Here is a 56,409-nt window from a genome sequence, read left to right on the forward strand (position 1 = left end):
GACGCCGGTGTCGCCCGCCAGCGCGGCCCGCGCCTCGGCGATCTCGCAGCCGATGACGAGGCCCGACAGATAGCCCAGCGCCCAGTCGGCCGAGCGCCCGGCGCGCAGCCGCATCGCCCGCGCCGCGAACAGCGAGGCGAGCAGCCGCCCCGCGCCGGCCCGTTCCAACCCCTCGGCAAATCCGGCCGCTTCCTCTGCCGGATCGGCGTCGGCGGCGGCGATATTGGGGCTGAGCGTCGAACGATCCCGCAGCAACGCAAAGAGTTCGCCGGTCGGCACGGTGCGAAAGCGGATCACCCGGCCATCCTCGACCAGCGTCCATTTGCTGTGGGTGCCGGGCAGCACGATCAGGTGACGGCCGGTGGCGAGCCGGGGATCGAGCGCCATCGCGCCGAAAATCTGTGCCTCCTCGCCGCGCATCACATCGGCAATGCCGTCGGCGTCGGTGCAGGCCAGGCCCGCCATGATCGCCAGCGGCGCGCCGCGCCAGTCGAAGCGCACGGCAACCTCTGCCCAGCTATCGGCATCGGCGGGACAATCGGCATAGGGTGCCTCGACCCAGCCGTCGCGCGCGCCGACCATGCCGCACAGGCGGATCGATGTCGGCAGGCCGTCCTCCAGCCAGGGGGCGATCGCCTCGGCAAAGGCGGCTTCCGCCTCGCGGCCGACCACGCCGATGCCCGGCCCGTCTCGGCGCGCCACGATCCGCCCCGCTTCCACCCGGAACAGCCGCAGATTGCTGGTCCCCCAGTCGCCGATCACTGCATAGTCGCTCATCGATGATCCGCCCGATTTTTCGCGTTCAACCGCACTTTCCCTCTCTTTGTATCCTTGAAAAGTTATTTGTCTGAGTATATCGGAGAGGCAAGCGCGTCAACGTGCCAAGCCTTTTCAAAGTGTCAGGATGCCCACATGAGCGATTCGTCCAAGCCTACTCCCAAGCTGCGTAGCCGCGCCTGGTTCGACAACCCAGACAATATCGACATGACCTCGCTCTATCTGGAGCGCTACCTGAACTTCGGCCTCAGCCTCGAAGAACTGCGCAGCGGCAAGCCGATCATCGGCATCGCCCAGACCGGCAGCGACCTGTCGCCCTGCAACCGCCATCACCTCGTGCTGGCCGAGCGCATGCGCGAAGGCATTCGCGAGATGGGCGGCATTGCCCTCGAATTCCCGGTCCACCCGATCCAGGAAACCGGCAAGCGCCCGACCGCCGGCCTTGACCGCAACCTTGCCTATCTGGGCCTGGTCGAAGCCATGTATGGCTATCCGCTCGACGGCGTGATCCTGACCAGCGGCTGCGACAAGACCACCCCGGCGCTGCTGATGGCCGCCGCCACCGTCAACATCCCGGCGATCGCCCTGTCGGTCGGCCCGATGCTCAATGGCTGGCACAAGGGCGAGCGCACCGGTTCGGGCACGATCGTGTGGCATGGCCGCCAGCTGCTGGCCGCCGGCAAGATCGACGATGAAGGCTTCATCAAGCTGGTCGCCTCGTCGGCTCCCTCGACCGGCTTCTGCAACACCATGGGCACCGCCAGCACCATGAACGCGCTCGCCGAAGCGCTGGGCATGATGCTGCCCGGCAGCGCGGCGATCCCCGCCCCCTATCGCGACCGTCAGGAAGCCGCCTATCGTACCGGCAAGCGCATCGTCGAAATGGTGCATGAGGACTTGAAGCCCTCCGACATCATGACGCTCGACGCCTTCCACAACGCCATCGTCGCCAACTCGGCGATCGGTGGGTCGACCAACGCGCCGATCCACCTGGCCGCCATCGCCCGCCACATGGGCGTCGACCTGCCGCTCAAGGATTGGGAAACCGTCGGTCACAAGGTGCCGCTGCTGGTCAACATGCAGCCGGCCGGCGAATATCTGGGCGAGGATTATTACCGCGCCGGCGGCCTGCCCGCCGTCATCAGCCAGCTGATCGACCAGGGCCTGATCAAGGAAGGCGCGATGACCGTCAATGGCAAGACCATGGGCGAGAATTGCAAGGGCGTGGAGATCGAGGATGAAAAGGTCATCCGTCCCTTCGGCCAGCCGCTCAAGCAGGAAGCCGGCTTCCTGGTGCTGACCGGCAACCTGTTCGACGAAGCGGTCATGAAGACCAGCGTCATCAGCGAAGAATTCCGCATGCGCTATTTGTCGAACCCCGACGATCCCGAAGCCTTTGAAGGCCCGGCGGTCGTGTTCGACGGTCCGGAAGATTATCACCACCGCATCGACGATCCGTCGGTCGGCATCACCGCCGACACTTTGCTGTTCATGCGTGGCGCCGGCCCGATCGGCTATCCCGGCGCGGCCGAGGTCGTGAACATGCGTCCGCCGGCCTATCTGATCACCGAAGGCGTGTCCGCCCTGCCCTGCATCGGCGATGGCCGTCAGTCGGGCACGTCGGGCAGCCCCTCGATCCTCAACGCTTCGCCCGAAGCGGCGGCGATGGGCGGCCTCGCGCTGCTGGAAACCGGCGACCGCGTCCGCATGGACCTGAAGAAGGGCGTGGTGAACGTTCTGATTTCCGACGAGGAACTGGAAGCCCGCCGGGCCAAGCTGGTTGCCGAAGGTGGCTACAAATACCCCGCCTCGCAGACCCCCTGGCAGGAAATCCAGCGGTCGGTCGTCGGTCAGATGAACACCGGCGCGATCCTGGAAGGCGCGGAGAAATATCAGCGCATCGCCCAGACCATGGGCCTGCCGCGCGACAACCATTAATCATCAGAGCCGTCAACGGCGCGTCATTCAAAGGAGGCAACAGGACGTAATTTCCGTGCAGCGATGCTCGAAATTGCGTCCCCTCGTCCCCATCTGATGGGCGCGCCGTTCCGGCAAATATTACCCCCTTTCCACGACATTTCGGGAGATATCCATGTTCAACGGAGCCATTCTGGTCGGTGCTGCCGAGCGCACCGGTGGTGAGCCCTTCTTCGCGGTCGATCCGTCGACCGGCGCCAAGGGCGACGTCGCCTTCCACAACGCCTCGACCGCCGATGTCGCCGACGCCTGCGCGCTGGCCGACAGCGCGTTCGAGGGCTTCTCGACCCTGTCTCCCGAAACCCGCGCGGCCTTCCTGGAAGCCGTGGCCGACCAGATCATGGAAATCGGCGACCTGCTGATCACCACCGCCATGAGCGAAACCGGCCTGCCGCGTGGACGCCTGGAAGGCGAGCGTGGCCGCACCGTCGGCCAGCTGCGCCTGTTTGCTTCCTATGTCCGCCAGGGCGACTGGCTCGACGTCACCATCGACAAGGCGCTGCCGGAACGCACCCCGCTGCCCCGCAGCGACCTGCGCCGCGTCAACCATGCCGTCGGCCCGGTCGCCGTGTTCGGCGCGTCCAACTTCCCGCTCGCCTTCTCGGTCGCGGGCGGTGACACCGCATCGGCCTTCGCCGCCGGCTGCCCGGTCGTCGTGAAGGGCCACCCGGCCCACCCCGGCACCGGCGAACTGGTCGCCCGCGCCATTGCCGCCGCGGTCAAGGCCAGCGGCCTGCATGAAGGCGTCTTCTCCTACCTGCCCGGCACCACCAATGATCTGGGCGGCGCGCTGGTCGCCGATCCCCGCATCAAGGCGGTCGGCTTCACCGGTTCGCGCGGCGGCGGCATTGCGCTGATGAAGATCGCCGCCAACCGCGAAGAGCCGATCCCGGTCTATTCGGAAATGTCGTCGATCAACCCGGTCGTGCTGCTGCCGGGCGCGCTCGCGGCCCGCGCCGAAGCGCTGGGCACCGCCTTCGTCGGTTCGCTCAGCCTGTTCGCTGGCCAGTTCTGCACCAACCCCGGCATGGTGATCGCGCTCGACAGCCCCGATCTCGACCGTTTCGTCGCCTCGGCGGCAACGGCCCTGTCGGCCAACCAGCCCCATGTCATGCTGACGCCGGGCATCCACGCCGCCTATGAAAAGGGCGTCGAGGCGCTGGCCGGCGCGGAAGGCGTCACCACCGTGGCGCGCGGCGCCGAAGCCGAGGGCGTGAACCTGGCCCAGTCGGCCCTGTTCGCCACCAGCGGCGAACAGTTCCGCACCAACCCGGCGCTGTCGCATGAAGTGTTCGGTTCCTCGTCGATCCTGGTGAAGTGCGCCACGATCGAGGAAGTGATCGCCACCATCGCCCAGATGGAAGGTCAGCTGACCGCCACGCTGCAGATGGACGAAAGCGACAATGACAATGCCGCCAAGCTGCTGCCAACGCTGTCGCGCAAGGTCGGCCGCGTGCTCGCCAATGGCTGGCCGACCGGCGTCGAAGTGACCCATGCCATGGTCCATGGCGGTCCCTTCCCGTCGACCTCGGACGGCCACACCACCTCGGTCGGCACACTGGCCATGATGCGCTTCCTGCGTCCGGTCTGCTATCAGGACGTCGTCGACGCCGTGCTGCCGCCGGCGCTGCAGGCGGCCAACCCCTGGAAGCTCAACCGCCGCATGGAAGGCAAGCTGGAGCTGGCGCAGTGACCGTCATTTCGCTGGTTCAGTTCAACGAGGGTGGCGCGCGCGGCGTCGCCGCCCTCGACCAGACCGGCGCGGCGAAGCGGGTGACGGGCGCAAGCTCCACCCGCCAGCTGGCGCTGGACGCGATCGCGGCGGGCCAGGGCCTGGCCGCCTTTGCGGAAGGCAAGCTGGGCGACGCGGTGGACCTGTCCGCCGTCACCCTGCTCTCGCCGATCGACCATGAGGATGCGGCGCATCTGCTGGTCGCCGGCACCGGACTGACCCATCTCGGTTCGGCCGAAGGCCGCGACAAGATGCACAAGGCCGCCACCTCGGGCGACCTCACCGACTCCATGCGCATGTTCCTGATGGGCGTCGAGGGCGGCAAGCCCGCCGATGACGGCATCGGTGCGCAGCCCGAATGGTTCTACAAGGGCGACGGCCAGATCCTGGTCGATCCGGGCCAGGACTTCACCATGCCGGCCTTTGCCGAGGATGGTGGCGAGGAACCGGAAGTCGCCGGCATCTACCTGATCGACGCCGACGGCACGCCGGTGCGTCTGGGCTTTGCGATCGGCAATGAATTTTCCGATCACATCACCGAACGCGGCAATTATCTGTGGCTCGCCCACTCCAAGCTGCGCCAGGCCTCGCTCGGCCCGGAACTGCTGCTGGGCGACCTGCCGCAGGATCTGCGCGGCACCAGCCGCATCGTCCGCAATGGCGAGACGGTGTGGGAAAAGCCGTTCCTGTCGGGTGAGACCAACATGTCGCACACGATCGCGAACCTGGAACATCATCATTTCAAATATGGCCTGTTCCGCCGTCCCGGCGACATTCATGTCCATTTCTTCGGCACCGCCACCCTCTCCTTCTCCGATGGCTTCGCCACCCAGGAAGGCGATGTGTTCGAGGTCGAGGCCAAGCCCTTCACCCTGCCGGTCCGCAATGGCCTGAAGCGCGCAGCGGACGAGGGCAAGACCAAGGTAAAGGCGCTATGAGCATCAAGGCCGGCCTCGTAGGCCTGGGCAAGATCGCCCGCGACCAGCATCTGCCCGCGATCGCCAAGATCGACGGCATCGATCTGGTCGCCGTCGCCAGCCGCAACGCGCAGGGCGAAGGGGTGAACAATTATCCCGATCTCGGCGCGATGCTGGCGGGCGAGCCCGACATGGACGCCGTCATCCTGTGCCAGCCGCCGCAGGTCCGCTATCAGGCGGCCCGCCAGGCGATCCTGGCCGGCAAGCATGTCTTCCTGGAAAAGCCGCCGGGTGCGACCGTGTCGGAAGTGGATGCGCTGATCGAGCTGGCCAAGGCCAACGGCGTCACCCTCTATGCCAGCTGGCACAGCCGCTATGCCGCCGCCGTGGCCCAGGCCAAGGACTGGATGGCGTCGCGCACGGTCGAGCGCATCTCGATCCAGTGGCGTGAGGATGTCCGTCACTGGCATCCGGGCCAGCCCTGGATCTGGGAAGCGGGCGGTTTCGGCGTGTTCGATCCGGGCATCAACGCCCTGTCGATCCTGACCGAAATCGTCGCCGAACCGATCACCCTGCTGTCGGCCGAACTGGAAGTGCCGTCCAACAAGCAGGCGCCGATCGGCGCGACGCTGGCGATGGCGACCGCTTCGGGCGCAAAGATCGACACCGTGTTCGACTGGCGCCAGACCGGTCCCCAGACTTGGGACATCGCGGTCGAAACCAGCAATGGCAAGCTGCTCCTGTCCGAAGGCGGCAACACGCTGACCCTGGACGGCGAAGTCCAGTTGAAGGCGCCGGACGAGGAATATCCGACCATGTATCGGCGCTTCGTCGGGCTGGTGGCGGATAAGGCGATCGACGCCGACACCGCGCCGCTGCGCCTGGTGGCCGATGCCTTCCTTTGTGGCCGGCATTGCCCTACGGCTGATTTTGAGGACTAAATTCAACGGAGGTAGAATGGGGAGCGAGCGCAAGGACGGACCGGAACGCAAGTTCGCGTCGGACGAAGGCTCGCTCCGCATTCACCAGGCGATCGCCCGCGACATGGGCACCGCCATCCTGACCGGCAGGCACAAGCCCGGCGACCTGTTCGAGGGCGAGATTGAGGCGTCGGAACGCCTTGGCGTGTCACGCACCGCCTATCGCGAGGCGATCCGCATCCTGATCGCCAAGGGCATGCTGGAAAGCCGCCCCAAGGCCGGCACCCGCGTCCTGCCGCGCGCGCGCTGGAACGTGCTCGATCCCGAAATGCTCGCCTGGATGTTCGCCGGCGAACCCGACCGCGCCTTCATCCGCGACCTGTTCGAGCTGCGCGGCGTGATCGAGCCGGCCGCCGCCGAATTTGCCGCGCGCCGCCGCACCGACGACCAACTCGCGATCATGGACGCGGCGCTCGCCGAGATGGAGCGCTATGGCCTGTCCACGCCGGAGGGGCGCGCCGCCGACCAGCGTTTCCACAATGCCATCCTGGCCGCGACCCATAATGACGCGCTCGAGGCGCTGGCCAGTTCGGTCGGCGCGGCGGTCAGCTGGACCACTACCTTCAAGCATCGCAAGAAGCTGTTGCCGCGCGATCCCCTGCCCGATCATCAGGCGGTGCATCGCGCCATCGCCGCGCGCGACACCGCGGCCGCGCGCAACGCCATGGCCGAACTGCTGCGCCTGGCCTTTGCCGACATGGATATTGCGCTCAGCGAACCGGGCGCCTGATCAACCTGCCTGTGCGCGGGCGCCGGCCGGCATCCACCGGGCCAACCCCGCCCGCCCCTGCCGCGCGATCAGACCGGTCATGTTGGCGACAGCGAAACTGACACCATGGAGGTTGCGACGCTGGGGCACGCCGGGGATCGGCCGCGGATGCCCCGACGCGAAGGCCAGCCCCGCCCGCAGCCGAAAATCGTCGCGCGGACAATCCCAGTCGAGGCCGACGCCTAAGACCATATCCAGACTGCCGGGATAACAGGGCGTGCCGTCATTATCGCGCGCTGCGACAATCAGGATGCCGGCCGCCAGCGCACGATTGGCCGCTGTCGCAAACGCCTCGCCATGGGCCGGATTGATCGTACCGAGGCTGAGGTTGATGAGGTCCACCCGTGCCACGACCGCCCGGTCGATCGCCGCGACCAGTGCCCGCGCCGTAGTGCTGAGCGCATCATGGAACACCCGGATCGGCAGGCAGAGCGCATCGGGCGCCTGATCTTGGATCGCGGCGGTGACGGCAGTGCCATGGCCAAGCCGGTCGCCCGTGTCAGCTTCGCTGTCACGCCCTTCCTTGGCGATGGCAAAGCCGGGCAGCAGCCGGGCGGCATCGATATGGGGATGATCGGGATGGACGCCGCTGTCGATCACGGCGATGCGCAGCGGATCAGGCAGCAGATCAGGCATGGGCCGGCTCAGGCTGTTGCGCCACATGCGCCTGCCCATCGGTGATCGTCACGATCCGGTCGGCGATCCGCGCCAGCGCCGGCTTGTGGGTGATGAGGATGATCGTCGCATCGGGCAGTGCGCCACGCAGCCGCTGCGCCACCAGCGCCTCGGTCTCGCCATCCAGCGCCGATGTCGGCTCGTCGAGGATCAGCACCGTTGGCCGGCGCAGCAGCGCGCGGGCGATGACGATGCGCTGCCGCTCGCCCGCTGACAGCGCCAGCCCGCGCTCGCCGGTGCGGGTGTCCAGCCCCTCGGGCAGTCGCGCCAGAAAAGCATCCAGCCCGGCGGCATGGGCCGCCGCCTCGATATCCTCGATGCGCACGTCCGGCAGGGCAAAGCCGATATTGGCGGTGATACTGTCATTGAACAGCCAGGGCGACTGGTCGACCAGCATGACCTCGCGCCGCAGATCGTCAAGCCTCAGGTCGCGCAGATCATGGCCGTCGAGCAGGATGCGCCCGCCGGTTGGATCGGCATGGCGCACAATCAGGTCGGCCATGGTCGACTTGCCGACGCCGCTCGGCCCCAGGATCGCGCAGATGCTACCGGCGGATATGGCCAGGTCCATGTCCCGCAGCACCGGATCGCGATCATAGCGCATCGCCACCTGCTCGAAGCGCAGCTCGCCCCGTACCCGACCGATCGGCGCGGCATCGGCGCGCTCCTCGACATCGGGCCTTGTATCGAACAGCTCGAAGATGCGGCCCAGCGACACCCGCGCCGATGCCAGTCCCGACGTCAGCCCCATCAACGTCTGGATCGGCGACAAGAGCCGCATATGATAGGTCATGAAGGCGACGAGCGTGCCGATGCTCATGTCGCCCTCGATGATCCGCCAGCCGCCATAGAGGATCACGGCGGAGGTCGCCCCAGTCATCAGCGTGCCCGGCAGCGCCCCGGTCATGTAGGAGGCGACCTGCATCCGCAGCATCGCGCCGACAAAGGCGTCATTCTTCGCCTTGAAGCGCCCGACCTCATGCTCGCCGGCGCGCAGCGCGGTGACCACGCGCATCCCCATCACCGTATCGACCAGCAGGCTACCAAGGTCCGCGCCCCGCTCACGCATGTCGCGGGTCAGCGCAGTCAGCCGGCGCTGATAATGAGTGAAGGCGGCCAGGCTGGCCGGCACCAGCAGTATGCCGACCAAGAACAGCCGCCAGTCGAGCCAGAGCATCATCGCGACGCAGCCGACGAAGAAGAGCAGGTTGCTGACCACCGAGAGCAGGGTGTCGGACGCGATCCGCTGCACGTCACTCACATCGCTGTTCATGCGCGAGACGAGATCGCCCAGCCGGAAGCTGGCATAGAACCGGGGCGAGAGCGTCTGGAGATGGCGCAGCAGCGCGGCGCGCATGTCATAGAGCATCGCCGCCGACAGCCGGACATAGCGATAGCTCGCGAGGATGTTGACGCCGAAACCCAGCACCGTGACCGTAATCATGATGCCGGCAATCCGCCACAGCGCCCCCATGTCCCGCCGCAGCAGCGCCTGATCGATCATCAGCTTGGACAGATAGGGTTGGGCGAGGCCCAGCGCGGTCGACAGCACACTGATCGCCAGCACCAGCAGCAGCCCGCGCCGATAGGGCCGGATATAGGGGAGCAGCCGGCGATAGCTGCGCCATTCAGCGACAGGCGCAGGCCCGCTCATGCCGCCACCCGCCGTGGCACCAGCCGCAGGCCATGCAGCGCATATTGCGGCTCGGGCAGCTTAGCCAGCAGCCCGGTACACCAGCGATGCCCCTGCATCAGCGCCTCATGCTGGGCGCGCCACCAGTCGCCCCGGCCGCCATCGGCGTAAAATTGGGCACAGAGCAGGAGATGCCGGCGCATCGCCGCGATCAGCATCGCCTGATAATGGCCAAGCAGCGCAGCCCGGTCGCCCCCCTCCGCGATTCCTATCAGCACCGCGCTGGCCAAGATCGCCTCGCGCACCGACTGGGCCGTGCCGTCGCCGCAGATCGGATCGAAACCGATCGCCGCGGTGCCACAGGCCAGCCAGTCGTCGCCGACCAGCGGCAGATGCAGCCGCGGCGCGGCGAGAAAGGGGCGCGACGATCCCCCGATCGGATCGACAACCGGCGCGATCAGCCGGCTCTGCGCCAGCAACGCGTCGATCTCGCTGCCGACGCCCAGCAGCCACCCCTCCTCCTCGTCCGCCGGGACCAGGAACAGCCAGCCGCTCTCAACCGCCTCGACCCGCCCTTCCTCGCGGCAGACCGGATCGCGCAGCCGCACGCGGGCAGCGACGGCGTGACGCTCCCCAAAGACATGCAGTTCGCCCATCGGCAGCGGCGGCGCGGCATGGATGGTGAAATCGGGCGCGGCCATCGGCGTTTCCTCCGACACCCCAAGCGCGGCCTGCACCCGTTCCTCCGATGCCAGCACGGCCTCATGCGGCACCATCACGGGCGCGCCGCCCCAGACGACCAGCCGGCGACGCACGCGCGGCGCGTCCGCGAACAGGTCCGGCAGGGCGAACAGGTCGCGCATCAAGGCCAGCGCCGCCTCGCTCAACAACAGGCTGGGCACCGGCGGGCGATGGGCGGGCTCCTGTCCGACGCGGAGCCCCGCCCCTTTCAGCAGATGCGCGCAGGCATTGGCGGCCATCCCGCTGCCCCGGATGGCCACGGCCATCGGAGTGTCGGGACGGCCGGAACGGGTCACGGCACCGCCACCATGCCGGCGCCGGTCGCGTCATTGCCGAGATCCCAGGTGGCTTCCAGCTTCAGCGTCTTGGCGTCATAGACTTCGATGTCGAAGCTGGCGCCGTAGATATAGAGCTTCGCCCCATCCATCGACATGCCGAAGCGGAAGCGCGAGCGGCAGGGAAATTCCGCCTTGTCCACCACCGCATTGGTGGAAAGGTCCATGTGCCAGAATTCGCAGCGCTTCGATCCCAGCGTGCCGTTGGTGACGACGGTATAGGCCTGCTTGCCATCGGGCGTGATTTCCAGCCCCGCCATGGCGGCCGGCGCCGGGCCGATCGGGGTGAAGTCGAACTGGCGGCTGTTGAGGTCGAACCGGGCAAGGCCGAACATCTTGCTGTGGATATAGGGGTCGGCCGCGTTGAACAGCGAGACATATTGGCCGGGCGTCCGCAGCGTTTCGAGCGATCCGCCAAAGCCGACATTCTCCAGCCCCGTGCCTTCGGGCCGGGCGAGGTCGATACGGTCGGTGGCCTTCAAAGTCGCGGTGTCGATGACGATCACCTTCTCGCCAAAGGCGTAGAGATATTTGCCGTCGCCCGACACCTTGAAGGCGACGCGAAAGCCGCCGATCGCCTTCTCGTCATCCTTCTCGATCTCGGCGGTGCGCACCAGCTTGCCGAGCTTCAGGTCGACCACGCCATAGAGCGGCTTGCTGACCTTGTAGCGGTCCATTTCCTTGTCGATCCTGGTGACAATCGTGTAGAAATAGCGGCCTGCCGGGTCCGCCACACCGCCATAGAAGCGCACCCGATTGGGACCGTCATTCAGGCTGAACTTGCTCACCACCTGCCGGCTGGCGGCGTCGATCACCTCGATCCCGCTGGTGGTGATGGTCGACACATAGATGCGCTTGCCATCGTCCGACAGGCTCATCGCGGTCGGCAGGCCGGTATCCAGCTTGATCTTCTGCGTGACCGCGCCCTTGCCCTCGTCAAAGACCAGCAGGACGTCGGGATAGGCGCCCATGAACAGGGTCGCGGCATGGGTGGGGATGGTCGCCAGCGCGGCAAGCCCCGCCGCCAGGACAAAGCCGATTTTCTGCATCGCGCGCCTCATGGGAATACCAGGTCGAGATTGCGCCAGTCCTTGGTCGCGGTGGCGCAGTTGCTGGCCCAGTCGGGCGAATAATTCACATGGTCGGGCACCTGCACCGGCCAGAAGCAGGTGACGTAGCAATCATAGATGTCACGCTCGACCGGCTGGCACAGGCCCGCCGTGCCGCCGCCCGCATCCACTTCCCAGCCGGGCGAGAAGGACAGGGTACAGCCCATCGGCACATGCGGACGCGGCGCCTGTTGCAGGGCGACGACATCCTCCTCCATGTCGGATGGCGTGGCGCCCGACGCAGCGGCGGCCTCGATCGCCGCCTCCATCTGCGTCACGGCGTCGTCGATCCGCCGCGCCTTTTTGTTGATGGCACGAAGATGCTTCATGACAGCCCCTTTCGTTCAGCGAAATGCTCCAGAAAGCCGGGGTTCTTCACCGCCAGCTCGCCATAGATATGCAGGCAGGTGTCGGTCCATTGCCGGATCCAGTCGCAATAATGGAGATTGGCATGGCCGGTGTCGCCATAGCGGACGAACGCCTCATGATGGCAGCCCCCGGCGCAGAGCGGCCGCGCCCAGCAGCTCTGGCAATCATATTTGGCGCCGACATGGCCCCGGCTCAGGAAATCGCCCTGCTTGGCCCGGTCGATGCCGCTCGACACATGGCCCATCACATGGGTGTCGGCGTCGGTGAAGCGGTGGCAGGGCGACAGGTCGCCCGACGGGCTGACCCCCATCAGCCCCATGCCCGCGCCGCAGGGATGCGATTTGTTGACGCCCGAAATCAGTTCGCTGATCGTCTCGCTGACATTGGTGAAGCCATGGACCTGCCCACGCAGCGCAAATTCCAGCCATTCCTGTGCCAGCAGGTTGAACTGCGCCAGTACACTGTCCATGCCGTCGGCATCGATCGAATAGGCCCGCGTTTCCCCCGTGGTCACCGGCGCGAAGCCGACTTCGTGAAAGCCCAGATCCTCCTTCAGATGGCGGAAGATGCGCACGACATCGGTCACGCCTTCGGTCAGGGTGACGCGCGCGGTGACGGCACGGGTGCGATGATGGGCGATCAGCGTGCGCAGCCGCGGCTCGATCACCGCATAGCTGCCCTTGCCATTCTTGTAGACGCGATGCTTGTCCTGCAGTTCGGGCGGACCGTCCATCGACACGGTGACGCCGACCCGATTGTCCGACAGGAAGGTGACGATCTCCGGCGTCAGCAAGGTCGCATTGGTGGTGAGGCTATAGGTGATCCCCTTGCCTGCCGCCGCCGTCGCGCCATTGGCATAATCCACCACATCGCGCAAAAGCTTGAAATTCATCAAGGTTTCGCCGCCGAAGAAGGTGATGTGGACCGACGGGCGATGGGCCGCCTCGGCGATCAGCAGGTCGACCGATGCCCTGGCCGTTTCCAGCGTCATATATTTGGGCTTGCCGGCCGGGGTCGCGATCTTGTCCGCGCCAAATTCATAGCAATAGGTGCAGGCAAGGTTGCACTGGTTGGTGACGTTCAGCACCAGCGCCTGGAGCGGGAAATCGGCCGGCGGCGCTTCAGGCACGGATACCGGCGCCGCGCCCAGATGGATGAGCTGCACCGCGCGCAATTCCCGCACCAGCGCCTCCGCCTCGGCCAGATCGCCATCTTCGCCGGCCAGTTCGCGGACCAGCGCGGCATGGCCCAGTTCCTGCCCGTCGATCCGGTCCAGCACATCCTGCACCTGCGCATCGATCTCGAAAATCGCGCCGGCGCTCACCAGATAGACGAAGTCGCTGCCGCCGGCGGCAAAGCCATGATATTCGGCGCGGCGATAGGCGGGGGCCTGCATGACAGTCATCGCGACACCTCCGGCTGGTCGAAGCGCTGATACATGGGCACGGTCACGACCAGATAGGACCGGGCGCTCAGGGGCTTGCCAAACTTGTCCTTCTCACCCTTCGCCGTGGCGACGACCCAGACCTCGCCATAATTGTTGCGGCTGAACCGGCGTTCGGGATTGGGGCCTTCCAGCCCCGGCGTGAAGAAGGCGGTGGGGCTCAGCGCCCCCACATATTTCATGTCGTCATCATAATAGACCGACATGAATTCCTGCATCGACCAGGTCGCGTCGACCGGACCGATCGCGACATCGTCGCTCGTGTTCGGCTTGCCATCCAGGCCGTTGTCGTAACCGATCGCCTCGAACTGCTGGTATCCCTTGGCGAACTTGGTGCCGCCCAGCCGGGCCAGGCTCGTTTCCGGCGTGACCTTGAGATAATCGACCTTGCGATAGACCGGGAACGCCTTTTCCAGCACCGCGCCGCCAATGCCGACATCGCGCTGACCGGCGGACGCGCTGGCCGCGACATCGACGCTCAGCACCGCCTTGCCCGGCGTCGCCGACACAACCCTGGCGACGGTGACGCCCGCGCCCAGATCGACATCTGCCGCCGTCAGCGACGCGGGCAGATTATGGCCCCAGATGGTGACGTCGACGCCCTTCGTCCCGGCCTTCACCGCGCCCGGCGTCACCGCCAGGATCGCGGGCGCGGCGGTCGCGCGGACCAGTTTCACGTCATAGCCGAATTCCTGATATTCGCCCCAGAACCAGCGCCCTTCGGCGCGCTGCTGGTCGGGCGCGAACCACATCGTCTCGCGCGCCGGACTGCCCAGATCATCGGGTTTCCCCGGCGCCGCGCCGCCCTTGGACGAGCCGCGCCAGCTATAGCCGGAATAGACGAGGCCGGTGCCGCTGCGGCTGATGGTCGCACCGTTGGAGAGCGAGGTGAGCGACGCGCTGGTCTTGAACTCGTCAGCCGCCGCGCCGGGCGCCACCGTCATCGTGCCGACGAAGCGGCCCTGCCCCGGCACCGACGCCACCACCAGCCAGTCGCCCGCCAGCCGCGGCGCGCGCAGGCGCGAACTCCAGGCGGCCCATTCGGGCGTATGCAGCCCTGCCACCTTGGGCAGATAGGTCAGCGCATATTCGCCGCGCGTCATCTTGTCCTTGGGGTCGCGTCCGGCGGGCTGCTCGCTATCCTCGGCCGGGCGGCGATATTGGGCGTCAGCCTGCGAATAGAGGGCGACGTGCAGATCCTGCAACGTCTTCCATTCCAGCTTCGACCGGCGCCAGGACAAGGGCTGGGCAAAGGCATGGCAGCTGGCGCAGGCGCCGCGCATCGTCTCGTTGGGCAGGACTTCGTCGATGATCCGCTTTTCGGGCAGATACATGACCGGCCGCGCCTCCTCCGGCGCCAGCCCGTGCGAGGCGGACAGCGACTTGATGACCGCGCGCGATTCCTCGGGCGTGATCCCTAGACCATTCAGGCGCACCATCCGCTTGATCGCCTGCGCCCAGCCCTCCGGCGTGGTGCGCACCCAGCTGATGCGGGACAGGTTGCTTTTCGCATCGGGCGCGTGACAGCTGCCGCATTTTTCCTGGACCAGCGGATCGGTGACGGGGATGCCCTCCTCCGTCTCCTTCATCGTCGCGCCGTCGGGACCGCCATCCGCCCCGCTACCCCCTTGGGCCAGCACAACCGACGCAGAGAACAACGCCAACAGACCGAACTTCACCGGAAGCTGCTTCACCCTGATGTCCCCCTTTGGCGTCCGGTCTTTTACCCTGGACGCGGCCCAATCTCAGGCGGGGGCTTTTTCACCCCTCTGACCGGCATGACGGATGACGCCATGTCGATCCGCCATCAGATTCTTGACAATCATCAAGATTTTTCAGACCAAGTAAAGAGGGGGTCGGAAAACAGGGTTCAGGCGAACATCTCCGGCACGATCGGCAGGGTGCGGATGCGCTTACCGGTGGCCGCGTGCAGCGCATTGACCAGCGCCGGGATCACCGGCGGCAACGCCGGCTCGCCCATGCCGGTCGGCGGATAATCGGTCTTCACGAACTCGACGATGATCTGCGGCGTATCGGGGATGCGCTGCAACGGATGGGTGTCGAAATTGGCCTGTTCAACCGCACCGGCCACCTGCGTGATCTTCTGCCCGGCCAGCGCCTGGCCCAGCCCCTCGATCACCGCCCCCTGCGCCTGGTGCAGCGCATTCATCGGGTTGATGATCTGGCTGCCGACATCGCCCGCGACCCACACGGTCGCGACCTTGGGCATGCCATCGACCAGCGCCACCTCCAGCACCTCGGCGAAATAGCCCATATGGCTATAGTAAAAGGCAAAACCCTTGCCCCGCCCCTTGGGCAATTTCCCGCGATCGGCCCAGCCGCTCATTGCCACCACCTTCTCGATCACGCCTTTAGCGCGGCCGGTGACGAAGGGCGGCCCATTGGGGCCGCGCGGCAGTTCGCGCGGGTCGCCCAGCAATTCCAACATCAGCGTCGGCAGATCCTTGCCCGCCGCCTGCGCCACTTCGTCCAGGAAAGCCTGGGTGACGAAGGCCAGCGCGTTGGAGCCCGGCGCGCGCAGCCAGCCGGTCGGCATGTTGGTGGCGAGGAAACTCTGTTCCAGCAGCACCGTATCAATCAGGCCGGCGGGGATTTCGCTCGCCGGCATCTCGGCCGAGCGCACCGGCTTGCCGTCCTTGCCGAAGGTCACGAAATGATCGTGGAAGGCGGTCAGCTTGCCCGCCTTGTCCAGCGCCGCACGGAAGCCGTGCCAGCCCGCCGGGCGATAGAAATCGCGCTGGATATCCTGCTGCCGGTTGAACAGCAGCTTCACCGGCACGCCCGGCACTTGCGCCGCGATCGCCGCCGCCTGCACCATATAGTCGTTCATCAGCCGCCGGCCGAAACCGCCGCCGATGCGGGTGAAGTTGATGCGGATCTTGTCCGGCGGCAGGTTCAGCGCCTTGGCCACCAGCCCGCGCCCGCTTTCCGGATTCTGCGTCGGCGCCCAGATCTCGATCGCGCCATCCTTGAACAGGGCGGTGCAATTCTGCGGCTCGAGCGTCCCATGCGCCAGGAAGGGATAATCATATTGCGCGCTGACCGTCTTCGCCGCCCCGGCAAAGGCCCCATCCACATCACCCGCGCGGACGATGTCGCCATCGGCCTTGCCCTTCAGCCGTTCGGCCGCCTGCGCAGCATAGCCCTCGGTCGAAAAGCCGCTGACGGCGCTCATGTCCCATTCGACCTTCAGCGCCTCGCGCGCCTGGTTGGCGCTCCACCAGCTTGTCGACAGGATGGCGACGCCGTCGAACAAGGATTCCGGCGTGCCGTCGCCCTTGATCGTCAGCACATGGGCCACGCCGGGCAGTGCCTTCACTGCGTCCAGATTGGCCGATTGGAACGTCCCGCCAAAGGCCGGGCAGGTTTCCAGCACGGCATAGAGCATGCCGGGCAGCTTGAAATCGATCCCGAACAGCGGCTTGCCCGCCACGATCGCGGGCGTATCCACCCCGCCGATCGACTGGCCGATGATGCGGAAATCCTTGGGATCCTTCAGCACCAGCGTCGCCGGATCGGGCGCTGGCTGCTGCGCGGCGGCGGCGGCGAGCGCGGCATAGCCGATGCTCCTGCCCGATGCGGGATCACTCACATTGCCGCTGCCGGTCTTCAATGTCGCGGGCGCCACGCCCCATAGCTGCGCCGCCGCCGCGACCAGCATCGCGCGGGCAGCGGCACCGGCCTTGCGCGTCGGCAGCCATTCGCGCGGCGTCGTGCGACTACCGCCAGCCGTCTGCCCGCCGAATATCTTCTGGTCGGCGTGGGTCTGCTCGATCGTCACCTGTGCCCAGTCGACGTCCAGTTCCTCGGCGATCAGCATCGGCAGCATGGTCTTGGCGCCCTGCCCGATCTCGGCATTTTTCGCGCCGATGATGACGCGATTGTCGGGCAGGATGCGCACGAAGGCGGTCAATATCTGCGGCGCACCCTCGGCCGCGCCCGCCAGCGGGATGTTGAGGTCGAACAGCAAGCCACCGCCCGCGACCAGCGAGGCGCTCAGGAAGCGGCGGCGCGACAGGATCGGCGCGTTCATGCCTTCGCTCCCGCCCTGGCCGCATCCTTGATCGCGGCGCGAATGCGGACATAGGTGGAGCAGCGGCAGAGATTGCCCATCATCGCCGCGTCAATATCCTCGTCACTGGGGTCGGGTGTGGTCGCCAGCAGCGCACTCGCGCTCATGATCTGCCCGGCCTGGCAATAGCCGCATTGCGGCACGTCCAGCTTGACCCAGGCGTCCGATATCCGCTTGCCCGCATCGCTCTGCGCCACCGCCTCGATCGTGGTGATCGCCATGCCCTGCGCCTCGCCGATCGGCGTCTGGCAGGCACGGGCCGGGTTGCCGTCGATATGCACGGTGCAGGCGCCGCACAGCCCCGCGCCACAGCCGAACTTGGTGCCGACCATGTCCAGATCCTCGCGCAGCGCCCATAGCAACGGCTTGGCCGGATCGGCCTCCACCGTGCGCGTCTGTCCATTGACCTTGAGACTGATCGCCATCGCCCTACCCCCGCTCAACCTGTGCCTGCTCAACCTGTGATCGTCGCGCGCAAAATAGATGGCAGAAAGGCACGGCCTGTCCAGAGGCTTCAAGGACGGCCGCCCAAGTCCCGGAAAAGCAACCCCTTGTGCAAGGCCCGGCTTGACTTGGCGCCCGCGCGCCTGTCTCTCCTCCGCATCCCTATTCGCGACAGGAATTGCCATGACCGTCCGTATCTCGCTCGCGCTGCTCCTTGCCCTCGGCGCCTCCGCCCCGATCCTGGCCCAGGCCCCAACCACGGCGCCCGCATCGGCGACCGCTCAGGAAGACAAGGCGCTGCTCGCCTTCCTCGACCAGGCGTTCGATCAGCAACTGGCGCTCAGTCCGGAATCGATGACCAGCCTTGGCCTCAAGACCGACTATGGCAAGCTGGACGATTATAGCGAACGGGCCGACGCCCGTAGCCTGGCGCTGCAGGAGCAGCAGTTGGCCGAATTGCATCGCCGCTTCTCGCCCGAACGGCTCGGCCCCTCGGCGCGCCTCAGCTATCGCCTGTTCGAGGCGCAGGTGGCGACCGCAAAGCAGCAGGCCCCCTTCGCCAAATATGCCTTCCCCGTGTCCACCAACGGCAGCCCGGCGGGCAATATCCCGGTCTTCCTGATCAACGAGCATCGCGTCGACAGCGTCGCCGATGCCCAGGCCTATATCGCCCGCCTGCGCGACAGCGAGCGGGTGATGAACGAGGTCGCGACTAAGATGCGCGACCAGGCGGCACAGGGCATCGTCCCGCCCAAGATGGTATTCGCCCCCGCGCGTGCCGACGCGAAGAAGGTGATCAGCGGCGCGCCCTTCGACCAGGGCCCGGACTCCACCCTGTTCGCTGACTTCAAGAAGAAGGTCGGCGCGCTCAAGGCATCGGACGCGGAAAAGGCGAAGCTGATCGCCGACGCACAGGCCGCGCTCACCGGCCCCTTCGCCAAGGGGTTCCAGACCCTGTTCGCCGCGCTCGATGCGATCGAGCCCAAGGCCAAGGGCAATGATGGCGCCTGGAGCCTGCCGGGCGGCGAGGCCTATTATAACGCCCGCCTTGCCTTCTACACGACCACCAGCCTCAACGCCGACCAGATCCACCAGATCGGCCTCGATCAGGTGAAGGCGATCCGCGCGGAGATGGAGGCGGTGAAGGCGCGGATCGGCTTTGCCGGATCGCTGACCGATTTCTTCCAGGCGCTGCGCACCGATCCCAAGTTCAAATATCCCAATGATGCCGCTGGCCGCGAAACCTATCTGGCCGATGCCCGCGCCGCCATCGCGCAGACCATGGACGCTGCGCCGCGCTTCTTCCGCGTCCTGCCCAAGGCGAAGCTGGAGGTGCGCGCGGTCGAGGCCTGGCGCCAGGAAACCGCCTCGGTCGCCTTCTACAACCAGCCCGCGCCCGACGGATCGCGTCCCGGCATCTTCTACGTCAACCTCGCCGACATGAATCAGGTGCAGAAGCCGCAGGTCGCGGCGATCGCCCATCATGAAGGCGCGCCGGGCCATCATTTCCAGATCGCGCGTGCGCAGGAACTGCCCGACCTGCCCAAATTCCGCCGCTTCGGCTATTATGGCGCCTATACCGAAGGCTGGGGCCTCTATAGCGAGCGCCTGGCCAAGGAAATGGGCGCCTATCGCGATCCCTATTCGGAATTCGGCATGCTCTCGCTGCAGATGTGGCGCGCGATCCGCCTGGTCACCGACACCGGCCTCCACGCCAAGCGCTGGACGCGCGAACAGGCGATCCAGTATTTCCGCGACAATGCGCCCCTGTCGGAACGCGACATCGTCAAGGAAGTCGATCGCTACATCAACAATCCGGGCCAGGCGACCAGCTACATGATAGGCCAGATCCGCATCGCTCAGTTGCGCAAGGAAGCCGAGCAGGCGCTGGGCGCGAAGTTCGACATTCGCGACTTCCATGAAGTGGTGCTGGCCAATGGCGCCCTGCCGCTCGACGTGCTGGGCGAACAGGTCCAGGCCTATATCGCGGCCACCAAGGCCAAGGGCTGAACGGCCTTAAGCACCCGGCTTGTCCCGCCAGCAGGGGGCAAGCCGGGTGAAGGCGTCATCGACCCAGAGAGCCAGCGGCGTATGCACGTTGGAACTGATCCTGATCCGTCCCATCGCATCGGCCGAGGGGGCAGACAGTAAATAGCCGGTGCCGTCCATCACGATCGAAAGGGATTCGCCGGGAATGCCATAGGGCTGGATCACCGCCGTCACAGTCGGACAATCGCGGCTGTCGGCCCAGCGCACCATCACCTGTCCATCGCCATCGGTCCGGCTGTAGCGCAGCCTATAGGGAAATTCGCTGCTGCGCCGGTCCGGGTCGGTGGCGATCTCCACCTTTTCCTCGACATGGCTCAGCGCCGCGGCACGGCCGAACTCAGCCCAGCTATGCGGCAATCCCGGATCGGCGGCCCCCAGGGCCAGGACAATGGACAACATCGGAATCTCCTATTCTTGTCCAGTTCCTCGTTTCACACCGGCAGCACGAACTCCACCGGCGCGGTGAATTCGATGCGGTCGCCGGATATGTCGGACGGAGCCTTGGGATAGGGTGAGGCGCGGTGCAGCATGGCGGCGGCTTCCTCGTCGAGCGAGGCGCGGCCGGAACTGCTGATCACCCGCCCTTCGATCAGCATGCCGGCGCGGTCGATCACGAAGCGGACCTTCACCACCCCTTCCTCATGCCGCATCTTGGCGCGGCGGGGATAAATTTTGTGGGCATAGAGCCAGGAACGCACCCGCGCGGCATAGGCGCGGCTGTTGCCGGCCGGGGCGTTGGCGTCCAGCCCGTCGGCAATGCCGCGCCGGGCCGGCGGCGCGCCGGCGCTGGCGGCCATGACTGGCGCCGCCCTGGCCGCAGGCTGCGACGATGGCGCCGCCGCGGCCGCCGGCGTGGACGGAGCAGCCGGCGCCGCCGCGACGGGCAGCGACAATGCGGAAGGGATCGCCACCATCGGCGGCGGCACCGGCTGCGGCGGGCTGACCGGCGTGGGGGGCGGCGCCTGCGTCGGCACCGGGGCTTCGGGCTGCGCCGTCGCCGCCGCCGCCTCGGCCTGTTCCGCCCCCTGCTCCACGCCCTTCAGCGCCGCCAGCGACATGACGGTCAGTGCAGCCCCCTCCTCGCGCTTCGGCGCGCGGCCCATGCCCAGGTTCAGCAGCGCCGCGATCAGCAGCGCGTTGATCCCGAGCGAGGCCGCCGCCGGCCCCGTGACGCGAAAGGGACGCCGCACGCCCGTCATGGCGTCAGAAGGTATTCGCCACGGTGAAGCGGAAGCTCTGTCCCTCGGCGGCGAGCGAGGACAGATGGCGGCGATATTGCTTGTCGAAGATATTATCCATGGCGATGCGGAATTCGAAGCCCTTGGCCACGCCACCCTGCGGCTTGAAGGCGAAGAACAGGTTGTGGACGCTGTAGCCCGGCGTCGCCAGGCCCGACCCGGCCGAGGCGAAGCTGCCCGGCGTCACCTTGTCCTGCCGCTCGGCAAATTCGCCGGTCCAACCGCCCGACAGGCCGCTCGCCACATCATTATAGCCCAGCGTCAGACGATAGTCGTTCGCCGGGATGGTGTTGAGATAATCGCCGGTCAGCCGGTTCTTGCCATCGATGAAGCTGGCATTGCCGCGCGCATAGAAGCCGCCCATGCCATATTCGGCTTCCAGTTCGATCCCCTTGAAGCGCGACCGGTTGATATTCTGGAAATAGGGCGTGCCCGCCGCGGCCGAGACGTTGACGATCAGATCCTTGACGTCGTTCTGGAACAGGGTGGTCTTCGCGCGGAAGCGGTCATTCTTGCCCAGCATATCGTCGAAGGACAGAGTGAAGCCGGCTTCATAATTGTCCGACTTCTCGGGCTTCAGGTCCGGATTGTTCGGCCGGGTTGCGCTGCGGGTGAAGATTTCGTCGATATTGGGCATGCGCACGGTGCGCGCGACCGACCCGAACAGGCCGAACCAGGGCGTGAGATTGTAGAGCGCCGCGAGCTTGGGCGACACGCCGCTATCCTTCACCTTGTCGGTCAGGACAGTGCCGCCGACCACCGTGTCGCCCGGCGTCAGTCGGGTCCAGTCGACGCGTACGCCCGGCATGATGGTCAGCTTGTCGGACCAGACGATCTCCAGCTGACCGAACAGGCCATAGCGGTCCATGTCGCCTTCGGGATGGGTGCCCGCGCCCGGCGTCACCGTGCCGTCGAAATTGACGCGCGGGTTGCGCCGTTCCTGCGTGCTCCACTGGCCGCCCAGGATCAGGAAGGTCGTCCAGTCGCCGCCCATGGCGAACTCGCTGGTATTCTGGACCTTGGCCTGCCAGCTTTCATAGGAGAAATCGGAATATTCCAGGTTCGCGCCCAGGAAGGTCGTCTCGGTCTGGTGGACCTTGGACAGCGAATAGGCGACCTGCGCCTCGACATTGAAGAGCTTGCTGCCGTCGAAGTCGTTCACATAGCCCAGCACGGCGGTCTTGTCGTGGACCCGGCGGCGCATCAGCGAGCTGCCGGTGGCGGCCGAAATCTGGTCATAGACCTGCGGCGCGTCGCTGATCCAGTCCTGGTAGGACGCCCAGATCGCATGCTTCTTGTTGCCGCCGATCGCGACCCGGCCCTTGACCAGCCAGCTGTCGGATTCGGTGGCGGAGGCAGCGACGGTGTCGCCATTGCCGCTTTTGTAATCGTCGGTGCGGCGATAATTATAGCTGCCCAGCAGCTCGACGCCGTCGACCGGCTCGGTCGCGACGATGCCCGACAGGGTATGGCCCTGCGCATTGGTTTCGGTCGCGCCCTTCAACCGCACGGCCAGCTTGTCGCCGTCGCGCAGAAAGTCAGACGCATCCTTGGTGGTGAAGTTGATCACGCCCGCCAGCGCGCCCGCGCCATAGAGGGTGGAGGATGCCGGCCCGCGCAGCACCTCGACCCGCTTGTAGAGCTCGGGCTCGCTGAAGAAGGCGCCCATGCGATATTGTTCGTAGAATTTGGTGACGCCATCGACCGTCATCAGGATGCGGTTGTCGCTATCGCCGATCGCAGTGCCCATGCCGCGAATGTTGAAGCCCTGGCCGAGCTGACCGACGCCGCCCTGCACATTGACGCCCGGCATGCCTTCCAGCAGATCGCCGATCGTCGTCGCCTGCAGCTGGTCGATATCCTCCTGGTCCAGCGCGGTCACCGCCTGCGGCGTGTCCAGCGCGACCTTCTCGACACCGGCGGAGATGATCATCCGGTCGAGCGCGAACTGCGAATCGCTCGCGACCGCAATGTCGTCACTCTGCTCCTGGGCCATTGCCGGCAACGGCAGTGCGATCAGTGCGGTGCCCAGCAGAAGCAGGGTCTTGGACTTGGTCATGAAAAATGCCCCCGTATCATTGTTGCGGCGCATCACGCGCCGGGTTGGCCGCTCTCTACCCGCATTAAATGCTATTGCAAGTGATTCTCACTATATATTATAGAGGAGCGTAACGAAACCAAGGGGAACCCCATTGTCCAACCATCGCCGCCCGGTGAACGCCCTGTTCGCCGCCGCCTTGCCTGTGCTGCTACTGGCCGGCGCCACCGCCGCTCAGGCGCATATGCCCTATGTGCTGCCGACCCTGTTCGACGCCGGAAAGGCCGACCATGTCACCGTCACCTCGGCCTTTGCCGAGGATGCCTTCGTCCCCGAGGTCGCGATGCGCGACGCCCCCTTCCACCTGGTCGCGCCGGACGGCAGCCAGGCGACCACCGGCCCGGTCACCTATCTGCGTGACCTGTCGGTGTTCGAGGCCGATCTGAAGGCGGACGGCACCTATCGCATCACCACCGGCCAGCGCGCCGGGCGCAAGGGCAAGATGTTCCGCGTCGGCGACACATGGCAGATGCGCGGCGAGGGCGGCGATCCCAAGCCCGGCACACAGGAGGTCGAGGTGCAGAGCATGACGCTGGCCGACGCCTATGTCACCCGCGGCCAGACGACGCAGGCCGCGCTCAAGCCGGTCGGCACGGGCCTCGAAATCCAGCCGGTCACCCATCCCAACGCCATCGTGTCGGGCAGCGACGCCAGCTTCGTGCTGCTGTTCGACGGCAAGCCCCTGCCCGCCACGCAGGTCACCCTGTTCCGCAGCGCCGGCGTGCATGACGGCCGCAAGGTCGCGACCGAGACCAAGAGCGACGCACAGGGCCGCTTCAGCCTGAAGCCGGACGATGCCGGCACCTATCTGATCCTGGTCCGCCATCGCGGCGCCGCACCGGCCGGGTCGGAAACACCCTATCGCAGCTACACCTACACGCTGGCGTTCGACGCCGCCTGATATTCCGGAGACACACCATGAACACCCGTTCCATCCTGATCGCCGCCGTCGTCGCCGCCGCCGGCACGCCCGCCTTCGCCGCCCCGCATGAAGGCGGCGCCTTCGTCCACGACTATGACAGCAACCATGACGGCCAGGTCACCCGCGCCGAATTCGACGCGGTGCGCGTCACCCGCTTCAAGGCGACCGATGCCAATGGCGATGGCTGGGTGTCGGAGGAGGAATATGTCGGCGAATATGCCGCCCGCCTCGAAAAGCAGCTCGCGGAATCGAGCCTGACCGAAGAGAAGAAGACCGAGGAGCGCCAGCGCCAGATCCGCCAGGCCCATGTCCGCTTCAACGTCCTCGACAAGGACAAGGACGGCAAGATGGCCCAGGCCGAATATGACGCATCGGGCGCGCGTGCCTTTGCCGAGCAGGACGCCGACAAGGACGGTATCGTCACCGCCGCCGACGTGCAGGCGACCAACGCCCGCATGGCCGCCATGCGCGCCAAGACCGATAGCTGACACAAAGAAGGACCGGGATTTCCGGTCCTCATCGAGCTTACCAGGGAAGGGGCCGGGCCGTGCAGACCCGGCCCCTTTCGCGTGTCAGGCCCAGTGGAAGGGCAAGGGCGCCTCGCGGAAGGCGAAGCGGTCGAGATGGTCGGCGACGACCTGCTTGAACTTCTCGACATCGGCGTCCGCATTGGGTTCCAGCACCACGGTCAGCAGCTCGGCATCGGCACTCAGGTGGATCGGCCCCATCGGAAAGGCGATCTCGCCCTTGTCCGCATCGAAGCTGGTCTCGAACTTGTGGCTCCAATGCTTGCAAAGCTGCTGCAGGTAACGGCTGCCATGGGTGGTCGGCACGGTGGCGGTCAGCGTCATGGGATCAGAGCCTTTCGATCTTGCTGGCGGCCTCGTCGATCAGGGCCGCGACGTCGAACATGGTTTGGGAATCGGCGCCTTCCTTTTCAAGCCGATGCTGGATCGCCACCCGCATATTCTGCAGCGCGCGGCGCACCGGCGCGGCATCATTACGTTCGGCCTTGCGGGCCAGATGCGCCAGCTTCTCCATCACCTCGGCAACGCCGGCCTCATGCTCGGCCAGATGGGCGGTGCCCGCCTCGGTAATGGCGAACAGCTTGCGGCTGCCTTCGCCGGGCTGTTCGGCGATCAGGTCCATGTCGGCCAGCAGGGTCAGGGTCGGATAGACGACGCCCGGACTGGGCGCATAGACAGACCCCGACAGGCTCTCGATCTCGCGGATCAGTTCATAGCCGTGGCGCGGCGCATCGGCGATCAGCTTGAGCAGGATGAGCTTGAGCGCATCATTGCCGAACAGCCGCCGGCGCCCACCGCCACGCCCGCCCCGGCCACCGCCGAAGGGACCGTCACCAAAGCCGTCCTCACCGAACGGACCGCCCCGGCCCCCGGCCCGACCACCGCCGAAACCGCGCCCGAAACCCTCGGGGCCAAAGCCGCCCGGTCCGAAGAAGCGGCCATGGCCGCGTCCACCACGATGGCCAAAACTGCGCGGGTCGAAACCGCGATCGGCCATGGCGTCATCCATGTGCCGGCCCGGCCGGCAACCCCGGCGCCCAGCGCCGCGATCGGAATGGGGAAAATGCATATTCTCTCTTTCAAAATGCTTGATGATGCATTGTGATATATCTTAAAATTCACCAACGTCAATGCATGAGATATATCTTTATGCATCTTATGATAGAGACACCCACCCGAAACGCCGGAAAATCGGGCTTATCACCTCATCGCATAAGCATTATGCAGAATGTGATTGTTCTTGCGATCGATTGTCGTTAGCAGCCCTGCCCAACATGGATCAGGGGATCGCGATGCTGCATCATATCGAAATTCGTCGCTCTGCAATCGCGCTGGCGGCGCTGACCATCGCCCTCGCATCGCCAGCCATGGCGCAGCAGGCCGAGGCCGACGCTGACACCAAGGGCGCCGAATCGATCGTCGTCACCGCCGCCCGCTCGATCCTGCCGCCCAATGCACTGCCGCTGACGATCGACCTGATCGACAAGCAGATGCTCGACCAGCAGATCGCGATCTCCGGCTCGGTCACCGATGCCATCTCCACCCTCACCCCCAGCTTCTCGCCCACGCGCGGCAAACTGTCGGGCGCGGGCGAAACGCTGCGCGGCCGCTCGCCGCTCTACGCCATCAACGGCATCCCCCAGTCGACCCCGCTGCGCGATGGCAGCCGCGACGGCTTCACCATCGACGGCTTCTTCATCGACCGGGTCGAACTCATCTACGGCTCCAACGCGCTGCAGGGCATTGGCGGCACCGGCGGCATCGTCAACCAGGTGACGGTCGGCGCGCCCAAGCAGGAGGGCATCAGCGGCCGGGTGCTGCTGCAGGGATCGGCCAGCGACGATTTCGACGGTGATGGCTTCGGTGGCAAGGCGGCCGGACTGGTCCAGTATAAGGCTGGCGCTTTCGATGCCACGGTCGGCGCCTCCTATGAAAAGCGCGGCGCCTTCTACGACGCGCGCAACCGCCGCATCGGCATCAACCTGACCCAAGGCGAGACCCAGGCATCGCAGACCACCGATATCTTCGCGCGATTGGGCTATGCCGTCGGCGATACCGGCCGGCTCGACCTCATCCTCAATCGCTATGAGTTGAAGGGCGATGGCGATTATGTCCCGCTCCCCGGCAGCCGCGCCAACGGCCTCCCCACCACCGCGGTCAAGGGCGACGCCCCTGGCACGCCGGGATCGAACCGCACCGAAAGCGCGTCCCTCTCCTACACCGACAGCGATGTCGCCGGCGGCAACCTCGTCACCCAGCTTTTCTTCAACCGCAGCCGCGACATTTTCGGCGGCGAATTCGCCGCGATCCCGACCTTCCAGGATCCCGCCATCGCGACGCCCGGCACCCTGTTCGACCAGTCGCAGAACCGGTCGCGCAAGATCGGCGGCAAGATCAGCTATGAACGCGCCCTGCCCGGCTTCGAGGCGCTGACCACCACGGTCGGCCTCGACGTCCTGTTCGACAAGACGGAACAACGACTGATGGTCACCGGCCGCACCTGGGTGCCGCCCAGCGATTTCCGCTCCATCGCCCCTTTCGCTCAGGCCAATCTGAAGATCGCCGACGGGCTGGTCCGCGTCGCCGGCGGCGTGCGCTGGGAAAATGTGCAGGTGAAGATCGACAATTTCCACACCCTGGCATCGACCACCTATGACGGGAAGAATGTAGCGACCTATGGCGGCGTCGATGTCGATGGCGGCAAGCCCAAATTCTCCGACGCACTGCTGAACGGCGGCCTCATCTTCGAGCCGCTTGAGGGCATTCGTGCCTATGCCAGCTATGCCGAGGGCTTCACCATGCCCGATGTCGGCCGCGTCACCCGGTCGATCGGCGTCGCGGGCGTCGACCTCGACGATTATCTCGACATCAGCCCGATCGTCTCCAACAACCGCGAAATCGGGCTGGAGGTGAAGCGCGGCCCGATCGACGCCAGCGCCACCTATTTCTGGTCGTCCAGCGACAAGGGACAGATATTGATCGCGCAAGGCGACGGCATCTTCACCGTCCAGCGCCAGCGGGTCGAGATCGAAGGGCTGGAAATCAACCTCGGCGTGCAGACGCCGCTGCCGGGGCTCAAGCTCTCCACCGGCTATGCCCATCTCAAGGGCCGCTATGACAGCGACAGCGCCAATCCCGACGGCATCGTCGATACCGATCTGGACGGCACCAACATCTCGCCCGATCGCCTGAACGTCGCTGCCGACTATCGCCATGGCGCCATCTCGGCGCGACTGCAGACCCAATATTATCTGTCGCGCAATTTCCATGGCAAGGCGAACCCGGACCGGGGCAACAATTTCGGCGGCTATGCGGTCACCGACGCCTATCTCCGCTACGACACCGCATCACTGGGCGGCGTCTATCTCAGCGTCCAGAATCTGTTCGATAAATTCTATATCGACTATAATAGCGACACGCGCCTGCCCAACGACAGTCTGGCCTTCTTCGCCGGTCGCGGACGGCTCTTCACCCTGGGCTGGGATTATCGCTTCTGACCATAAGCGGGCGGGCCACGGCCCGCCCGTTCAGGCCATCAGAGCGACGCGAAATCGATCGGCGCGTGCCGGTCGAGCGTGCGGCTCTGGTCCTCCAGCGGATATTTGAGGCCACTGGCGCAGTTGAACAGCACAGCCCGTTCATCCCGCCCGATCAGCCCCTCGTCCAGCGCTCGGCTGTAGGCCGCCAGCGTCGCCCCGCCCTCGGGACAGAGCAGCAGGCCGTCGTCGCGCGCCACGTCGCGCACTGCCGCCGCGATTGCCGCATCCGACACCGCCAGCGCCGCGCCGCCGCTTTCCCGTACCGCGCGCAGGATCAGGAAGTCGCCCACCGCCTTGGGCACGCGAATGCCCATGGCGATGGTCTGCGCGTCCTCCCAGCGCTCGGCAAATTCCACACCCTGCTCGAAGGCGCGAACCATCGGCGCGCAGCCTTCGGCCTGCACCGCGAACATCTTGGGCCGCTTGGGACCGATGAAGCCGATCTTCTCCAGCTCATCGAACGCCTTCCACATGCCGATCAGGCCGGTGCCGCCGCCGGTGGGATAGAAGATCGCGTCGGGCAGTTCCCAGCCCAGTTGTTCGGCGAGTTCCAGCCCCATCGTCTTCTTGCCCTCGATCCGATAGGGTTCCTTCAAGGTCGAGAAATCGAACCAGCCGCGTTCCTTGACGCCCTGGCCGACGATCGCGCCGCAATCGTCGATATAGCCGTTGACGCGATAGACCCGCGCGCCCTGCGCCGCGATCTCGCGCACATTCACTTCGGGGGTGTCGGCCGGGCAGAAGATCACCGATTCCATGCCGGCGACCGCGGCATAGGCGGCCAACGCCGCGCCGGCATTGCCGTTGGTCGGCATCGCCACCTGCGTGACGCCCAGTTCCTTGGCCATGGAGACCGCCATGACGAGGCCCCGCGCCTTGAACGAGGCCGTCGGCAACCGTCCCTCATCCTTGGCGAGCAGTTGCGCCCCACCCAGCCGCTTGGCCGTGCGCGGCAGCGGGATCAGCGGCGTCGCATTCTCGCCCAGGCTCACGATGTTGCTGGTCTGCCGCACCGGCAGCAATTCGCGCCAGCGCCACAGGTCCATCGGCCGCGCGGCCAATGCTTCCTTGGTCAGCGTGGCCCGCACGCCGTCCAGATCATAGCGCACCAGCAGCGGCTTGCCCGCCGCCGACAGCCCATGCAGCCGATCCGCCTCATAACGCTCGCCGGTCAGCGAACATTCGAGATGGGTAACAAAGGTTGGACGGTCGGTGGTGAGGTTGAGGTCGTGAATCAAAAGGGCCTCCGTTCAAGCAAGGATTCGGTGCGTTCGCGGCCCCACGGGGGACCCTGACCGATCCAGCCCGAACGGGGCGGATATTTGTCAGTCCGGCTTCTTCGCCACGCTGACCATGGCGGGGCGCAGCAAGCGGTCCTTGATGCTGTAGCCGGCCTGCATTTCCACCAGCACGGTGCCCGGCTCGGCGTCCGCCGACGGCAGTTCCATCACCGCCTGATGCTTGTTCGGGTCGAGCGGCTGGCCGACCGATTCGATCTTGCTGATGCCGTTGCGGCCGAACACCGCCTCCAGCTCGCGGCCGGTGGCTTCCAGGCCAGTGACCAGCCCCTTGAACTTGTCGTCCTCGCGCAGCTCGGCGGGGATGGCGGCCAGCGCCCGGCCCAGATTGTCGGCCACCGACAGCATGTCGCGGGCAAAGCTGGTCGCGGCATAGGCGCGCGCGTCGGCCAGTTCCTTCTCCAGCCGGCGCCGCACATTCTGCGTGTCGGCATGGGCGTAGAGAATGTCCTGCTTGGCCGTTTCCAGCTCGGCTTCCAGCGCTGCGATACGCTCGGCATTGGCGTTTTCAGGGGCGTCCACGGGGGTCTCCTCCTCGGGCAGCTGGTCCAGGGTTTCGGTATTTTCGATAGTCTGCTTGTCTTCGCTCATCTCATCAATCTCGACAGCGTCTGTGCGGTGAAATCCACCATGGGGATCACTCGGGCATAGTTCAAGCGCGTGGGGCCGATCACGCCGACCACGCCGACGACCCGGCCGTCCCCGCCGCGATAGGGGGCGGCTATGACCGATGAACCCGAAAGGGAAAAGAGCTTGTTTTCCGAACCGATGAAGATTTTGGTCGCGCTGCCGGCCAGCGCGCTCTCCAGCAGGCGCGAAATCTCCTGCTTGCCCTCCAGTTGCTCCAGCAATTGCCGCACCCGGTCGAGGTCGGCGGCGGTGCCATCGTCGATCAGATGCGCCTGCCCCCGCACGATCAGCACGGGACGGTCATCGGCGTCATGGCTCCAGATCGCGATGCCGCGCGTCACCAGTTCGCGCGCCGCGCCCTCCAGCGTGGAGCGCTCCTGCTCCATCTCGCGGGCCAGCAGGTCGCCGGCCTGGCGCAGCGTCAGCCCGCCAAAGCGCGCCGACATGAAATTGGCCGCCTCGTTCAGCATCGACGGCGTCACCCCGCGCGGCAGGTCGAGCACGCGATTCTCGATCGATCCGTCCTGCCCGACCAGCACCGCCAGCGCCTGCCGGTCATTCAAGGGCACGAAGCCGAACTGGCGCAACACCGGCTCGCGCCTCGGCACCATGACGATGCCGGCACAGGCAGACAGGCCCGACAGCGTCGCCGTCGCCGCCGACAGCGCCTCCTCGATCGGCCCGCCCTCGGCCAGCCCCACTTCGGCCAGCCCCGCCTCGATCGCGCGGCGCTCCTCGACCGACGGCTCGGCTGCCTGCATCATCCCGTCGACGAACAGCCGCAGCCCGGTCTCGGTCGGCATCCGCCCGGCCGAGGTGTGCGGCGCGGCGAGCAGGCCCAGTTCCTCCAGATCCTGCATCACATTGCGGATCGACGCGGCCGAGAGGCTGAGCCCCATCTTGCTGATCGTGCGCGACCCCACCGGCAACCCGGTGCCCAGATAGCTGTCCACCACCATGCGAAACACGTCGCGCGCGCGGTCATTCAGTTCGGCGATGGAGGCAGTGGCGGCCATGGCGATGATGTAGGCGGCTTTGGGGTTGGGCTCAACGGGGGAGATGGGCCATTTCCCTATCCGTCATGCCGGGCCTGCCCCGGCATCCCGCTTTTCCTGGTTCCAGCGGGAAGGCAGCGGGGTTCTGCAACTCGAAGCCGAGGTGGTGATGCGCGCAAATGGCCGGTAGGCGACTATCCGCTTTAGAGCCACGTTTCGAGGATATCTGCCGCTCGGCATCGGCTGCCGACCAGGCCAGGTATTCCAACGCTGCTGTTGCGGCCGCTTCCGCTAAAGCCATCGATTGACTGCGCGTAAACCTCAGTCGATCCAGCGGCTGGCCCCTACTTGTGCACAGGGGCCGCTTTCGACCTTTTCTATCTCACTTCTGCCCTTTCCTTTTTTCCCTCTCATTGAGACATATTTATAGCCTGCATATCCTGCAGCACCTACAAACACACAGGCGGCCGCTCCGACTGCAACCTGCTTTACTGGGATGCGCGACACGACTTTCAAAGCTGGCCCGGCGAGCCCCTTTATGGATTTCAACGAGAATTCAGCATAATCTAAGCTGACTGGGATCGCCTTCTCCGCAAAGTTGGCGACCATTCTAAAATCCAAATCGAAATCAGGTATCAACGAGAAAGCGCGGTGGGCTACCTCTTCGAACGGCATTTCGTATTCAATCGCATATTGCAGAATCCTCCCAGCCGCGTCGCCTACGTACCGGATAAGGGGCTCCAAGCCTAAATCGGGCGCATCAAACAAATCCATCGCCCGGCGAATTTCATCAATAACGTCTGCTACGTCGAAATTCTGCATACTCCCCCCAACTGTTGCCCTTGCACAATATATACTGACCAATGCTCGGAAAAAGCAGAGCACTAGCAGCCAGATTTGACGATGAAAATCTGAAAACAAGGCCGGTTTCGGCGGATTCGACCGCTCATGACGTCGTTAGAGAATGGCGGCTTGCTCCCAGACTCAGTCGCGCTCTGAATGTCCACAATTGAGCGCGACAGTATTGCCGTCAAACGACGTGAATGGGCGCATTCCTGCCTCCCTTTCCTATTCGCCGCTCTTCTGATCTACCCTGTGCGATGGAACCGAGCGCCTCTGCCGTCCCCTTCATATCCCCGCCCAACGTCCAAAACCGTCGCGTCGCTGTCGTTTCAGTGTCGCCTCGCTGTCGCGTCAGAGGCGCGCGACTGTCGCGTTGGCGTGACTCTCGTGTCGCGTGGCCGTCGCTTCGCCGGCGCGTGGCAGGCGCAATTCGCCGGAATCGACGCAATTTACCCCTGCGACACTGTGAACTTCGGGCTGTCGCGTCGCGGGGCGGCGGTTCAGCTGGCCGGCTTGGGCTTCAGCATCGGTTCGATGCCCAGCGTCTTGGGGATGGTGCCGATCGTCGTGCGGAGTTTCGCATAGCGGCTGTCCATGCAGCCGGACTGGAAATCGAGCCGGGTCGGCTTCGTCCCGTTCTTCCCGCCGCCGCGCGTCCATTCGATCGTGTAGCTGGGCATGTCGGTGGCGAAGCGGGTGCAATTCTCGCCCTGGGCGATGCGCTTTGCCGTGCCGGTCGCCGGCTTCCACGGGGCAAGGCCGGTGCGCAGCTGGCGATATTGCGCGGCGCTGACGGTGAATCGGGTCGGACCGGGGACGGAGGTGAAGCGCTCGGGCTCCAGCAGGCCCGAGCCATCGGGCGTCACCGTGAGCGTATAGGCGGGACAGGCGCCAAAGCAGCGACCGGCGGTAAAGCGGATCGTGTCGCCGGCGGCTGTCGGCGGCTCCAGCTCCACCTTCTCCCGGTCGGTCACGCATCCCGCCAGCGCCAACATCGCAACCGGCCCCATCATCATCACTCTCTTCATGGCGCCCCTCTTATCGCAACTTTTGGCGCTTGGCACTGGCATGCAGCGCAGCCGAGCGCTAAGGCCCGCCACCTGACCGCTTCGGAGTAGAATATTATGCGTCCTTCCGGCCGCGCGCCCGACCAGATGCGCGACATCACCATGGAACCCGGCTTCACCATCCATGCCGAGGGCTCGTGCCTCGTCAGCTTCGGTGACACCCGCGTGCTCTGCACCGCCTCGATCGAGGAAAAGGTGCCTCCCTTCCTGCGCGGCAAGGGTTCGGGCTGGGTCACGGCCGAATATGGCATGCTTCCGCGCGCCACCCACACCCGCGGTAGCCGCGAGGCGGCCAAGGGCAAGCAGTCGGGCCGCACCCAGGAAATCCAGCGCCTGATCGGCCGCTCGCTGCGCACCGTCGTCGACCTCAAGAAGCTCGGCGAGCGCCAGATCGTGATCGACTGCGACGTGATCCAGGCCGATGGCGGCACCCGCACCGCCGCCATCTCGGGCAGCTGGGTTGCGCTGCGCATCGCCGTCGACAAGCTGCTCGCCTCGGGCGCGCTCAGCGAAGACCCGATCATCCAGAAGGTCGCGGCGATCAGCTGCGGCATCTATGAAGGCACGCCGGTGCTCGACCTCGACTATGCCGAGGACAGCAATGCCGAGACCGACGCCAACCTGATCCTGACCGGCGACGGCAAGTTCGCCGAAGTGCAGGCCACGGCTGAAGGCGCCGCCTATGACGAGGAAGAGCTGCTCCGCCTGCTCCGCCTCGCCCGCATCGGCTGCGCCAAGATCTTCGCCGCGCAGGATGTGGCGACGGGTCGGTAAGCCAAAACACAAAATGCCGTCATGCCAGCGAAAGCTGGCATCTCCCTTTTCTTTCGGCTCTAACGTCAGAAAGAAGGGGGATCCCAGCCTTCGCTGGGATGACGGAAATAATGCAGGGTAGAGCCAGATGAGCGACGACTATGGACAGGAACAGGCGATCCGCAAGCTGAAGCCCGGCAAGCTGGTGATCGCCAGCCACAATGCCGGCAAGGTGCGGGAAATCGCCGCCCTGCTCGGCCCCTATGGGATCGAGCCGATCTCCGCCGCGTCGCTCGACCTGCCCGAGCCGGAGGAGACCGGCACCACCTTCATCGCCAATGCCGAGCTGAAGGCGATGCAGGCGGCCGACCTCTCCGGCCTGCCTGCGCTCGCCGACGACAGTGGCCTGTGCGTCGAGGCGCTGAACGGCGATCCGGGCCTCTTCTCCGCCCGCTGGGCCGGGCCGGAAAAGGACTTCGGCATGGCGATGCAGAAAGTGTGGGACGGGGTGCAGGCCAAGGGGCCAGATGCCGGCCATGGCGCGCATTTCATCTGCGCCCTGGCCCTCGCCTGGCCCGACGGCCATGTCGAGGCGTTCGAGGGCCGGGTCGACGGCCTGCTGGTCTGGCCGCCGCGCGGGGCAAATGGCTTTGGCTATGACGCGATGTTCCAGCCCTTGGGCCAAGACATCAGCTTCGGCGAAATGGACCCGGACGCCAAGCACGCCATGAGCCACCGCGCCGACGCCTTCGCCCAGCTGGTGAAGGCGGTGATCTGATCGGATGGGGGCGGTCCCGGCCGCCCCTATTCCTCGCCGCCCGCCAGCACCGGCGCCGCATCCAGCGGCCCCATGCCGAACATGTTGCCGGCGGGATAATAGCGGCAGACGAGATAGTCGAAGCTGCGGCCCTCGGCCAGCGCGCAGCCCACCGACCGGGTGCCGCGCCAGATGATCTGGGTATAATGGGCGACATCCTGCCAGCGGCCGGTGGTGCTGAAATTGGGCATCTTGCCCGCCCGCCGGAAATAGCGCCGTTCATTGAGGAAGGCGCCGACCATCACCTCGTAATCATAGAGGCCCCGGCTTCCCATCCACAGATTTTCGCCGCTCGGCACCGCGCGGGTCGCGCGCGGGCTGTGGGCAAAGATGTTGGTCCGCGCCATCTGCCGCGCATAGCGCGCCGCATCCGCCGCCAGCGTCCGGTCCCAGGCGAGCGGGGTCAGGCCCCAGCGGCTGCGTTCGTCATTATGCATGCCCAGGACCACGTCCTGCAGCAGCCCATCGTCGCGATCGGCCTCTTCCATGCCATAGTGTTCGGCCGGGCTGGGCGCGCGCCGCGCCGGCGCCGCCTGCCCCTTGCCTCCGAAAATCCCCAGCATCATGGCGGCCGTCGCAACGGCCAGCCCCCATTTCCACCCGCGCATCGTTTTTGTTCTTTCGACCCGATAGCCCGCGCCTCTCCCCCGGCCCGGCCGGTTCGGAACGCGATGCTGCGGCTAAACGCCCGATCGTGTGAAGCAGGGATGAATAGTCCGGCACAGGCGATCGCCTGTCCACGTCACTCCGACGAAACGGGTCGCAGCTTCGCCGAATCGATATGCCAGCGCCGCTGCGCGGCCGATGCCCCGTCGACATCATTGACGCGCCGCACGACATAGGTGCCGGCAAAATGCTGGCGCGTGCCATCCGCCAGTTCCGCGTCGATCGTCACCGGCACCGGCTGGTAGACGGAGCCCGCACCCGCATCGCCCGACGTCATCCGGCCGATCGTCACATGGGTCGCACGGGTGGCGGCAAAGCCGGCCTGGAATCTCTCCATCGTCTGCCCTGCCGGCCCATTCTCGCCCCACTGGCTCCAGGCGGTGCCATAGTCGCGCGCGTTGATCGCCGCATAATAACGCTGCACCACGGCCGCCGCGGCCGCCATGCTCCTGGGTTCGGGCGTGCATCCCGCCATCGGCTCGCCCTGGCCGTCGAACAGCGCGCAACTGCGCGCGATCTCATCCTCGATCATCGCACAGCTATTGGCGGCATTGCAGGGCGGATGGGTGGCGGGCGACACGCTGATGCACAGCTTGACGCGGCGCTCGGCCGCAGCGGCGCCGATCTCGGCGGTGCAGGACAGGGGCGTCAAGTCGGCCTGGCTGGATCGGGGGACCGGTGCCGTGTCTGGCTGGGCGGCGGTGGAAGCATTTTCGGGCGTGGCAGGCGCAGCGCCCTGATTATCAGACGTGGGAGATGGTGAACCACACGCAGAAAGGGCAAGCAGCGTAATCGCCGTGCCCATGCAGGCCCATGGCCTTGTTCTTGAAACGGGCTGCATTTTTCCTCCCCCCTTTTGCCGACTGCGCTTCAAGGCATAATCGACAGAGAGGAAAAATGATCCGCCTGGGAAACGCCTTCAGCCCTGCCAGCCGCCAAAGTCGCGGTCGAACGGGCTCATGCCATAGACATTGCCGGCCGGATAATAGCGGCAGACCAGATAATCATATTGGGCGCCCTCGCCCAGCGCGCAGCCGACCCGACGGGTGCCGCGCCAGATCATCTGGGTATAGTGGCCGACATCTTCCCAATTGCCGGTCGTGCTGACATCGGGGAAGCGGGCCTTGAACACGAAGGCACGGCGTTCGTCCATGAAGGCGTCGAGCATGGCGGTATAGCCATAGGCCCGGTGCGTCCCCATCCACAGATTTTCGCCGATTTCCTCGTCGCGCTCACCGCCGTGCGAATGGCGAAACTGGTTGGTATGCACCATCTGGCGCGCATAGCCGGCCGCATCGGCCGCCAGGCGATCATCCCAGGCCAGCGCGGGCACGCCCAGCGACTGGCGCTCGCGATTATGCACGTCCATCACCACCTGGCGCAGCATCGCGTCGGAACGCGGCGCCGGCTGGATATTATAATAATTCCACACGTCGCGATTGACCGAAGCCGATGCCGGTGCGACCGCCCCTGCGATCATCCCGCCGAAAAGCATCAGTGCAGCCGCTAGCGGGCCGCGCTGAACGCGTCTAAAGATATGTCCACTCATGTCACCCGAAGTCCTTCTCGCCCCACCGGCTTTCACCGAGGCTCTTGGCCTATATGTTCATTGGCCATTTTGTGTTTCGAAGTGTCCTTACTGCGATTTTAACAGTCATGTGCGCGACCGGATCGACGCCGATGCGTGGCAGGCTGCGCTGCTCGCCGACCTTGCCCATGAGGCGGAAAAAACCGGCCGGCGACCGCTCCGTTCGATCTTCTTTGGCGGTGGCACGCCGTCGCTGATGCCGCCCCGCATCGCCGCTTCCCTGATCGAGGCGGCGGAAAGACATTGGGGCTTTTCCAACGACATAGAGATCACGCTTGAGGCGAACCCGAACTCGGTGGAAGCCGCGCGTTTCGGCGATCTGGCGGCCGCCGGGATCAACCGCGTGTCGCTTGGCCTGCAGGCGCTCGACAATGAGGCGCTGGCCTTCCTGGGGCGTGCCCATGACGTCGATGAAGGGCTGGGCGCACTCGACACGGCTCGTCGCATTTTTGACCGGGTGAGCTTCGATCTCATCTACGCGCGCCCTGGCCAGAGCGAATCGGACTGGGAAGCGGAGCTGGCGCGCGCCCTCTCCTTCGGCACCGGCCATTTGTCGCTCTATCAGTTAACGATCGAGCCGGGCACGCGCTTCGCCACGCTCGCCGCGCAGGGCAAGCTGACACCGGTCGACCCGGATCATGGCGCCACCCTTTATGAGCTGACCCAGGCGATGACCGCGCAGGCCGGCATCCCTTCCTACGAGATCAGCAACCATGCCCGGCCGGGGCAGGAAAGCCGCCATAACCTCATCTACTGGCGCTATGGCGACTATGTCGGCATTGGCCCCGGCGCCCATGGCCGCCGCGGTGGCATGGCGACATTGCGCCACAAGAAGCCGGAAAACTGGATGGGCGCGGTCGATCGCAACGGCAACGGCCTGCAACAGGAAGTGCCGCTGCAGGCCGAGGACAAGGCGCGCGAGGCGCTGCTGATGGGATTGCGTCTGGGCGAAGGGGTCGATCTGGCCCGGATCGCCGGCCTCTCGGGCCTGCCGATCGACGCGCTGGTGGATGATCGGGCGGTCGACCGGATGAATGATCTGGGGCTGGTCTGGCGAACCGGCAACCGGCTTCAGGTCAGCCCGGCGGGCATGTTGCTGCTCGACGCCATCCTGCCCGAAGTGGTGGCGGTCTAAAAGCCTCAGTCCGGATTGCGATCGAGATCGGCCAGTTCCTGGTCGATGTCGCGCAGTGCCTCGGCCCGATCGCTTTCCGGCATGCGGCTGGCGGCGATCTGGGCACGGGCGGCGGTCAGCCCGGCGCGCGCGGCATTGCGCCCCGCCCGTTCGGCATTGCGGGACATGCGCTCGGCATCGCGGGCGTTCAGCATGGCGATCCGCTCCGCCTTGCGGGCCTGCGCCTCGATCGCCCGCTCGCAGATGCGCACCCGGATGTTGCGGCGGCCATTGGCATCGACAAATTCGCGATGGCTGGTGACCTTGTCGCCCTCGCAGCCTTCGCGCACGTCGACCACCGGCACCATGCGGGCAATCTCCGCCTCGGTCGGGATGCGATGGGTTTCGACCCGGCCATTGGCATGGGTGACGATCACCCGTCCCGGCTCGCTGCGCACCGTCACCGGCGGCACGGGCGGGACCGGCGGAACCGGGGGCACGATGTCGGTGGCCGGAACCGGCGGCACGGGCGGTGCAGGCGGCACGCGATCGGCATGGGCGACCGGCGCTGCCGCCGGCATGGGCGCGGCGGCGGGAACCGGCGCGGCCTGCGGCAGGGCCTCCCGCGCCGATACGGGCTGCGACACCAGGTTGGTCAGCTTGGCGAAATCGGCCTGATCGACCTTATCGGTGATTGCCGCCATCTGCTGCGCGGCGCGGCTGCCCGATGCGGTGAGGGCCAGGCCCGTGGCAACGACCATGGCGACGGCGGCCATGCCCCAGCTGATGCGCTTCAACGATGTTTCATGGCTCGAAAGCATTTTCAGCCTCCCCTTGAGCGTGGTGATGCGGGTGAGATGGCAGGCGCCGGCAAATTGGCGACCACCGGCGGCCTTCAATATGGCGCGGCCATAGGCATGGGCCTGATCCTGGCCGTAGAGCGAGAGGACGCGCGCGTCGCAGGCGGTTTCCTGATCGGCGCGATAGGCGCGATAGGCGATCCAGGCGACCGGATTGCACCAGTGCAGCGCCAGCAGCAGCAGCGCGACCATATTGGCGGCCAGATCGCCGCGCTCATGATGGGCGCGTTCATGAGCGATCGCCATATCCTGCTCCTGCACGTCATAGCGCAGCCCGAAATCGGCCGGCAGGACAATATAGGGCCGGAAAATACCGAAGGCGAGCGGTCCCGATGCCTGCGGACTGGTGATCAGGCGGATGCGCCCTTCCTCGCCCAGCGGCGTCGATCCGGCCAATATGTCGCGGCGAAACCGGGCATAGCCGATCGCCTGCACGACCAGGAACAGGACGACGCCCAGCGCCCACAGGCCGATCGCCATTTCCAGCCAGGGGATGCTTGTCGCGGCGGCCTGGGGCGCGGGCGAAGGCGCGATCTCCAGCAGCGCCGGCAGGCCCGCCTGGTCCACGACATTATGCAGCGGCGAAGGCGCGGCGACCTCGCGCGGCAAGGTCGGCAACAGCATCCGGGCCAGCGGCAGCAGCCACAGCCAATAGGCCGCCCCCGCCCCCAGCCAGCGCGCCACCGGGCGTCGCAACATCATCACCATCGCCATCAGCAGGGTCGTGGCGATCAGCGTTTCGGCCATCCAGACGCTCATGATTTCAACCCCTTCAGGATTTCCTCAAGCTCCGCGATATCATCCGCGCTCAACTGGTCCTGGCTCGCCAGCTGGGCGACCAGGGGAGAGATGCGACCGCCGAACAGGCGATTGACCAACCGGCCGGACTCGCTCGCCACATAATCCTCTCGCGCCACCAGCGGGCGATAGAGGAAGCGGCGGCCATCCTGGTCGGCGGCGATCACCTCCTTGGCCATCAGCCGCGACAGCAAGGTCTTGACCGTCTGCAGGCTCCAGTCACGTTCGGCGGTGACGCGATCGGCGACATCATTGGCGGTTGCCGGCGCCTGTTCCCACAGCGCTTCCATCACCACCAGTTCCGCTTCGCTGATCTTTTCGCTCACTGCCTGATCCCGACCCTGTTCCGACTCTCCAACTACACATGTAGTCGCATCGATTACGGATGTAGTCAATCAGGAAAGTGGCTCGGCCCAAATGGCTTTTCGACGAAAGTGTCGGGCGACCTTACAAACGACAGCGGACGACTGCCGGCGTTAACCCTTGAACCATGCACGAATGCGTGGCTTTCCACTTCTGGTACGCCGGATGCTTCTCTTCCCACATACCCACCGTTCAACTACCCGGGGGATGCCGGCACGGTCTCCGCAGGCATCCCCCACCCGGTGGCCGTTCCCGAAGCTTTCACAGACCTTATCGCCAGCCGGACTTGCAGCACATTGAACCGTCCCTGGCCGGCTTCATATGCACGCACTGCAGACAAGAAAAAGGGCGGCCCGACCAGCGGACCGCCCCCTCGATCTTTCGCCCTGAGCCGTCGATCAGTTCGCCGCAGCGACGCCGTTGTCGGTCATCAGCTGCTGAAGCTCGCCAGCTTCATACATTTCCATCATGATGTCGCTGCCGCCGACAAATTCGCCCTTCACATAAAGCTGGGGAATGGTCGGCCAGTCGGAGAAGGTCTTGATGCCCTGGCGGACGGCCTGGTCCTGCAGCACGTCGACCGTGTCGTAATTCACGCCCAGATGCTCCAGGATCGCGATCGCGCGGCTGGAAAAGCCGCACTGGGGGAAGAGCGGCGTGCCCTTCATGAAGAGCACCACGTCATTACCGTTGACGATGTCGGCGATCCGCTGCTGCACGGCGTCGGTCATTTCACTGGGTCCAATTCTTTGTCTGGCGTCGCCGCGCGGCGGGACGCGAATGTCGCTATGGCGGTTAGTTGGGAACGGCGGTGGTCAGTTGCAAGGCGTGAAGCACCCCGCCCATGCGTCCGCCCAGCGCCGCATAGACTGCGCGCTGCTGCGCCACCCGGCTCATGCCCCGAAAGCTCTCGGACACGACCTTCGCCGCATAATGATCGCCGTCGCCGGCAAGGTCGGTAATCTCGACCTGCGCATCCGGGATCGCGGTCTTGATCATCTCGGCAATATCGTCTGCTGCCATCGGCATGGCGATACCTGCCTTACTGCGCTTCGATGAACATGCGGCGGGCGATCACCGCCTGCTCGTCGAGCGCGGTGCGTACGCCCGCTTCGTCGATGTCGAGGCCCGCCTGGGTCATGTCGCCCAGCAGCTTGCGGATGACGTCCTCGTCACCCGCTTCCTCGAAATCGGCCTGCACGACGGCCTTGGCATAGGCGTCGGTTTCCTCAGGGGTCAGGCCCATCTTCGCGGCCGCCCATTCGCCCAGCAGGCGGTTGCGGCGCGCCTGGATGCGGAACTGCATCTCCTGGTCGTGCGCGAACATATTTTCAAATGCGCGCTCGCGGTCGTCGAAAGTGGTCATGCGTGAAGCCCTGTTGAAATGCGTCTGTCGCGTTCAGAGATAGGCGGAACCGCGCCTTTAGGCAACGGCCGGCACCAGCCAGGGGCGCAAAGCGGCATCCTTCGCCTCGAACGCGTCGATCACATCCGCCTCGTCCAGGGTCAGGCCGATCTCATCCAGGCCGCCCAGCAGGCAATGCTTGCGGAACGGATCGATCTCGAAGCTGAAGCGATCCTGATATTGGGTGGTGACGCTCTGCTGCTCCAGATCGACATGGATAGGGTCGGTCTTGGCGACCTCCATCAGCCGGTCGATCGCCTCCTGCGGCAGCACCACGGTCAATATCCCGTTCTTGAACGCATTGCCCGAGAAGATGTCGGAAAAGCTCGGCGCGATCACCACCTTGATGCCCAGGTCGCCCAGCGCCCAGGCGGCATGTTCACGGCTGGAGCCGCAGCCGAAATTGTCGCCCGCGATCAGGATCGGGCTGCCGGCATATTCGGGATCGTCAAAGACATTGCCCGGTTCCTTGCGCAGCACCTCGAACGCGCCCTTGCCCAGGCCAGCGCGCGAAATCGTCTTGAGCCAATGCGCCGGGATGACGATGTCGGTGTCGACATTCTTCATCCCGAACGGATAGGCCCGGCCGTCAACGGTAGTCAGCTTGTCCATCAGTGCGCCCGCTTCGCCTCCACCGCAGGACCGTCCTCGGCGCGGCCCAGCGTCGCGGCCATCGCCGCACTGGCCAGCGCACCCAGCGCCAGCACCCAGAATACCTTCTTCATGCGACCATCCCCTCTTTTTCACCCATCAATGCGCGCACATCGGTCAACCGGCCGGTCAGCGCGGCGGCCGCCGCCATTTCCGGCGAGACCAGATGCGTGCGCGACCCCGGACCCTGACGGCCCATGAAATTGCGGTTGCTGGTCGACGCGCAGCGTTCGCCGGCCGGCACCTTGTCCGGGTTCATGCCCAGGCATGCCGAACAGCCCGGCTCGCGCCATTCGAAACCGGCGTCGAGGAAGATGCGGTCCAGCCCCTCGGCCTCGGCCATGCGCTTGACCAGGCCCGACCCCGGCACGACCATCGCATGCTTGATGCCGGCGGCGATATGCCGCCCCTTCAGCAGGCCGGCGGCGGCGCGCAGATCCTCAATCCGGCTGTTGGTGCAGCTGCCGATGAAGACATGCTCGATCGCGACATCTTCCATCTTCTGTCCGGCGGACAGGCCCATATAGTCGAGCGACTTCTGCGCGGCGGCGCGCTTCGACGCATCGGCGAAGCTTTCCGGATCGGGCACCACGCCGGTCACCGGCACCACATCCTCGGGGCTGGTGCCCCAGGTGACGTTGGGGACGATGTCGGTCGCGTCGATCACGACCGTCTTGTCGAACACCGCGCCTTCATCCGTGTGCAGCGTCTTCCACCAGGCCACGGCCGCATCCCAGTCGGCGCCCCTGGGCGCCATCGGGCGGCCCTCGATATAGGCGAAGGTCTTCTCGTCCGGCGCGAACAGGCCGGACCGGGCGCCCGCCTCGATCGACATGTTGGCGACGGTCAGGCGCCCCTCGATCGACATGTCGCGGAACACCGACCCGCGATATTCCATGACATAGCCGGTGCCGCCGGCGGTGCCGATCGTGCCGCAGATTGCCAGCGCCACATCCTTGGGGGTGACGCCATAGCCCAGCTCGCCCTCGACCACGACCTGCATGGTCTTGGACTGTTTCAGCAGCAGGGTCTGGGTGGCCAGCACATGCTCGACCTCGGACGTGCCGATGCCGAAGGCCAGCGCGCCCAGCGCGCCGTGCGAGCTGGTATGGCTGTCGCCGCAGACCAGAGTGGTGCCCGGTAGGGTGAAGCCCTGTTCCGGGCCGACGACATGGACGATACCCTGTTCCGGGTCCGCGTCACCGATTAGGCGCACGCCGAATTCGGGCGCATTGCGTTCCAGCGCGGCAAGCTGCTGCGCGCTTTCCGGATCGGCGATCGGGATGCGATGACCATCGGCGTCGCGACGCGGCGTCGTCGGCAGATTATGGTCGGGCACCGCAAGGGTCAGGTCGGGCCGGCGCACCTTGCGCCCGGCAAGGCGTAGGCCTTCAAACGCCTGCGGGCTCGTCACTTCATGCACGAGGTGACGATCGATATAGATCAGGCAGGTTCCATCGGGACGCCGTTCAACGACATGCGCGTCCCAGATCTTCTCATAGAGGGTGCGTGGCTTAACCATGGTCCCCTCCCCCTAGACCCGTAAGGCGCCAGGGGAAAGGGGGAGAAACGGAGTTTGCGATGGAAAATGTGCGCTTTTTGCAAGGCTGAAGCAATAATGTTACGCCACGCGATAATCCTCGACCACGCGGCCGACCGCCGCCAGTTCCGCCTCATGGCCCTCCTCGCGCCAGCTTTCGGCCAGCGCCGCCTGTTCCCATTCGCGCATCGCCGGATGGGCCAGCATGGTCTCGACCCAGCCGCGCGCGATCGGCCCGACATCCAGGCCATAGCTGCGCACCCGGAAGGCGACCGGCGCATAGAAGGCGTCGAGCGCGCTGAAATCGGCGCCGGCCAGATAGGGCCCGCCAAAGCGCGCCAGCCCCTGCTCCCAGAGTTCGCGCAACCGGGCGATATCCTTGTTGAGCGCCGGCTCGATCAGGTTCAGCTCCACCCGCACCCCGACATTCATCGTGCAGGTCGAACGCAGCGCGGAAAAGCCGCTGTGCATTTCCGCCACCGCGCACTGGGCAAAGGCCCGCGCATCGGCATCGGCAGGCCAGACGCCCTCATGCCGGTCGGCCAGATAGAGGAGGATGCCGAGCGAATCCCAGAGCGTCCGGTCGCCATCGATCAACGCCGGCACCTGTCCCGTCGGCGAAAAGCTGCGAAAGGCGCTGTAATTGACCGGCGCGGCAAAGGGCTCGATCCGATCGACGAAATCGATCCCCAGCCCCTTCATCAGCAGCCAGGGCCGCAGCGACCAGCTCGAATAATTCCGGTTGGCGGTGATGAGCGTATAGGCCATCGATCAATCTCCCCTGTGCGTGGTGCGCGTCCCCTTAGCGCAACGGGAAACGGCCCGACAGGCGGAACGATCCACGGGTCTGACAAGCTCAGCTTATCAGGCGGGTTGGAGAAGTTAGACGCATCCTGACGGAGTTGGGTGGGGGATCAGTATTTTAAGCCCTGATCCCCGCCAGCCACTCGCCGATCATCGCCCGGCCCGCCGCCACCGCGCCCGGCCCATGATCGTCATGATCCTTCCGCAGCGCGATGCCGCATTTTCCGGCCACGTCCAGATCGGCCCAGAAATGGGTCAGCCAATCCGCAAAGCGCGGATCCTCGCCCATTTCGGCGTGGAATTGCAGCGCCAGCAGATTGGCCCCGCGCCGGAACGCCTGATGCGCATAGCGATCGGTCGACCCCAGCAATTCGACCTGATCGGGCAGGTCGAACGTGTCGCTATGCCAGTGCAGCACCGGCACGCCGTCGATATGGCGCAGCGGCGATCCCGCCCCCGCCGCGTTGACGCTGACCGGGGCAAAGCCCAGCTCCATATGCCCGCCCGGATAGACCCGCGCGCCCAGCGCCGCCGCGATCATCTGACTGCCCAGGCACACGCCCAGCGTCGGCCGGTCCGCCGCCAGCCGCGCGGAAAGCTTGCCGATCTGCACCGGGATCCAGGGATGCACATCCTGTTCATAGACGCCCATCGGCCCGCCCATCATGATGAGCAGATCCGGCTCGGTCAGGTCGATATCGGCGAAATCGGGGCTGGCCACATCGATCCGCTCGATCTGATAGCCGGCCGCCTCGATCGGCTGGAGATAGCCTGCCGCACCCTCGCGCGGCACATGTCGGACGATCAACGCTCTTTTCATTACCCCCGATAGCTAGCCAGCCAAACCCGCCGACGCCAGCCCAGCCTTTCTTGGGGACAGAAAATTGCCGCTATCGGCTTGGCCCGGCCGCCCGGCCATGATTTAACCCAGCGCCATGATCCTGACCCGCATCGCTCGCCCTTTCCTGCTGGCTACCCTGCTCGCCGGCACCGCCCTTTCCGCCCAGACCCGCGAAGCGCCTTCCGCGCCGGTCGATGCGGTCGATCCCTTCATCGGCACCTCGGGCGAAGGCCACACCTTCCCCGGCGCCGTCGCCCCCTTCGGCATGGTCCAGCTCTCGCCCGACACCCATGTCGGCCCGGCCCGCCAGACCTATAATTGGGCCGCCGGCTATCGCCACGAAGACCCGGTGATCCTCGGCTTCTCCCACACCCATTTCTCGGGCGCAGGCCATAGCGATCTGGGCGATTTCCTGGTGATGCCGGTCAGCGGCGACAGCGTCCCGCTGGAGGCCGGCGACGACAAGACCCCCGGCTTCCGCTCGCACAAGGCCGATGAGGTCGCCTCGGCCGGCTATTATGCCGTCACCCTGACCGATCCGGGCGTGCGTGCGGAAATGACCGCCGGCACCCGTGTCGGTGTCCACCGCTATGCCTTCCCCACCGGCAAGGCCGCGCATCTGCTACTCGACCTGCGCTCGATCATCTATGATTATCCCGGCAAGATCCTCTGGTCCTCCATCCGCATCCGCCCCGACGGCACGATTACCGGATCGCGCGAGGTGCGCGGCTGGGCCACGCCGCGGCGCATCTTCTTCGCCATCCGCTTTTCCGCGCCGCTGACCGGCCACCGCTTCGTCAGCACCGAAAAGGATATCCTCTACAAGGGCTTCAAGGGCCCCGGTCGCGGCCCCGAGACGCTGGATTCCCTCTCCGGCCGCGCGCTGGTGGCCCAGCTCGACTTCGGCACGCTGACGAAACCGCTGGAGGCGAAGGTCGCGCTGTCGGGCGTGGACGAGGATGGCGCCATCGCCAACCTCGCCAGCGAGCCGGGCGATTTCGACGCGATCCGCGCCAAGACCCGCACCGCCTGGAACGATGCGCTGGGCGCGGTGAAGATCGACGCGCCCAAGCCGATGCGCACCAATGTCTACACCGCCCTCTATCACAGCCTGATGGCGCCCAGCGTCTGGGGCGATGCCGACGGCCGCTGGCGCGGGCCGGACGATCAGGTCCATGCCGGAACCGGCTTCACCATGCATTCCACCTTCTCGCTGTGGGACACGTTTCGTGCGGAGCATCCATTGCTCACGCTGATCCAGCCCGAAGCGAAAAATGCCGATTTCGTGAACTCACTGGTCGCCAGCCAGAAGACCAGCCCGTTCGGCATCCTCCCCGTCTGGCAGTTTGGCGGCAAGGAAACCTGGACGATGATCGGCTATCATGCCGTCCCGGTCATCGCCGACGCCTGCCTGAAAGGGATCAGGGGCATCGACTGCGCCGCCGCGCTGAAAGCCATGGTCGCCAGCGCCGACTATGCCCCCTATGGCGGCCTCGGCGACTATATGAAGCTGGGCTATGTCCCCATCGACCGCGAGCCGGAAGCGGCGTCCAAGACGGTCGAATATGCCTATGACGACTGGACCATCGCCCGCCTCGCCCGCCAACTGGGCGACACCGTCACGGCAGAGCGCTTCGAGAAACGGTCGCAGAACTGGCGCAACAGCTTCGACGCGAAGACCGGTTTCCTGCGCGCGCGCAAGGCGGATGGCAGTTTCCGCACCCCCTTCGATCCGACCGCGATCAACTATGGCAGCGACTATACGGAGGGCAATGCCTGGCAATATAGCTGGTTCATGCCGCATGATCAGGGCGGGCTGTTCCGCCTGCTGGGCGGCGACGCGAAGACCATCGCCAAGCTCGACGCGATGTTCGACTATGACAATAGCAAGATCGACTATAGCCATGCCGAAGATATTTCCGGCCTGATCGGCCAATATATCCATGGCAACGAACCCAGCCACCATGTCGCCTATCTCTACAGCTATGCCGGCCAGCCCTGGCGCACCCAGGAACGCCTGAAGCAGATCGTCGACAGCCAGTATAAGCCCACGCCCGAAGGCCTGGCCGGCAATGACGATCTGGGCCAGATGTCCGCCTGGCTGGTCTTCACCGCCTTGGGCTTCTCTCCCGTGGCGCCGGGCAGCAACCAATATGTGATCGGCCGCCCCTTCGTCGACCGCGCCGAGATGACCTTGCCCAGCGGCCACCGCTTCACCGTGATTGCCGACGGCCTGACCGACGCCAACCGCTATGTCGGCCAGGTGACGCTGAACGGCAAGTCGCTCGACCGCAGCTACATCACCGACGCGGAAATCCGCGCTGGCGGCGAACTGCGCTTCACCATGCAGGCCAGCCCCAACAGAACATGGGCGACCGGCGTGAAGGCCCGCCCCTTCTCCATGACCGGCTATGGCAAGTGAGGGCGCGAGACCGCCATTATCTCTTCGTCTGCAGCCAGAACAAGCTGCGCAGCCCGACCGCCGAACAGATTTTCGCCGACCATCCCGGTATCGAAACCCTGTCGGCGGGCACCAACCATGATGCGGAAACGCCGCTGGACAATGAAATGCTGCGCTGGGCCGACACCATCTTCGTGATGGAAAAGACCCACCGCAGCAAGATCCAGCAGCGCTTTCGCAGCGCGCTGGGCGGCACAAGGATCGTCTGCCTCGACATACCGGACGATTACGAATTCATGGATGCGAACCTGATCGCCCTGCTCCACACCCGCATGGCCCGCTTCCTGCCACGCACACCTTCCGCCTGATCGGCCTACGCGGCTGAAAGGAAAGGTATTGATGACGGGATCGAATAGTCCAGGAGTCCCTCTCACCCTCCGCCCGCCGGCTGTGCGATCGGCTCGCCGGCACCGGCTCGACCGCTGCTAGGCCAATGCACTGTCCCCCGGCTGTCGCCTGACTGTCGCGTCGCTGTCGCTTCGGTGTGCCCCCAGTGTCGCTTCACGGGCGCGCGACAGGCGCGTTGTCGCCAAAATCGCCCCGAAATCACGACGCATGACGGTGTGAACTTTCAACTGTCGCGTCATTTCCCCCTGGCCCCTAGCCAAGCGGTTGCATGCGCGGCACTAAGGCGACCCCGGCGGCGGGCGACCGTTCGTGCCAGGGCCAGAACAGGGAGCATTTCGTGAACCGACGCCAATTCCTCACCACCAGCGGCGCCACGGCGCTGGCCGCATCCGCCCCGCGCGCCTTTGCGCAGCCGGGATCGCAGGATGCCCGCCTGCGCGCCATGCTGGACGGCTTCTTCTATGAGCGGCTGGACGACAGCCCGGAACAGGCGACCCGCCTTGGCCTCGACACCGGTGCCCGCGCGGCGCTGCGCGGCAAGCTCAGCGACACCAGCGCCGCTGGCGCGGCGCGCGACCTGGCCCGCACCAAGACGCAGGCCAAGCAACTGGCGGGCCTGGACCGCGCGGCCCTCAGCCCGGCCAGCCAGCTCGACTATGATGTCGTCGCCTATCAGCTCGACCGCGCGGTGGGTGGCGAGCGTTTCGCCTATGGCGAGACGGCGGGCCGCTATGCGCCCTATATCCTGAGCCAACTCACCGGCTCCTATCGCGAGACGCCCGATTTTCTCGACAGCCAGCACCGGGTGAAGGATGCAGCCGATGCCGATGCCTATCTGGCGCGGCTCGAAGCCTTTCCCGTCAGCATGGACGGCGAACTGGAACGGCAGAAGGCGGATGCGGCCAAGGGCGTGTTCGCGCCCGATTATATTCTCGACACCACCATGAAGATGCAGGCGGCGCTGCGCGACCAGCCCGCAGCCCAGACCGTGCTGCTGGCGAGCTTTGCCAAGAAGCTGGCCGCCGCCGGCCTGCCGCCCGAACGCGCGGCGCAAGCCGAGAAGATCGTCGCGGAGAAGGTCTTCCCCGCGGTCGATCGCCAGCGCGCGCTGGTGCAGCAGTTACGCGCCAAGGCAGTGCATGACGCCGGCTGCTGGCGCCTGCCCGACGGCGAGGCCTTCTATGCCGCCGCCGCCGAAGCCGCGACCACGACCCGGCTGACCGGCGACGAGATCCACCAGATGGGCCTGGATCAGGTCGCCAGCATCTCGTCGCGGATCGACGCGATCCTGAAGGGCGAAGGGATGAGCCAGGGCACGGTCGGCGACCGTCTGGTCGCGCTCAACAAGCGCCCCGATCAGCTTTACCCCAATACCGATCCGGGCCGCGAGGCGCTGCTGGCGCAGCTCAACAGCCAGATCAAGGCGATGCAGGCGCGACTGGGCGAGGCGTTCAACACCGTGCCCAAGGCGCCGGTCGAGGTGCGCCGCGTGCCGGTGACGATCCAAGCGGGCGCGCCGGGCGGCTATTATCAGAATGCCTCGCTCGACGGGTCGCGGCCCGCCATCTATTTCATCAACCTGCGCGACACGTTCGACCGGCCGAAATTCGGCCTCGCCACGCTGACCCATCATGAGGCTGTGCCGGGCCACCATCTGCAGGTGACGGTGGCGCTGGAATCGGATTCGATCCCGATGATCCGCCGCCGCGGCTTCTACAGCGGCTATTCCGAGGGCTGGGCGCTCTATTCGGAACAGCTGGCCGACGAGATGGGCATGTACAAGGGCGATCCGCTGGGCCAGGTCGGCTATCTCCAGTCGCTGCTGTTCCGCGCCACCCGGCTGGTGGTCGACAGCGGCATGCATGCCAAGCGCTGGAGCCGCGAAAAGGCGACCGATTACCTGATCGCCACCACCGGCATCGCGCGCGGCCGCAGCCAGGGCGAGATCGACCGCTACACCGTCTGGCCGGGCCAGGCGTGCAGCTACAAGATCGGCCACACCGTGTGGAACGACCTGCGCGAGCAAGTGAAGACGGCGCAGGGCGACAAGTTCGACCTCAAGCAGTTCCATGAGGTGCTGACGCTGGGCGCGATGCCGCTCGACATATTGAAGCAGGCCGTGCGCCAGCGGGCGGGGATCGCTTAAACGCCTCCCCTTTGGGGCAGACAAAAAACGGCCCGGTGGTGCGCCACCGGGCCGTCGAGGGTCCTTCCACCCAAATCGCGAGAGGAGTGTCGAATTCCCCGCGAACTGGCTGTCTTCACGGCCCCGGCCGCGAAACCCTAATCTTCCATGCTTGTTACGCTTGCGGAACCCATCTTCCCGACAAGCATCGGGATATCGCCGGGAAGATGGGGCACCTGCGGCAGATTCTATTTCGTCGTTTCCGCGGAAGCGGGAACCCATCTCCCAACGCCGGTTCCTGACGCGAGGTCGGGAGATGGATCCCCGCCTTCGCGGGGATGACGGGGATAGGGTTTAGGCCGCAAACTGATTCATTGTGTTATGGGCGCCGCCGGCCTTGAGCGCGGCTTCGCCGGCGAAATATTCCTTATGGTCGTCGCCAATGTCGGAGCCGGCCATATTCTGGTGCTTCACGCAGGCGATACCCTGGCGGATTTCCTGCCGCTGAACACCCTTGACGTAGCCCAGCATGCCGGCCTCGCCGAAATATTCCCTGGCGAGATTGTCGGTGCTGAGCGCCGCCGTGTGATAGGTCGGCAGGGTGATGAGGTGGTGGAAGATGCCCGCCTGCGCCGCCGCATCCTTCTGGAAGGTGCGGATGCGTTCGTCCGCCTCGATGCCGAGATCGGTGGCGTCATAGTCCGCGCTCATCAGTCTCGACCGGTCATAGGCGCTGACATCCTTGCCTGCCGCTTCCCAGGCATCGAACACCTGCTGACGGAAGTTCAGCGTCCAGTTGAAGCTGGGCGAGTTATTATAGACCAGCTTGGCATTGGGGATCACCTCGCGGATGCGGCTGACCATCCCGCCAATCTGGCCGATATGCGGCTTTTCCGTCTCGATCCACAGCAGGTCGGCGCCGTTATGGAGCGCGGTGATGCAGTCCAGGACGCAGCGATCCTCGCCGGTGCCGGCGCGGAATTGGTACAGGTTCGACGGCAGGCGCTTGGGCTTCAGCAGTTGCCCGTCGCGGCTGATGAGGACATCGCCATGGCCGATCGCGCCGGCATCGACCGGATCGCAATCGAGGAAGCCATTATAGAGGTCGCCGATATCGCCCGCTTGCCGGGTGAAGGCGATCTGCTTGGTCAGGCCCGCGCCCAGCGAGTCGGTGCGCGCGACGATCACGCCGTCGTCGACGCCGAGTTCCAGGAAGGCGTAGCGGACCGCGCGGATCTTCGCGAGGAAGTCTTCGTGCGGGACCGTGACCTTGCCGTCCTGATGGCCGCACTGCTTTTCGTCCGAGACCTGGTTCTCGATCTGGATGCAACAGGCGCCGGCCTCGATGAACTTCTTGGCGAGCAGGTAGGTCGCCTCGGCATTGCCGAAGCCGGCATCGATGTCGGCGACGATCGGGACGATATGGGTTTCGTAATTGTCGATCTGCTGCTGCAGCTTGGCGGCGCGGACCTCGTCCCCTTCCGCGCGGGCCTTGTCGAGATCGCGGAACAGGCCGCCCAACTCGCGGGCGTCGGCCTGGCGCAGGAAGGTATAGAGTTCCTCGATCAGCGCGGGGACGCTGGTCTTTTCATGCATCGACTGGTCGGGCAGCGGGCCGAATTCACTGCGCAGTGCCGCAACCATCCAGCCCGAGAGATAGAGGTAGCGGCCCTTGGTGGTGCCGAAATGCTTCTTGATGCTGATCATCTTCTGCTGGCCGATGAAGCCGTGCCAGCAGCCCAGCGACTGGGTGTAGTTGGCCGGATCGGCATCATAGGCGGCCATGTCGGCGCGCATGATCTTGGCGGTGTAGCGGGCGATGTCGAGGCCGCTCTGGAACCGGTTCTGCAGGCGCATCCGGGCGACGGATTCGGGCGCGATGCCGTCCCAATGGCCTTGGCCACCGATCAGCGTGTCGGCCTTCGCGATTTCACTTTGATAGGTCATGTCGTCATTCCCTCGGGGTGAGCTGCAAGAAAGAATGACAGCGAAGTAGACACAGGAAACGGGGTGCGGCACCCCTGCCAAAGTCCAGTTGTCGATCTTTACAAAAATCTGCTGTAAAGTTGTAAAGAGCGTACAGGAGTCGGTGTCATGGCCAAGGATCGTCCCGTCTATATGGGGCCGCGATTGCGGCGGCTGCGGCGCGAGCTGGGCCTGACCCAGGCGGACATGGCCAATGATCTGGAGATCAGCGCCTCCTATGTCGCGCTGCTGGAGCGCAACCAGCGGCCGCTGACCGCCGACATGCTGCTGCGCCTTGCCCGCACCTACAAGCTCGACATGGCCGAGGTGGCGGGCGACGGCGGCGCGGAGCAGACGGCGCGACTGCAGGCGGTGCTGAAAGACCCGATGTTCGCCGATATCGACCTGCCGCAACTGGCGACCGGCGATGTCGCGGTCAATTATCCGGGCATTACAGAGGCTTTGCTGCGGCTCTATACCAGCTATCGCGAGGAGCATCTGGCGCTGGCGGACCGGGGGGCGGAGGCGGAGCCGCAGGAGGATGGCGCCGATCCGGTGGCGGAGGCGCGGCGCTTCATCGCTGCGCGGCGCAACAGCTTTCCGCTGCTCGACGATGCGGCCGAGAAGCTGGCGACGGAAGCGGAGGCCGAAGGTGGCCTCGCCGGCTGGCTCAAGGCGCGGCACAATCTGCGGGTACGGCGATTGCCGTCGGACGTAATGGCGGGATCGATGCGGCGGCTCGACCGGCATCGCGACGCGGTGCTGCTGGACGATGCGCTGGATGGCGCCAGCTCCGCCTTTCAACTGGCGCTCCAGATCGCCTATCTGGAGATGCGCAAGGGCTTCGATACGCTACTGAAGGACGGACAGTTCGCCAGCGAAAGCGGGCGGCGGCTCGCCCGGCGGGCGCTGGCCGGCTATGGCGCGGCGGCAATCCTGATGCCCTATACCGCCTTCGCCAAGGCGGTGGAGGCCAGGCGCTATGATGTCGAGGCGCTGGCTCGGCAGTTCGGCGTCAGCTTCGAGCAAGCGGCGCACCGGCTGACCACGTTGCAAAAGCCGGGGCAGGAACGCGTCCCCTTCTTCTTCCTGCGGGTCGACCAGGCCGGCAATGTCTCCAAGCGGCTGGACGGGGCCGGCTTTCCCTTTGCCCGCCATGGCGGCTCCTGCCCGCTCTGGTCAGTGCATCGCGTGTTCGAAACACCGCGCGAGGTGGTGACGCAATGGCTGGAACTGCCCGACGGCCAGCGTTTCTTCTCGGTCGCGCGCACCGTCACCGCCGGCGGCGGCAGCTGGGGCGCGGCGAAGGTGGAGCGGGCAATCGCGCTGTGCTGCGCCGCCGACCATGCCCATCGGCTGGTCTATAGCCAGGATGCGCCGCCGCCCGCGCCGACGCCGATCGGCGTCACCTGTCGCCTGTGCCACCGCAGCCAGTGCATGGCCCGGTCTGCCCCGCCGATCGGCCGCGACATGCTGCCCGACGATTATCGGCGGACGCGGGCGCCGTTCGGCTTTGCCGATGGTTAGAGAGTGGCGCACCAACCCGCCCCGTTCGTTTCGAGCCTGTCGAGAAACGGAGGAAAGCGGGACATAAAGGTGGGCGCTTGCCGCTTCTCGACAAGCTCGAAGCGAACGGAAATAATCGCGCTGCAACAAGGGGGTGAGATTGCCCAATTCGATGCAACAGCCGTCCGGCCTCTCGAAGCGATCGCTGGCGATTACCGGGCTGTCGACCATCGTCGAATGGTATGACTTCACCCTCTATCTCTATCTCGCCACCTTGTTGTCGCGCATCTTCTATGGCGGCGGCGCGGCGGGCGTGGGCCATGTGCTGGCGGGCTTTGCGATCGCCTATCTGATGCGGCCGCTGGGCGCGATCGTCTTTGGCCATATCGGCGATCGCCATGGCCGGCGGCCGACCATGTTGCTGTCGATGGCGCTGATGAGCGCGGCGATGCTGGCGACCGCGCTGCTGCCGACGCAGGCGCAGGCCGGTGCGGCGGCCGGCTGGCTGCTGCTGGCGCTGCGCTGTGTCATGGCCTTCTCGGTCGGGGGCGAATATACCGGCGTCGTCGCCTATCTTATGGAAGGCGCGCCGCCCGGCTGGCGGGGCCTCATCACATCCCTGGCGTCGGCGGCGAGCGAGGTCGGTGGGCTGCTGGCAGTGGCGCTGTCCGCCCTGACCGTAGCGCTGCTGGACGAGGCGGCGCTGGCCGACTGGGGCTGGCGCATTCCCTTCCTGGTCGGTGCGGGACTGGCGGCGCTCATCCTGCTGGCGCGGTCGCGGATCGAGGAATCGCCCGATTTCCTGGCGCAGCGTGCCCGTGGCAGCATCCCGGCCCAGCCCCTGCGCCTCAGCCTGCGCGCCTATCGGCCAGCGATCGGCCGCGGCTTTGCCATTTCGGCGCTGGGGTCGATCACCTATTATGTCGGCATCGTCTATGTGCCGAGCTTCCTGATCGGGACCGGCCGCATGGGCGAGGCCGATGCGCTGACACTCTCGACGCTGGCGGCGCTGGTGGTGATCCTGGTGACGCCGCTGGTCGGTGCCCTGTCCGACCGGATCGGGCGGCGGCCGGTGCTGGTCGCGCTGGCGCTTGCCGGCGTGGCGCTGCCGGCCCTGCTCTTTGCCCTGATGGCGCAGGGCAACGCATTGGGCGGCGCGCTGCTGGGCGCGATCCTGCTGGCGGCGCTGGGCGGAGCGGTGAGCGCGGTCGGCGCCGTGACCACGGCCGAGCAATTTCCCGGCGAAGGACGGCTGAGCGGCCTCGCCTTTGGCGCCACCGGCGCGACGGCGCTGTTCGGCGGCCTTACCCCCTATCTGTCGCACCAGCTGACGCAGGCCAGCGGATGGGCGTCAGCGCCCGGCTGGCTGATCGCGATCGTGGCGCTCGGCGTATTGCCGGTGCTCTGGCGCCTGCCCGAAAGCGCGCCAAAGCGACAACAGCCCTGCTGAGCCCCCTTCCCGCATGGCCCTCTCTCCGCTAGCGCATGCGCCACAAAAGAAAGGGGAGCATCCTTAATGCGTTTGACGATTTCGCTGGCCGCGCTCGCGCTGGCCATCATGCCCATGGCCGTGCAGGCCCAGGACGGGGACAAGAAGAAGGACGAGGCACCGGCCGCCGAAGCTGGCGTGCCCGCCCCCAATGTCTCGGTCACCCATCATAAGGGCGTGTTCGGCGGCAAGGCGATCAGCTACACCGCGACCACCGGCGAAACTTATCTGAAGGACAAGGACGGCAAGCCGCTCGCGGCGATCTATGCCACCTCCTATGTCAAGGATGGCGGCGACAAGAAGCGCCCGATCACCTTCCTCTATAATGGTGGCCCCGGCTCAGGCTCGCTCTGGCTCCACATGGGTGCCTTCGGCCCCAAGCGCGTGGTCCTGCCCGATGCGCAGGATGACGGCGCGCCGCCCTATCCGCTGGTCGACAATGCGGAATCGCTGCTCGACGTCACCGACCTCGTCTTCATCGATCCGGTCGGCACCGGTTTCTCCCACGCCATCGGCAAGAAGGATCCCACGGATTATTGGGGCGTCTCCGCCGACGCCAAGTCGATCGCCGACTATATCCGCCTGTGGCTCAATGAGAATGGCCGCTGGTCCTCGCCCAAGTTCATCGGCGGTGAAAGCTATGGCACCACCCGTTCGGTCGCGCTCATCAACGAGTTGGAAGGCAGCTATAATGACGTCGCGGTCAACGGCATCATCCTGATCTCGTCGATCCTCGACTTCGGCGCCTCGGCCGAGGTGCAGGGCAATGAAATGCCCTATATCCTCAACCTCCCCTCGATGGCGACGACCGCCTGGTATCACAAGAAGATGGGCAATCCGCCCGCCACCGTCGCTGAAGCGGCGCAGCAGGCGCGCGCCTTTGCCATCGGCCCCTATGCCGCCGCGCTGCTGAAGGGCAACCAGTTGTCGGACCAGGAACGCGCCAGCGTCCGCACCGAACTCGCCCGCCTCACCGGCCTGTCGGAGCAGTTTGTCGACCATGCCGAACTGCGCATTTCGCCCGGCCGTTTCTACAAGGAATTGCTCCGCGATCGCGGCGTTTCCATCGGCCGCCTCGACACCCGCTATACCGGCAAGGATTATGATGCGGCCG

The 56,409-nt window shown here is 65.8% G+C and carries 51 protein-coding genes (2 of these 51 running past the window's edge); 18 read left to right on the forward strand and 33 right to left on the reverse strand.

Annotated elements, in window-relative coordinates; all coding sequences use genetic code 11:
• Nucleotides 1-777, reverse strand: the 5' portion of a protein-coding gene (locus tag AC0KVN_RS13850) for a 2-dehydro-3-deoxygalactonokinase (RefSeq protein WP_435568682.1). The gene continues 126 nt to the left of window position 1, outside the view; the window shows 777 of its 903 coding nt (coding positions 1-777); it begins with the start codon at nt 775-777; the stop codon falls past the left edge of the window.
• Between the two features lie 135 nt (nt 778-912).
• Between AC0KVN_RS13850 and AC0KVN_RS13855 the strand changes: the two genes are divergently transcribed.
• The 5 genes from AC0KVN_RS13855 (at nt 913) to AC0KVN_RS13875 (ending at nt 7,113) form a co-directional block, all read left to right on the forward strand.
• On the forward strand, nt 913-2,715 hold the full coding sequence (locus AC0KVN_RS13855) for an IlvD/Edd family dehydratase (RefSeq protein WP_435568683.1): 1,803 nt from the start codon (nt 913-915) through the stop codon (nt 2,713-2,715).
• 154 nt (nt 2,716-2,869) lie between these two features.
• On the forward strand, nt 2,870-4,447 hold the full coding sequence (locus AC0KVN_RS13860; RefSeq protein WP_435568684.1) for an aldehyde dehydrogenase (NADP(+)): 1,578 nt from the start codon (nt 2,870-2,872) through the stop codon (nt 4,445-4,447).
• The gene (gene araD1, locus AC0KVN_RS13865) at nt 4,444-5,424 is read left to right on the forward strand and encodes an AraD1 family protein (RefSeq protein ID WP_435568685.1); all 981 of its coding nucleotides are present in this window, start codon (nt 4,444-4,446) and stop codon (nt 5,422-5,424) included. The genes AC0KVN_RS13860 and araD1 overlap by 4 nt, the downstream gene beginning before the upstream one ends.
• On the forward strand, nt 5,421-6,344 hold the full coding sequence (locus AC0KVN_RS13870) for a Gfo/Idh/MocA family protein (protein ID WP_435568686.1): 924 nt from the start codon (nt 5,421-5,423) through the stop codon (nt 6,342-6,344). Before araD1 ends, AC0KVN_RS13870 begins: the two co-directional genes overlap by 4 nt.
• Before the next feature lie 16 nt (nt 6,345-6,360).
• Nucleotides 6,361-7,113 carry a FadR/GntR family transcriptional regulator gene (locus AC0KVN_RS13875; RefSeq protein ID WP_004210963.1) on the forward strand — a complete coding sequence of 251 codons (753 nt, stop codon included), beginning with the start codon at nt 6,361-6,363 and terminating at the stop codon, nt 7,111-7,113.
• Here the strand turns inward: AC0KVN_RS13875 and qhpE are convergent, their stop codons facing one another.
• The 9 genes from qhpE to AC0KVN_RS13920 form a co-directional block, all read right to left on the reverse strand.
• Nucleotides 7,114-7,788, reverse strand: coding sequence for a subtilisin-like serine protease QhpE (gene qhpE / locus AC0KVN_RS13880; RefSeq protein ID WP_367348770.1), 675 nt, complete (start codon nt 7,786-7,788; stop codon nt 7,114-7,116).
• Nucleotides 7,781-9,481, reverse strand: a complete 1,701-nt coding sequence (locus tag AC0KVN_RS13885) for an ABC transporter ATP-binding protein (RefSeq protein WP_435568688.1) — start codon at nt 9,479-9,481, stop codon at nt 7,781-7,783. Before AC0KVN_RS13885 ends, qhpE begins: the two co-directional genes overlap by 8 nt.
• Nucleotides 9,478-10,497 carry a hypothetical protein gene (locus AC0KVN_RS13890; protein ID WP_435568689.1) on the reverse strand — a complete coding sequence of 340 codons (1,020 nt, stop codon included), beginning with the start codon at nt 10,495-10,497 and terminating at the stop codon, nt 9,478-9,480. The genes AC0KVN_RS13885 and AC0KVN_RS13890 overlap by 4 nt, the downstream gene beginning before the upstream one ends.
• Nucleotides 10,494-11,585, reverse strand: a complete 1,092-nt coding sequence (locus AC0KVN_RS13895) for a YncE family protein (protein ID WP_435568690.1) — start codon at nt 11,583-11,585, stop codon at nt 10,494-10,496. The genes AC0KVN_RS13890 and AC0KVN_RS13895 overlap by 4 nt, the downstream gene beginning before the upstream one ends.
• 8 nt (nt 11,586-11,593) lie before the next feature.
• Nucleotides 11,594-11,974, reverse strand: a complete 381-nt coding sequence (qhpC, locus tag AC0KVN_RS13900; protein ID WP_017501471.1) for a quinohemoprotein amine dehydrogenase subunit gamma — start codon at nt 11,972-11,974, stop codon at nt 11,594-11,596.
• The gene (gene peaB, locus AC0KVN_RS13905; RefSeq protein WP_483656153.1) at nt 11,971-13,419 is read right to left on the reverse strand and encodes a quinohemoprotein amine dehydrogenase maturation protein; all 1,449 of its coding nucleotides are present in this window, start codon (nt 13,417-13,419) and stop codon (nt 11,971-11,973) included. The genes qhpC and peaB overlap by 4 nt, the downstream gene beginning before the upstream one ends.
• The gene (gene peaA / locus AC0KVN_RS13910; protein ID WP_435568692.1) at nt 13,416-15,152 is read right to left on the reverse strand and encodes a quinohemoprotein amine dehydrogenase subunit alpha; all 1,737 of its coding nucleotides are present in this window, start codon (nt 15,150-15,152) and stop codon (nt 13,416-13,418) included. The genes peaB and peaA overlap by 4 nt, the downstream gene beginning before the upstream one ends.
• A 176-nt stretch (nt 15,153-15,328) precedes the next feature.
• Nucleotides 15,329-17,512 carry a xanthine dehydrogenase family protein molybdopterin-binding subunit gene (locus AC0KVN_RS13915; RefSeq protein WP_483656154.1) on the reverse strand — a complete coding sequence of 728 codons (2,184 nt, stop codon included), beginning with the start codon at nt 17,510-17,512 and terminating at the stop codon, nt 15,329-15,331.
• Nucleotides 17,509-17,976 (reverse strand): (2Fe-2S)-binding protein, encoded by a 468-nt coding sequence (locus AC0KVN_RS13920; protein ID WP_270092408.1) that lies wholly within the window; start codon nt 17,974-17,976, stop codon nt 17,509-17,511. Before AC0KVN_RS13920 ends, AC0KVN_RS13915 begins: the two co-directional genes overlap by 4 nt.
• A gap of 202 nt (nt 17,977-18,178) precedes the next feature.
• On the opposite strand from AC0KVN_RS13920, the gene AC0KVN_RS13925 reads away from it, so the two are divergent.
• Nucleotides 18,179-20,005 (forward strand): DUF885 domain-containing protein, encoded by a 1,827-nt coding sequence (locus tag AC0KVN_RS13925; RefSeq protein WP_435568226.1) that lies wholly within the window; start codon nt 18,179-18,181, stop codon nt 20,003-20,005.
• Between the two features lie 6 nt (nt 20,006-20,011).
• On the opposite strand, the gene AC0KVN_RS13930 is transcribed toward AC0KVN_RS13925, so the two are convergent.
• From AC0KVN_RS13930 to AC0KVN_RS13940, 3 genes are read right to left on the reverse strand one after another with little or no spacing between them, the layout of a single operon-like run.
• Complete coding sequence (locus tag AC0KVN_RS13930; protein ID WP_435568227.1) at nt 20,012-20,443, reverse strand: hypothetical protein; 432 nt, start codon at nt 20,441-20,443, stop codon at nt 20,012-20,014.
• Between the two features lie 32 nt (nt 20,444-20,475).
• Nucleotides 20,476-21,243 (reverse strand): energy transducer TonB, encoded by a 768-nt coding sequence (locus AC0KVN_RS13935; protein ID WP_435568228.1) that lies wholly within the window; start codon nt 21,241-21,243, stop codon nt 20,476-20,478.
• 4 nt (nt 21,244-21,247) lie between these two features.
• Nucleotides 21,248-23,341 (reverse strand): TonB-dependent receptor domain-containing protein, encoded by a 2,094-nt coding sequence (locus AC0KVN_RS13940; RefSeq protein WP_435568229.1) that lies wholly within the window; start codon nt 23,339-23,341, stop codon nt 21,248-21,250.
• A 133-nt stretch (nt 23,342-23,474) separates the two neighbouring features.
• On the opposite strand from AC0KVN_RS13940, the gene AC0KVN_RS13945 reads away from it, so the two are divergent.
• Nucleotides 23,475-24,281: a DUF4198 domain-containing protein gene (locus tag AC0KVN_RS13945; protein WP_435568230.1), complete on the forward strand. Its 807-nt coding sequence runs from the start codon at nt 23,475-23,477 to the stop codon at nt 24,279-24,281.
• Between the two features lie 17 nt (nt 24,282-24,298).
• On the forward strand, nt 24,299-24,790 hold the full coding sequence (locus tag AC0KVN_RS13950; protein WP_037516271.1) for an EF-hand domain-containing protein: 492 nt from the start codon (nt 24,299-24,301) through the stop codon (nt 24,788-24,790).
• Nucleotides 24,791-24,874: 84 nt separating this feature from the next.
• Here AC0KVN_RS13950 and AC0KVN_RS13955 read toward each other — a convergent pair whose 3' ends face one another.
• Nucleotides 24,875-25,153, reverse strand: a complete 279-nt coding sequence (locus AC0KVN_RS13955) for a DUF2218 domain-containing protein (RefSeq protein ID WP_188082947.1) — start codon at nt 25,151-25,153, stop codon at nt 24,875-24,877.
• A 4-nt stretch (nt 25,154-25,157) separates the two neighbouring features.
• On the reverse strand, nt 25,158-25,826 hold the full coding sequence (locus AC0KVN_RS13960) for a PadR family transcriptional regulator (protein WP_435568231.1): 669 nt from the start codon (nt 25,824-25,826) through the stop codon (nt 25,158-25,160).
• 277 nt (nt 25,827-26,103) lie between these two features.
• Between AC0KVN_RS13960 and AC0KVN_RS13965 the strand changes: the two genes are divergently transcribed.
• Entirely contained in the window at nt 26,104-28,326 is a 2,223-nt protein-coding gene (locus AC0KVN_RS13965) for a TonB-dependent receptor (protein ID WP_435568232.1), read from the forward strand.
• A gap of 38 nt (nt 28,327-28,364) precedes the next feature.
• Here the strand turns inward: AC0KVN_RS13965 and AC0KVN_RS13970 are convergent, their stop codons facing one another.
• The 5 genes from AC0KVN_RS13970 to AC0KVN_RS13990 all read right to left on the reverse strand — a co-directional run bounded on the left by AC0KVN_RS13970 (nt 28,365) and on the right by AC0KVN_RS13990 (nt 33,162).
• Nucleotides 28,365-29,606: a threonine synthase gene (locus AC0KVN_RS13970; RefSeq protein ID WP_435568233.1), complete on the reverse strand. Its 1,242-nt coding sequence runs from the start codon at nt 29,604-29,606 to the stop codon at nt 28,365-28,367.
• Nucleotides 29,607-29,693: 87 nt separating this feature from the next.
• Nucleotides 29,694-30,257 carry a nucleotide exchange factor GrpE gene (gene grpE / locus AC0KVN_RS13975; RefSeq protein ID WP_435568234.1) on the reverse strand — a complete coding sequence of 188 codons (564 nt, stop codon included), beginning with the start codon at nt 30,255-30,257 and terminating at the stop codon, nt 29,694-29,696.
• Entirely contained in the window at nt 30,254-31,312 is a 1,059-nt protein-coding gene (gene hrcA, locus AC0KVN_RS13980) for a heat-inducible transcriptional repressor HrcA (protein WP_004210938.1), read from the reverse strand. Before hrcA ends, grpE begins: the two co-directional genes overlap by 4 nt.
• Before the next feature lie 300 nt (nt 31,313-31,612).
• The gene (locus tag AC0KVN_RS13985) at nt 31,613-32,113 is read right to left on the reverse strand and encodes a hypothetical protein (RefSeq protein WP_435568235.1); all 501 of its coding nucleotides are present in this window, start codon (nt 32,111-32,113) and stop codon (nt 31,613-31,615) included.
• Nucleotides 32,114-32,634: 521 nt separating this feature from the next.
• The gene (locus tag AC0KVN_RS13990) at nt 32,635-33,162 is read right to left on the reverse strand and encodes a DUF6438 domain-containing protein (protein WP_435568236.1); all 528 of its coding nucleotides are present in this window, start codon (nt 33,160-33,162) and stop codon (nt 32,635-32,637) included.
• 96 nt (nt 33,163-33,258) lie between these two features.
• On the opposite strand from AC0KVN_RS13990, the gene rph reads away from it, so the two are divergent.
• Nucleotides 33,259-33,975: a ribonuclease PH gene (rph, locus tag AC0KVN_RS13995; RefSeq protein WP_004210935.1), complete on the forward strand. Its 717-nt coding sequence runs from the start codon at nt 33,259-33,261 to the stop codon at nt 33,973-33,975.
• Between the two features lie 127 nt (nt 33,976-34,102).
• A complete protein-coding gene (gene rdgB / locus AC0KVN_RS14000; RefSeq protein WP_435568237.1) occupies nt 34,103-34,732 on the forward strand; it encodes an RdgB/HAM1 family non-canonical purine NTP pyrophosphatase in 630 nt (209 codons plus the stop codon).
• Between the two features lie 26 nt (nt 34,733-34,758).
• Here rdgB and AC0KVN_RS14005 read toward each other — a convergent pair whose 3' ends face one another.
• The 3 genes from AC0KVN_RS14005 to AC0KVN_RS14015 form a co-directional block, all read right to left on the reverse strand.
• Entirely contained in the window at nt 34,759-35,379 is a 621-nt protein-coding gene (locus AC0KVN_RS14005; protein WP_435568238.1) for a CAP domain-containing protein, read from the reverse strand.
• A gap of 134 nt (nt 35,380-35,513) precedes the next feature.
• Nucleotides 35,514-36,242: a hypothetical protein gene (locus AC0KVN_RS14010; RefSeq protein WP_483656155.1), complete on the reverse strand. Its 729-nt coding sequence runs from the start codon at nt 36,240-36,242 to the stop codon at nt 35,514-35,516.
• 114 nt (nt 36,243-36,356) lie between these two features.
• Nucleotides 36,357-36,932 (reverse strand): CAP domain-containing protein, encoded by a 576-nt coding sequence (locus tag AC0KVN_RS14015; protein WP_010337592.1) that lies wholly within the window; start codon nt 36,930-36,932, stop codon nt 36,357-36,359.
• A gap of 52 nt (nt 36,933-36,984) precedes the next feature.
• On the opposite strand from AC0KVN_RS14015, the gene hemW reads away from it, so the two are divergent.
• A complete protein-coding gene (hemW, locus tag AC0KVN_RS14020; RefSeq protein WP_159365447.1) occupies nt 36,985-38,160 on the forward strand; it encodes a radical SAM family heme chaperone HemW in 1,176 nt (391 codons plus the stop codon).
• A 5-nt stretch (nt 38,161-38,165) separates the two neighbouring features.
• On the opposite strand, the gene AC0KVN_RS14025 is transcribed toward hemW, so the two are convergent.
• From AC0KVN_RS14025 to AC0KVN_RS14065, 9 genes are all read right to left on the reverse strand, one after another.
• Nucleotides 38,166-39,758 carry a M56 family metallopeptidase gene (locus tag AC0KVN_RS14025; RefSeq protein ID WP_483656156.1) on the reverse strand — a complete coding sequence of 531 codons (1,593 nt, stop codon included), beginning with the start codon at nt 39,756-39,758 and terminating at the stop codon, nt 38,166-38,168.
• Nucleotides 39,755-40,123, reverse strand: a complete 369-nt coding sequence (locus AC0KVN_RS14030) for a BlaI/MecI/CopY family transcriptional regulator (protein WP_004210924.1) — start codon at nt 40,121-40,123, stop codon at nt 39,755-39,757. The genes AC0KVN_RS14025 and AC0KVN_RS14030 overlap by 4 nt, the downstream gene beginning before the upstream one ends.
• Before the next feature lie 435 nt (nt 40,124-40,558).
• On the reverse strand, nt 40,559-40,891 hold the full coding sequence (gene grxD, locus AC0KVN_RS14035) for a Grx4 family monothiol glutaredoxin (protein ID WP_037510599.1): 333 nt from the start codon (nt 40,889-40,891) through the stop codon (nt 40,559-40,561).
• Nucleotides 40,892-40,955: 64 nt separating this feature from the next.
• On the reverse strand, nt 40,956-41,189 hold the full coding sequence (locus AC0KVN_RS14040; protein WP_004210906.1) for a BolA/IbaG family iron-sulfur metabolism protein: 234 nt from the start codon (nt 41,187-41,189) through the stop codon (nt 40,956-40,958).
• Between the two features lie 13 nt (nt 41,190-41,202).
• Nucleotides 41,203-41,526: a DUF1476 domain-containing protein gene (locus AC0KVN_RS14045; RefSeq protein ID WP_004210904.1), complete on the reverse strand. Its 324-nt coding sequence runs from the start codon at nt 41,524-41,526 to the stop codon at nt 41,203-41,205.
• Between the two features lie 57 nt (nt 41,527-41,583).
• A complete protein-coding gene (gene leuD, locus AC0KVN_RS14050; protein ID WP_004210902.1) occupies nt 41,584-42,177 on the reverse strand; it encodes a 3-isopropylmalate dehydratase small subunit in 594 nt (197 codons plus the stop codon).
• A gap of 109 nt (nt 42,178-42,286) precedes the next feature.
• The gene (gene leuC / locus AC0KVN_RS14055) at nt 42,287-43,738 is read right to left on the reverse strand and encodes a 3-isopropylmalate dehydratase large subunit (protein WP_435568241.1); all 1,452 of its coding nucleotides are present in this window, start codon (nt 43,736-43,738) and stop codon (nt 42,287-42,289) included.
• Between the two features lie 99 nt (nt 43,739-43,837).
• A complete protein-coding gene (locus AC0KVN_RS14060; RefSeq protein ID WP_435568242.1) occupies nt 43,838-44,524 on the reverse strand; it encodes a glutathione S-transferase family protein in 687 nt (228 codons plus the stop codon).
• Nucleotides 44,525-44,678: 154 nt separating this feature from the next.
• Nucleotides 44,679-45,380 (reverse strand): glutamine amidotransferase, encoded by a 702-nt coding sequence (locus AC0KVN_RS14065; RefSeq protein WP_435568243.1) that lies wholly within the window; start codon nt 45,378-45,380, stop codon nt 44,679-44,681.
• A 115-nt stretch (nt 45,381-45,495) separates the two neighbouring features.
• Here AC0KVN_RS14065 and AC0KVN_RS14070 point away from each other — a divergent pair, with 115 nt between their 5' ends.
• The 3 genes from AC0KVN_RS14070 to AC0KVN_RS14080 all read left to right on the forward strand — a co-directional run bounded on the left by AC0KVN_RS14070 (nt 45,496) and on the right by AC0KVN_RS14080 (nt 50,356).
• On the forward strand, nt 45,496-47,823 hold the full coding sequence (locus AC0KVN_RS14070; protein ID WP_435568244.1) for a GH92 family glycosyl hydrolase: 2,328 nt from the start codon (nt 45,496-45,498) through the stop codon (nt 47,821-47,823).
• Complete coding sequence (locus AC0KVN_RS14075) at nt 47,820-48,170, forward strand: low molecular weight protein tyrosine phosphatase family protein (protein ID WP_435568245.1); 351 nt, start codon at nt 47,820-47,822, stop codon at nt 48,168-48,170. Before AC0KVN_RS14070 ends, AC0KVN_RS14075 begins: the two co-directional genes overlap by 4 nt.
• Nucleotides 48,171-48,547: 377 nt before the next feature.
• Complete coding sequence (locus AC0KVN_RS14080; RefSeq protein WP_435568246.1) at nt 48,548-50,356, forward strand: DUF885 domain-containing protein; 1,809 nt, start codon at nt 48,548-48,550, stop codon at nt 50,354-50,356.
• Nucleotides 50,357-50,689: 333 nt separating this feature from the next.
• Here AC0KVN_RS14080 and AC0KVN_RS14085 read toward each other — a convergent pair whose 3' ends face one another.
• Complete coding sequence (locus AC0KVN_RS14085; protein WP_435568247.1) at nt 50,690-52,282, reverse strand: isocitrate lyase; 1,593 nt, start codon at nt 52,280-52,282, stop codon at nt 50,690-50,692.
• Between the two features lie 147 nt (nt 52,283-52,429).
• Between AC0KVN_RS14085 and AC0KVN_RS14090 the strand changes: the two genes are divergently transcribed.
• From AC0KVN_RS14090 to AC0KVN_RS14100, 3 genes are all read left to right on the forward strand, one after another.
• On the forward strand, nt 52,430-53,827 hold the full coding sequence (locus AC0KVN_RS14090; protein ID WP_435568248.1) for a helix-turn-helix domain-containing protein: 1,398 nt from the start codon (nt 52,430-52,432) through the stop codon (nt 53,825-53,827).
• Nucleotides 53,828-53,978: 151 nt separating this feature from the next.
• A complete protein-coding gene (locus tag AC0KVN_RS14095) occupies nt 53,979-55,256 on the forward strand; it encodes an MFS transporter (protein ID WP_435568264.1) in 1,278 nt (425 codons plus the stop codon).
• 66 nt (nt 55,257-55,322) lie between these two features.
• Nucleotides 55,323-56,409: the 5' portion of a S10 family peptidase gene (locus tag AC0KVN_RS14100; RefSeq protein WP_435568249.1), read on the forward strand. 428 nt of this gene lie beyond the right edge of the window; only the first 1,087 of its 1,515 coding nucleotides appear in the window; the start codon lies at nt 55,323-55,325; the stop codon falls past the right edge of the window.

The organism is Sphingobium sp. SG1, assembly GCF_057063145.1.

What these genes read in the sequence shown, in the direction of transcription:
- AC0KVN_RS13955 (WP_188082947.1), bottom strand. Translation starts at nt 25,153, where the DNA reads ATGACGCTGACCGCCACCGTGCCGACCACCCATGGCAGCCGTTACCTG.
- AC0KVN_RS14010 (WP_483656155.1), bottom strand. Translation starts at nt 36,242, where the DNA reads ATGGGCACGGCGATTACGCTGCTTGCCCTTTCTGCGTGTGGTTCACCA.
- leuD (WP_004210902.1), bottom strand. Translation starts at nt 42,177, where the DNA reads ATGGACAAGCTGACTACCGTTGACGGCCGGGCCTATCCGTTCGGGATG.
- AC0KVN_RS13930 (WP_435568227.1), bottom strand. Translation starts at nt 20,443, where the DNA reads ATGTTGTCCATTGTCCTGGCCCTGGGGGCCGCCGATCCGGGATTGCCG.
- AC0KVN_RS13985 (WP_435568235.1), bottom strand. Translation starts at nt 32,113, where the DNA reads ATGCAGAATTTCGACGTAGCAGACGTTATTGATGAAATTCGCCGGGCG.
- leuC (WP_435568241.1), bottom strand. Translation starts at nt 43,738, where the DNA reads ATGGTTAAGCCACGCACCCTCTATGAGAAGATCTGGGACGCGCATGTC.
- AC0KVN_RS14025 (WP_483656156.1), bottom strand. Translation starts at nt 39,758, where the DNA reads ATGAGCGTCTGGATGGCCGAAACGCTGATCGCCACGACCCTGCTGATG.
- AC0KVN_RS14095 (WP_435568264.1), top strand. Translation starts at nt 53,979, where the DNA reads ATGCAACAGCCGTCCGGCCTCTCGAAGCGATCGCTGGCGATTACCGGG.
- grpE (WP_435568234.1), bottom strand. Translation starts at nt 30,257, where the DNA reads ATGAGCGAAGACAAGCAGACTATCGAAAATACCGAAACCCTGGACCAG.
- qhpE (WP_367348770.1), bottom strand. Translation starts at nt 7,788, where the DNA reads ATGCCTGATCTGCTGCCTGATCCGCTGCGCATCGCCGTGATCGACAGC.
- AC0KVN_RS14070 (WP_435568244.1), top strand. Translation starts at nt 45,496, where the DNA reads ATGATCCTGACCCGCATCGCTCGCCCTTTCCTGCTGGCTACCCTGCTC.
- AC0KVN_RS13860 (WP_435568684.1), top strand. Translation starts at nt 2,870, where the DNA reads ATGTTCAACGGAGCCATTCTGGTCGGTGCTGCCGAGCGCACCGGTGGT.
- AC0KVN_RS13855 (WP_435568683.1), top strand. Translation starts at nt 913, where the DNA reads ATGAGCGATTCGTCCAAGCCTACTCCCAAGCTGCGTAGCCGCGCCTGG.
- AC0KVN_RS13935 (WP_435568228.1), bottom strand. Translation starts at nt 21,243, where the DNA reads ATGACGGGCGTGCGGCGTCCCTTTCGCGTCACGGGGCCGGCGGCGGCC.
- AC0KVN_RS13895 (WP_435568690.1), bottom strand. Translation starts at nt 11,585, where the DNA reads ATGCAGAAAATCGGCTTTGTCCTGGCGGCGGGGCTTGCCGCGCTGGCG.
- AC0KVN_RS14090 (WP_435568248.1), top strand. Translation starts at nt 52,430, where the DNA reads ATGGCCAAGGATCGTCCCGTCTATATGGGGCCGCGATTGCGGCGGCTG.
- AC0KVN_RS14045 (WP_004210904.1), bottom strand. Translation starts at nt 41,526, where the DNA reads ATGACCACTTTCGACGACCGCGAGCGCGCATTTGAAAATATGTTCGCG.
- AC0KVN_RS13950 (WP_037516271.1), top strand. Translation starts at nt 24,299, where the DNA reads ATGAACACCCGTTCCATCCTGATCGCCGCCGTCGTCGCCGCCGCCGGC.
- AC0KVN_RS13960 (WP_435568231.1), bottom strand. Translation starts at nt 25,826, where the DNA reads ATGGCCGATCGCGGTTTCGACCCGCGCAGTTTTGGCCATCGTGGTGGA.
- rph (WP_004210935.1), top strand. Translation starts at nt 33,259, where the DNA reads ATGCGTCCTTCCGGCCGCGCGCCCGACCAGATGCGCGACATCACCATG.
- peaB (WP_483656153.1), bottom strand. Translation starts at nt 13,419, where the DNA reads ATGACTGTCATGCAGGCCCCCGCCTATCGCCGCGCCGAATATCATGGC.
- AC0KVN_RS13965 (WP_435568232.1), top strand. Translation starts at nt 26,104, where the DNA reads ATGGATCAGGGGATCGCGATGCTGCATCATATCGAAATTCGTCGCTCT.
- rdgB (WP_435568237.1), top strand. Translation starts at nt 34,103, where the DNA reads ATGAGCGACGACTATGGACAGGAACAGGCGATCCGCAAGCTGAAGCCC.
- AC0KVN_RS14060 (WP_435568242.1), bottom strand. Translation starts at nt 44,524, where the DNA reads ATGGCCTATACGCTCATCACCGCCAACCGGAATTATTCGAGCTGGTCG.
- AC0KVN_RS13885 (WP_435568688.1), bottom strand. Translation starts at nt 9,481, where the DNA reads ATGAGCGGGCCTGCGCCTGTCGCTGAATGGCGCAGCTATCGCCGGCTG.
- hrcA (WP_004210938.1), bottom strand. Translation starts at nt 31,312, where the DNA reads ATGGCCGCCACTGCCTCCATCGCCGAACTGAATGACCGCGCGCGCGAC.
- AC0KVN_RS13870 (WP_435568686.1), top strand. Translation starts at nt 5,421, where the DNA reads ATGAGCATCAAGGCCGGCCTCGTAGGCCTGGGCAAGATCGCCCGCGAC.
- AC0KVN_RS14015 (WP_010337592.1), bottom strand. Translation starts at nt 36,932, where the DNA reads ATGCTTTTCGGCGGGATGATCGCAGGGGCGGTCGCACCGGCATCGGCT.
- AC0KVN_RS14005 (WP_435568238.1), bottom strand. Translation starts at nt 35,379, where the DNA reads ATGCGCGGGTGGAAATGGGGGCTGGCCGTTGCGACGGCCGCCATGATG.
- AC0KVN_RS13915 (WP_483656154.1), bottom strand. Translation starts at nt 17,512, where the DNA reads ATGAACGCGCCGATCCTGTCGCGCCGCCGCTTCCTGAGCGCCTCGCTG.
- grxD (WP_037510599.1), bottom strand. Translation starts at nt 40,891, where the DNA reads ATGACCGACGCCGTGCAGCAGCGGATCGCCGACATCGTCAACGGTAAT.
- AC0KVN_RS14065 (WP_435568243.1), bottom strand. Translation starts at nt 45,380, where the DNA reads ATGAAAAGAGCGTTGATCGTCCGACATGTGCCGCGCGAGGGTGCGGCA.
- AC0KVN_RS13925 (WP_435568226.1), top strand. Translation starts at nt 18,179, where the DNA reads ATGACCGTCCGTATCTCGCTCGCGCTGCTCCTTGCCCTCGGCGCCTCC.
- AC0KVN_RS13940 (WP_435568229.1), bottom strand. Translation starts at nt 23,341, where the DNA reads ATGACCAAGTCCAAGACCCTGCTTCTGCTGGGCACCGCACTGATCGCA.
- AC0KVN_RS13875 (WP_004210963.1), top strand. Translation starts at nt 6,361, where the DNA reads ATGGGGAGCGAGCGCAAGGACGGACCGGAACGCAAGTTCGCGTCGGAC.
- qhpC (WP_017501471.1), bottom strand. Translation starts at nt 11,974, where the DNA reads ATGAAGCATCTTCGTGCCATCAACAAAAAGGCGCGGCGGATCGACGAC.
- AC0KVN_RS13990 (WP_435568236.1), bottom strand. Translation starts at nt 33,162, where the DNA reads ATGAAGAGAGTGATGATGATGGGGCCGGTTGCGATGTTGGCGCTGGCG.
- AC0KVN_RS14085 (WP_435568247.1), bottom strand. Translation starts at nt 52,282, where the DNA reads ATGACCTATCAAAGTGAAATCGCGAAGGCCGACACGCTGATCGGTGGC.
- AC0KVN_RS14040 (WP_004210906.1), bottom strand. Translation starts at nt 41,189, where the DNA reads ATGCCGATGGCAGCAGACGATATTGCCGAGATGATCAAGACCGCGATC.
- hemW (WP_159365447.1), top strand. Translation starts at nt 36,985, where the DNA reads ATGTCACCCGAAGTCCTTCTCGCCCCACCGGCTTTCACCGAGGCTCTT.
- AC0KVN_RS13920 (WP_270092408.1), bottom strand. Translation starts at nt 17,976, where the DNA reads ATGGCGATCAGTCTCAAGGTCAATGGACAGACGCGCACGGTGGAGGCC.